At 35.7% G+C, this 57,671-nt stretch carries 60 protein-coding genes, 1 tRNA gene and 1 riboswitch (1 of these 62 running past the window's edge); of the genes, 40 read left to right on the plus strand and 21 right to left on the minus strand.

The features are described 5' to 3' along the window. Window positions 1-54 precede the first annotated feature (54 nt). From ESZ47_RS08330 to ESZ47_RS08345, 3 genes are all read right to left on the minus strand, one after another. Window positions 55-558, minus strand: coding sequence for a pyrophosphohydrolase domain-containing protein (locus tag ESZ47_RS08330; protein ID WP_148606526.1), 504 nt, complete (start codon window positions 556-558; stop codon window positions 55-57). Between the two features lie 793 nt (window positions 559-1,351). Further along, window positions 1,352-2,707: an FAD-dependent oxidoreductase gene (locus ESZ47_RS08340; RefSeq protein WP_148606528.1), complete on the minus strand. Its 1,356-nt coding sequence runs from the start codon at window positions 2,705-2,707 to the stop codon at window positions 1,352-1,354. 79 nt (window positions 2,708-2,786) lie between these two features. Continuing rightward, on the minus strand, window positions 2,787-3,461 hold the full coding sequence (locus ESZ47_RS08345; RefSeq protein ID WP_148606529.1) for a Crp/Fnr family transcriptional regulator: 675 nt from the start codon (window positions 3,459-3,461) through the stop codon (window positions 2,787-2,789). A 299-nt stretch (window positions 3,462-3,760) separates the two neighbouring features. Here ESZ47_RS08345 and rpmH point away from each other — a divergent pair, with 299 nt between their 5' ends. The 8 genes from rpmH (at window position 3,761) to ESZ47_RS08385 (ending at window position 9,386) form a co-directional block, all read left to right on the plus strand. Next, complete coding sequence (gene rpmH, locus ESZ47_RS08350; RefSeq protein ID WP_002816117.1) at window positions 3,761-3,895, plus strand: 50S ribosomal protein L34; 135 nt, start codon at window positions 3,761-3,763, stop codon at window positions 3,893-3,895. Between the two features lie 119 nt (window positions 3,896-4,014). After that, complete coding sequence (gene rnpA, locus ESZ47_RS08355; protein WP_148606530.1) at window positions 4,015-4,365, plus strand: ribonuclease P protein component; 351 nt, start codon at window positions 4,015-4,017, stop codon at window positions 4,363-4,365. Next, window positions 4,362-5,198: a YidC/Oxa1 family membrane protein insertase gene (locus ESZ47_RS08360; protein WP_148606531.1), complete on the plus strand. Its 837-nt coding sequence runs from the start codon at window positions 4,362-4,364 to the stop codon at window positions 5,196-5,198. The genes rnpA and ESZ47_RS08360 overlap by 4 nt, the downstream gene beginning before the upstream one ends. A gap of 119 nt (window positions 5,199-5,317) precedes the next feature. Then, the gene (lepB, locus tag ESZ47_RS08365) at window positions 5,318-5,923 is read left to right on the plus strand and encodes a signal peptidase I (RefSeq protein ID WP_148606532.1); all 606 of its coding nucleotides are present in this window, start codon (window positions 5,318-5,320) and stop codon (window positions 5,921-5,923) included. After that, window positions 5,892-6,356: a GNAT family N-acetyltransferase gene (locus tag ESZ47_RS08370; protein ID WP_148606533.1), complete on the plus strand. Its 465-nt coding sequence runs from the start codon at window positions 5,892-5,894 to the stop codon at window positions 6,354-6,356. The genes lepB and ESZ47_RS08370 overlap by 32 nt, the downstream gene beginning before the upstream one ends. After that, window positions 6,353-7,276, plus strand: coding sequence for a magnesium transporter CorA family protein (locus tag ESZ47_RS08375; protein WP_148606534.1), 924 nt, complete (start codon window positions 6,353-6,355; stop codon window positions 7,274-7,276). The genes ESZ47_RS08370 and ESZ47_RS08375 overlap by 4 nt, the downstream gene beginning before the upstream one ends. A gap of 31 nt (window positions 7,277-7,307) precedes the next feature. Continuing rightward, a riboswitch (purine riboswitch) is annotated at window positions 7,308-7,405 on the plus strand. A 107-nt stretch (window positions 7,406-7,512) separates the two neighbouring features. Continuing rightward, entirely contained in the window at window positions 7,513-8,817 is a 1,305-nt protein-coding gene (locus tag ESZ47_RS08380; RefSeq protein WP_148606535.1) for a nucleobase:cation symporter-2 family protein, read from the plus strand. Beyond that, the gene (locus ESZ47_RS08385) at window positions 8,817-9,386 is read left to right on the plus strand and encodes a xanthine phosphoribosyltransferase (RefSeq protein WP_148606536.1); all 570 of its coding nucleotides are present in this window, start codon (window positions 8,817-8,819) and stop codon (window positions 9,384-9,386) included. Before ESZ47_RS08380 ends, ESZ47_RS08385 begins: the two co-directional genes overlap by 1 nt. Here ESZ47_RS08385 and ESZ47_RS08390 read toward each other — a convergent pair. Next, window positions 9,381-10,208 carry a LysR family transcriptional regulator gene (locus ESZ47_RS08390; protein ID WP_148606537.1) on the minus strand — a complete coding sequence of 276 codons (828 nt, stop codon included), beginning with the start codon at window positions 10,206-10,208 and terminating at the stop codon, window positions 9,381-9,383. The two genes, ESZ47_RS08385 and ESZ47_RS08390, sit on opposite strands and share 6 nt — an antisense overlap. Before the next feature lie 105 nt (window positions 10,209-10,313). On the opposite strand from ESZ47_RS08390, the gene ESZ47_RS08395 reads away from it, so the two are divergent. After that, window positions 10,314-11,306: a YeiH family protein gene (locus tag ESZ47_RS08395; protein ID WP_148606538.1), complete on the plus strand. Its 993-nt coding sequence runs from the start codon at window positions 10,314-10,316 to the stop codon at window positions 11,304-11,306. Window positions 11,307-11,310: 4 nt separating this feature from the next. On the opposite strand, the gene ESZ47_RS08400 is transcribed toward ESZ47_RS08395, so the two are convergent. The 3 genes from ESZ47_RS08400 to ESZ47_RS08410 all read right to left on the minus strand — a co-directional run bounded on the left by ESZ47_RS08400 (window position 11,311) and on the right by ESZ47_RS08410 (window position 13,356). Next, window positions 11,311-11,381, minus strand: a tRNA-Ile gene (locus tag ESZ47_RS08400). A gap of 31 nt (window positions 11,382-11,412) precedes the next feature. Continuing rightward, a complete protein-coding gene (locus tag ESZ47_RS08405; protein WP_148606539.1) occupies window positions 11,413-12,201 on the minus strand; it encodes a 2-keto-4-pentenoate hydratase in 789 nt (262 codons plus the stop codon). A gap of 393 nt (window positions 12,202-12,594) precedes the next feature. Further along, window positions 12,595-13,356: a helix-turn-helix domain-containing protein gene (locus ESZ47_RS08410; RefSeq protein ID WP_148606540.1), complete on the minus strand. Its 762-nt coding sequence runs from the start codon at window positions 13,354-13,356 to the stop codon at window positions 12,595-12,597. 398 nt (window positions 13,357-13,754) lie between these two features. Here ESZ47_RS08410 and ESZ47_RS08415 point away from each other — a divergent pair, with 398 nt between their 5' ends. From ESZ47_RS08415 to ESZ47_RS08430, 4 genes are read left to right on the plus strand one after another with little or no spacing between them, the layout of a single operon-like run. Next, window positions 13,755-14,240 (plus strand): MFS transporter, encoded by a 486-nt coding sequence (locus ESZ47_RS08415; RefSeq protein WP_148606541.1) that lies wholly within the window; start codon window positions 13,755-13,757, stop codon window positions 14,238-14,240. Between the two features lie 32 nt (window positions 14,241-14,272). After that, entirely contained in the window at window positions 14,273-15,313 is a 1,041-nt protein-coding gene (locus ESZ47_RS08420; protein WP_148606542.1) for an efflux RND transporter periplasmic adaptor subunit, read from the plus strand. Continuing rightward, window positions 15,306-15,995 (plus strand): ABC transporter ATP-binding protein, encoded by a 690-nt coding sequence (locus ESZ47_RS08425; RefSeq protein ID WP_148606543.1) that lies wholly within the window; start codon window positions 15,306-15,308, stop codon window positions 15,993-15,995. The genes ESZ47_RS08420 and ESZ47_RS08425 overlap by 8 nt, the downstream gene beginning before the upstream one ends. Beyond that, window positions 15,982-17,166: an ABC transporter permease gene (locus ESZ47_RS08430; protein ID WP_148606544.1), complete on the plus strand. Its 1,185-nt coding sequence runs from the start codon at window positions 15,982-15,984 to the stop codon at window positions 17,164-17,166. Before ESZ47_RS08425 ends, ESZ47_RS08430 begins: the two co-directional genes overlap by 14 nt. A gap of 33 nt (window positions 17,167-17,199) precedes the next feature. Here the strand turns inward: ESZ47_RS08430 and ESZ47_RS08435 are convergent, their stop codons facing one another. Then, complete coding sequence (locus ESZ47_RS08435) at window positions 17,200-18,654, minus strand: glutamate--cysteine ligase (protein ID WP_148606545.1); 1,455 nt, start codon at window positions 18,652-18,654, stop codon at window positions 17,200-17,202. Between the two features lie 129 nt (window positions 18,655-18,783). Here ESZ47_RS08435 and ESZ47_RS08440 point away from each other — a divergent pair, with 129 nt between their 5' ends. Next, entirely contained in the window at window positions 18,784-19,677 is an 894-nt protein-coding gene (locus ESZ47_RS08440; protein ID WP_148606546.1) for an alpha/beta hydrolase, read from the plus strand. A gap of 60 nt (window positions 19,678-19,737) precedes the next feature. Here ESZ47_RS08440 and ESZ47_RS08445 read toward each other — a convergent pair whose 3' ends face one another. The 3 genes from ESZ47_RS08445 to ESZ47_RS08455 are packed head-to-tail and all read right to left on the minus strand — an operon-like array spanning window position 19,738 to window position 21,736. Beyond that, entirely contained in the window at window positions 19,738-20,001 is a 264-nt protein-coding gene (locus tag ESZ47_RS08445; protein WP_148606547.1) for a PspC domain-containing protein, read from the minus strand. Window positions 20,002-20,052: 51 nt separating this feature from the next. Then, window positions 20,053-21,399 carry a DUF4097 family beta strand repeat-containing protein gene (locus ESZ47_RS08450; protein WP_148606548.1) on the minus strand — a complete coding sequence of 449 codons (1,347 nt, stop codon included), beginning with the start codon at window positions 21,397-21,399 and terminating at the stop codon, window positions 20,053-20,055. Then, complete coding sequence (locus ESZ47_RS08455; protein WP_148606549.1) at window positions 21,392-21,736, minus strand: PadR family transcriptional regulator; 345 nt, start codon at window positions 21,734-21,736, stop codon at window positions 21,392-21,394. The genes ESZ47_RS08450 and ESZ47_RS08455 overlap by 8 nt, the downstream gene beginning before the upstream one ends. Window positions 21,737-22,109: 373 nt before the next feature. Here ESZ47_RS08455 and tyrS point away from each other — a divergent pair, with 373 nt between their 5' ends. Both tyrS and ESZ47_RS08465 read left to right on the plus strand, forming a co-directional pair. Continuing rightward, a complete protein-coding gene (tyrS, locus tag ESZ47_RS08460; RefSeq protein WP_148606550.1) occupies window positions 22,110-23,357 on the plus strand; it encodes a tyrosine--tRNA ligase in 1,248 nt (415 codons plus the stop codon). 32 nt (window positions 23,358-23,389) lie between these two features. Next, window positions 23,390-24,379 carry a D-2-hydroxyacid dehydrogenase gene (locus tag ESZ47_RS08465; RefSeq protein WP_148606551.1) on the plus strand — a complete coding sequence of 330 codons (990 nt, stop codon included), beginning with the start codon at window positions 23,390-23,392 and terminating at the stop codon, window positions 24,377-24,379. 91 nt (window positions 24,380-24,470) lie between these two features. Here the strand turns inward: ESZ47_RS08465 and ESZ47_RS08470 are convergent, their stop codons facing one another. The 3 genes from ESZ47_RS08470 to ilvD are packed head-to-tail and all read right to left on the minus strand — an operon-like array spanning window position 24,471 to window position 27,569. Further along, entirely contained in the window at window positions 24,471-25,433 is a 963-nt protein-coding gene (locus ESZ47_RS08470) for a bile acid:sodium symporter family protein (protein WP_148606552.1), read from the minus strand. A gap of 37 nt (window positions 25,434-25,470) precedes the next feature. Continuing rightward, window positions 25,471-25,791, minus strand: a complete 321-nt coding sequence (locus ESZ47_RS08475; protein WP_148606553.1) for a metal-sulfur cluster assembly factor — start codon at window positions 25,789-25,791, stop codon at window positions 25,471-25,473. 35 nt (window positions 25,792-25,826) lie between these two features. Continuing rightward, window positions 25,827-27,569 (minus strand): dihydroxy-acid dehydratase, encoded by a 1,743-nt coding sequence (gene ilvD / locus ESZ47_RS08480; protein WP_148606554.1) that lies wholly within the window; start codon window positions 27,567-27,569, stop codon window positions 25,827-25,829. 395 nt (window positions 27,570-27,964) lie between these two features. On the opposite strand from ilvD, the gene ESZ47_RS08485 reads away from it, so the two are divergent. From ESZ47_RS08485 to ubiE, 20 genes are all read left to right on the plus strand, one after another. After that, window positions 27,965-28,807, plus strand: coding sequence for a helix-turn-helix domain-containing protein (locus ESZ47_RS08485; RefSeq protein WP_148606555.1), 843 nt, complete (start codon window positions 27,965-27,967; stop codon window positions 28,805-28,807). 1 nt (window position 28,808) lies between these two features. Next, window positions 28,809-29,609, plus strand: coding sequence for a Fe-S cluster assembly ATPase SufC (sufC, locus tag ESZ47_RS08490; protein ID WP_148606556.1), 801 nt, complete (start codon window positions 28,809-28,811; stop codon window positions 29,607-29,609). Between the two features lies 1 nt (window position 29,610). Then, on the plus strand, window positions 29,611-30,795 hold the full coding sequence (sufD, locus tag ESZ47_RS08495; protein WP_148606557.1) for a Fe-S cluster assembly protein SufD: 1,185 nt from the start codon (window positions 29,611-29,613) through the stop codon (window positions 30,793-30,795). Beyond that, window positions 30,782-32,008, plus strand: coding sequence for an aminotransferase class V-fold PLP-dependent enzyme (locus ESZ47_RS08500; protein WP_148606558.1), 1,227 nt, complete (start codon window positions 30,782-30,784; stop codon window positions 32,006-32,008). The genes sufD and ESZ47_RS08500 overlap by 14 nt, the downstream gene beginning before the upstream one ends. Further along, complete coding sequence (gene sufU, locus ESZ47_RS08505) at window positions 31,995-32,429, plus strand: Fe-S cluster assembly sulfur transfer protein SufU (RefSeq protein ID WP_148606559.1); 435 nt, start codon at window positions 31,995-31,997, stop codon at window positions 32,427-32,429. Before ESZ47_RS08500 ends, sufU begins: the two co-directional genes overlap by 14 nt. Before the next feature lie 13 nt (window positions 32,430-32,442). Then, complete coding sequence (gene sufB, locus ESZ47_RS08510) at window positions 32,443-33,873, plus strand: Fe-S cluster assembly protein SufB (protein ID WP_148606560.1); 1,431 nt, start codon at window positions 32,443-32,445, stop codon at window positions 33,871-33,873. Between the two features lie 3 nt (window positions 33,874-33,876). Continuing rightward, window positions 33,877-34,182, plus strand: a complete 306-nt coding sequence (locus ESZ47_RS08515; protein WP_011680547.1) for a metal-sulfur cluster assembly factor — start codon at window positions 33,877-33,879, stop codon at window positions 34,180-34,182. Window positions 34,183-34,484: 302 nt separating this feature from the next. Further along, on the plus strand, window positions 34,485-35,657 hold the full coding sequence (locus tag ESZ47_RS08520) for a 2-isopropylmalate synthase (protein WP_148606561.1): 1,173 nt from the start codon (window positions 34,485-34,487) through the stop codon (window positions 35,655-35,657). Between the two features lies 1 nt (window position 35,658). Continuing rightward, window positions 35,659-36,732, plus strand: a complete 1,074-nt coding sequence (gene leuB, locus ESZ47_RS08525; RefSeq protein WP_148606562.1) for a 3-isopropylmalate dehydrogenase — start codon at window positions 35,659-35,661, stop codon at window positions 36,730-36,732. Then, window positions 36,729-38,105: a 3-isopropylmalate dehydratase large subunit gene (gene leuC, locus ESZ47_RS08530; protein WP_148606563.1), complete on the plus strand. Its 1,377-nt coding sequence runs from the start codon at window positions 36,729-36,731 to the stop codon at window positions 38,103-38,105. The genes leuB and leuC overlap by 4 nt, the downstream gene beginning before the upstream one ends. A 9-nt stretch (window positions 38,106-38,114) precedes the next feature. Beyond that, a complete protein-coding gene (gene leuD / locus ESZ47_RS08535) occupies window positions 38,115-38,699 on the plus strand; it encodes a 3-isopropylmalate dehydratase small subunit (protein ID WP_148606564.1) in 585 nt (194 codons plus the stop codon). A gap of 10 nt (window positions 38,700-38,709) precedes the next feature. Beyond that, complete coding sequence (locus ESZ47_RS08540) at window positions 38,710-39,996, plus strand: MFS transporter (protein ID WP_148606565.1); 1,287 nt, start codon at window positions 38,710-38,712, stop codon at window positions 39,994-39,996. Window positions 39,997-40,013: 17 nt separating this feature from the next. Then, the gene (locus ESZ47_RS08545; protein ID WP_148606566.1) at window positions 40,014-40,802 is read left to right on the plus strand and encodes an L-threonylcarbamoyladenylate synthase; all 789 of its coding nucleotides are present in this window, start codon (window positions 40,014-40,016) and stop codon (window positions 40,800-40,802) included. 201 nt (window positions 40,803-41,003) lie between these two features. Then, entirely contained in the window at window positions 41,004-41,312 is a 309-nt protein-coding gene (locus tag ESZ47_RS08550; RefSeq protein ID WP_148606567.1) for a PadR family transcriptional regulator, read from the plus strand. A 4-nt stretch (window positions 41,313-41,316) separates the two neighbouring features. Then, window positions 41,317-41,922, plus strand: a complete 606-nt coding sequence (locus ESZ47_RS08555) for a DUF1700 domain-containing protein (RefSeq protein WP_148606568.1) — start codon at window positions 41,317-41,319, stop codon at window positions 41,920-41,922. Window position 41,923: 1 nt separating this feature from the next. Further along, a complete protein-coding gene (locus tag ESZ47_RS08560; protein WP_148606569.1) occupies window positions 41,924-42,907 on the plus strand; it encodes a DUF4097 family beta strand repeat-containing protein in 984 nt (327 codons plus the stop codon). Window positions 42,908-43,407: 500 nt separating this feature from the next. Further along, entirely contained in the window at window positions 43,408-44,439 is a 1,032-nt protein-coding gene (locus ESZ47_RS08565; protein WP_148606570.1) for a HoxN/HupN/NixA family nickel/cobalt transporter, read from the plus strand. 88 nt (window positions 44,440-44,527) lie between these two features. Then, entirely contained in the window at window positions 44,528-45,058 is a 531-nt protein-coding gene (locus ESZ47_RS08570) for a GNAT family N-acetyltransferase (protein ID WP_148606571.1), read from the plus strand. A 53-nt stretch (window positions 45,059-45,111) separates the two neighbouring features. Next, complete coding sequence (locus tag ESZ47_RS08575; RefSeq protein ID WP_148606572.1) at window positions 45,112-46,551, plus strand: o-succinylbenzoate--CoA ligase; 1,440 nt, start codon at window positions 45,112-45,114, stop codon at window positions 46,549-46,551. Next, complete coding sequence (gene ubiE / locus ESZ47_RS08580; RefSeq protein ID WP_148606573.1) at window positions 46,548-47,258, plus strand: bifunctional demethylmenaquinone methyltransferase/2-methoxy-6-polyprenyl-1,4-benzoquinol methylase UbiE; 711 nt, start codon at window positions 46,548-46,550, stop codon at window positions 47,256-47,258. The genes ESZ47_RS08575 and ubiE overlap by 4 nt, the downstream gene beginning before the upstream one ends. A 247-nt stretch (window positions 47,259-47,505) precedes the next feature. Here ubiE and ESZ47_RS08585 read toward each other — a convergent pair whose 3' ends face one another. From ESZ47_RS08585 to ESZ47_RS08595, 3 genes are all read right to left on the minus strand, one after another. Continuing rightward, window positions 47,506-47,940, minus strand: coding sequence for a hypothetical protein (locus ESZ47_RS08585; RefSeq protein ID WP_148606574.1), 435 nt, complete (start codon window positions 47,938-47,940; stop codon window positions 47,506-47,508). A gap of 118 nt (window positions 47,941-48,058) precedes the next feature. Beyond that, complete coding sequence (locus ESZ47_RS09615) at window positions 48,059-48,403, minus strand: DUF4260 family protein (protein WP_148606575.1); 345 nt, start codon at window positions 48,401-48,403, stop codon at window positions 48,059-48,061. A gap of 12 nt (window positions 48,404-48,415) precedes the next feature. Further along, entirely contained in the window at window positions 48,416-49,540 is a 1,125-nt protein-coding gene (locus tag ESZ47_RS08595; protein WP_148606576.1) for an alpha/beta fold hydrolase, read from the minus strand. Window positions 49,541-49,711: 171 nt separating this feature from the next. Here ESZ47_RS08595 and ESZ47_RS08600 point away from each other — a divergent pair, with 171 nt between their 5' ends. Beyond that, entirely contained in the window at window positions 49,712-50,263 is a 552-nt protein-coding gene (locus tag ESZ47_RS08600) for a TetR/AcrR family transcriptional regulator (protein WP_148606577.1), read from the plus strand. A 114-nt stretch (window positions 50,264-50,377) separates the two neighbouring features. On the opposite strand, the gene ESZ47_RS08605 is transcribed toward ESZ47_RS08600, so the two are convergent. The 3 genes from ESZ47_RS08605 to ESZ47_RS08615 all read right to left on the minus strand — a co-directional run bounded on the left by ESZ47_RS08605 (window position 50,378) and on the right by ESZ47_RS08615 (window position 53,269). Beyond that, window positions 50,378-51,580 carry a CPBP family intramembrane glutamic endopeptidase gene (locus ESZ47_RS08605; protein WP_148606578.1) on the minus strand — a complete coding sequence of 401 codons (1,203 nt, stop codon included), beginning with the start codon at window positions 51,578-51,580 and terminating at the stop codon, window positions 50,378-50,380. A 370-nt stretch (window positions 51,581-51,950) separates the two neighbouring features. After that, the gene (locus ESZ47_RS08610) at window positions 51,951-52,832 is read right to left on the minus strand and encodes a metal ABC transporter solute-binding protein (RefSeq protein ID WP_148606579.1); all 882 of its coding nucleotides are present in this window, start codon (window positions 52,830-52,832) and stop codon (window positions 51,951-51,953) included. Then, entirely contained in the window at window positions 52,829-53,269 is a 441-nt protein-coding gene (locus tag ESZ47_RS08615; protein ID WP_148606580.1) for a MarR family winged helix-turn-helix transcriptional regulator, read from the minus strand. The genes ESZ47_RS08610 and ESZ47_RS08615 overlap by 4 nt, the downstream gene beginning before the upstream one ends. Before the next feature lie 95 nt (window positions 53,270-53,364). Here ESZ47_RS08615 and ESZ47_RS08620 point away from each other — a divergent pair, with 95 nt between their 5' ends. After that, window positions 53,365-54,261, plus strand: a complete 897-nt coding sequence (locus tag ESZ47_RS08620; protein ID WP_148606581.1) for a D-alanyl-D-alanine carboxypeptidase family protein — start codon at window positions 53,365-53,367, stop codon at window positions 54,259-54,261. 114 nt (window positions 54,262-54,375) lie between these two features. Here the strand turns inward: ESZ47_RS08620 and zwf are convergent, their stop codons facing one another. Next, window positions 54,376-55,836, minus strand: coding sequence for a glucose-6-phosphate dehydrogenase (gene zwf / locus ESZ47_RS08625; RefSeq protein ID WP_148606582.1), 1,461 nt, complete (start codon window positions 55,834-55,836; stop codon window positions 54,376-54,378). Between the two features lie 354 nt (window positions 55,837-56,190). On the opposite strand from zwf, the gene ESZ47_RS08630 reads away from it, so the two are divergent. Both ESZ47_RS08630 and ESZ47_RS08635 read left to right on the plus strand, forming a co-directional pair. Next, complete coding sequence (locus tag ESZ47_RS08630; RefSeq protein WP_148606583.1) at window positions 56,191-57,414, plus strand: MFS transporter; 1,224 nt, start codon at window positions 56,191-56,193, stop codon at window positions 57,412-57,414. Between the two features lie 225 nt (window positions 57,415-57,639). Next, on the plus strand, window positions 57,640-57,671 hold the beginning of the coding sequence (locus ESZ47_RS08635) for an FAD-dependent oxidoreductase (RefSeq protein WP_148606584.1). The gene runs 1,342 nt beyond the window's last position; only the first 32 of its 1,374 coding nucleotides appear in the window; its start codon is at window positions 57,640-57,642; its stop codon lies off the right edge, out of view.

Here is a 57,671-nt window from a genome sequence, read left to right on the forward strand (position 1 = left end):
TAAATCTTTTGTGCGGGATTATTGCTGCCATAAGGCCGTTGGTTTATGGAAAATTTAATTTTTTAATTGTTCATCAATCGTATTTTTGATTTTTGGTTCCGGCTGATAATTTTCAAACCAATTGTCTGGTTTAAGCACTTTATTAGTTAGTTTATCCCTGTGCGCTGTTCCATCTGGAAATAGTTTGTGCATGTTAGCTGAGTGAATTACTTCTAAAATATGTGTCGGATCTATCCCCATCAAAACATAGCTACCGTATGCTAGATAGATAATGTCACCGAGTGAATCAGATTGTTGAACAATAGGGGCGTTATCATTAGTTGTTTTATCTTGTAGTTTCTTTTTAGCTGCATCAAGACGCTGACTTATATTGGCAAAAATTTCATCAATATCAACTGTACTTTGACAATGGCTAGCAGCTAGCTCAGTTAATTCTTCCAAGATAAAGCCCACACGATTTGCTAGATCAACTTTGTTCAATTCTTTAGGCTGTTTCGGCTGACGGTCATCAAACATTTTATGAAATTCTTCAGCACGTTCGTATAATTGGTCTGTCATAGTTTTTATTATAATTCCATTTTTCTATTTGAAGATTATTATACAGGATTACACGCCGAAGTAGTGATTTTGAAGAAAAGCGTAGCATGTTTTTGAGATGAATAATTTTATGAAAAATTAACTTGATATTTTCAATTATTTTCCTTTTGGAGCACTTTTCCACTTTTTTTGTCAATATAGTTTGCAATATTGTCAGCTTGATAAGATCTTACAAATTTTTTGATTGCCGAATTGTTTTTTTGTCTTTGGTTGTCGCAATAATATTAACACTAACATGGGCCTTTTTATCAACTTGGTTGAATATATATGGCAGATTTTATTGAATGACCTGATGCTACTATAAAGCTAGCATAGGCAATAACGGATGTTATGATAACAGATACAACACTTACAAGCCATTTAGTTGTTTTACTCATGATACGTATTTTTCCCTATTCTATCTAAATTACGACACAAGATATTTAGAATGACATTAGTATTTTGTCAACAAAAAAGCCGCTTCTGTATTTTCATGTACAGAAGCGGCTTTTGGCAAGCGCGATACCATTCTAATTGTTGCCAAGTAGCTGCTTACTAACCATCAGGTCTTGGAAAATGATCCTATCCGAATGGTGTGTTCGGTAACGGGAGCCAAATCGTTGCATATTAACGGTAAACCGATCCGCATATACCAACCACAGGTCATTTTCACAATTACACGCACGCTGAGCTTATGTCAACAGCATTGATTCACTGGTCGATATTATGATAAATACAGAAACGAGTAGTTTTTGTGCACTGCCTAAAAAAATTTTCACTGTGTGAATGTTAAAGCCTGTTTTTCAGTCATAGCAGCTAACGCAACTTCAGGAATGTAATTAATGGGCTGGCTAAAATTAGGTTGGAAGAAAAAGTCAGACATTGCTAATTCATCAATTGTCATTTGTTTTTGAATGGCTATAGAAACAACATTAGCAGATTGTGATACATCGTGTTGAGACATAAATGCGCCACCAACAATTCGACCAGTATCTTTTTCCCACGTTAATGAACTAAGAACAGAAGTTGTACTTAACATAAAGTCTGGACGATAATCACTTTCGATAACAGTTTCGATAACATCAAGCCCTTTTTCCTTAGCAGTCACACTATTTAATCCGGTAGCAACCATGGCCTGACCATACAGTTCTACGGCTGAAGTAGCTTGTGTACCTAAGTAGCGTGTATTTGGTTTAATAATGTTTTTACCAACTAGCATACCTTGTCGAATCGCATTTGTAGCTAAGGGGATATAATCAATTGCTTGTGTTGGATTGAAAAAGACGGTACTGGCATCACCAGCAGCGTAGACGTCTTTTTCACTCGTTTGCATATAGTCATTGACTACAATAGCGCCATTTGGAAGTGTTTCTAGTTGTCCACTGAATAAATCAGTGTTTGGTAAGAAACCAATCCCTAATATAGCAATATCAGCTTCATATGAATCATTTGGTGTTGTAATTTTGATACCATCAGATGTGTCTTCAAACTTAGAGACAAATTGATTTAAAACAACATTAACGCTATTTTTTTCGTATTCTTTTTGGATACGTTCAGTGAAGGCAGGACCAAAATTTTTTGCTAGTATGCGATCAACACCGTCAATCAGCGTTACTTGTTTGCCAGTGACAGAAAATTGTTCAGCCAATTCGGCACCAATATAGCCAGCACCAATGACAGCTACGCGCTTTAGATCTTTAGCAATATTTTTAATACGTATTGCGTCATCCCAAGACTTACAGAAGTATACTCGCTCACTATTAATACCAGGTATATTTGGAATAACTGGTTTTGACCCTGTTGTGATGACAATTTTATCGAACTGTTGCCTTGAAATATCTTCTGTATCTAAATTGATAATTTTTAATGTTTTGCTTTTTAAGTCAACATCCGTTACTTGATGGGACATTAACATTGTAATCCCTTGTTCGCGCATAGATTCAGGGGTTTCATAAAACATTTTTTCAGGATCCGAAACATGATCACCAATCCACAAGGCAATACCACAAGATAAGAATGAAACCGTGTCATTTTTTTCAAATACAGTAACTTCAGCGTTAGGATTTTCAGATTTGATTTGTTTAGCTGCAAATACGCCAGCGTGTGTGGCGCCAATGATACCTATTTTCATGATGTCTATCCTCCAGTTAGTTATGGCAGTTTGTACATCAAGTATAAGCTCACAACATCACAAAAGTAATTGACTAAAGTCAAGGATTATCAATTTTTGTGATATTTAATACAATTTTCCCCTTAATGCTACTACTGATAATTTGCTTCTCTTCTAATTTACTTAGATTACGACTTAAAGTTGCAGGAATAGTCCCCAAATAAGCTGCTAATTCTTTTTTAGACATTGGCAGGTTAAAGGTCAAGCTGTTTGATTCTTCAGCAGTTTTTTTTAAAAATGCCAAAAGTCTTTCTTCAACAGAACCGTTTAATAGGGTAGCTTGTTGCGCTTGTAACTTTTGAATTTTTTCAGCAACAGAAATAGCTAGTGAAATACCAATATTAGGTTGCCGCTTGGTTAACTCTAAAAAATCTGATCGACGAATCTCACAAATGAATGATTTTGTAATAGCTACGCATGTGACAGCATGTTTAGCTCCAGTGATTAGTGATTCTTCACCATTAATATCACCCTCATTTAAAAAATAGAGCGTTTGTTCCTTACCATCGCTTGAAGTTTGGCTAATTTTTAGTTTACCTTGATGCACTAGTAGTAGACGATCAGAATCATCTTCAACATCAAAAACAACTTCTCCAGGAGCGTATTCAACATAAGTAATTTGTTGGTTAATCATTGCCAATTCTTCTTGGGGTAATTGACTGAACAGAACGGTTTTTGAAATACAGTTGTGATCAGGATGAGCTAGTGTGTTCATGAGAAAATCCTTTAAATTGTTTGAGAATATCTGAGCAAATGATTTTAAAATAAAAACCTATATTTATTATTTTCTAGCACTTATTGTAACAAAAGTATAGTAATTGTTGTTGGTATAATGCTTATAGTTTTCAATCAAAGAACCCCTGCGACTATTATCACAATACTTAAAATTATTTAAACCGGATTAAGATAATTAATAAAAAAATGTAAACTTGTATTAGCATTGATTTCATGGTATGATTAAACCCGAATTGCAAAGTTTTTGCAGGTAAAAATCGTGAATGGAGGTGAACACACATGAAGCGTACATACCAACCAAAAAAGCGTCATCGTGAACGCGTACACGGATTCCGTAAGCGTATGAGCACGAGCAACGGTCGTAAAGTTTTGGCTCGCCGTCGTGCAAAGGGCCGCAAGGTTCTATCTGCCTAACAAGGTCGCTGCTATGCAGTGGCTTTTTTATTTAGTTATTTGAAGATATATAGTTTATTGTCTGTAAAAAATTAGACATGCTGACACCTTAGCTAGTGCATAAATTAGGGAGTAATTTCATGAGAAAAACATTCCGAATAAAGAAACCAGAGGAATTTCAACATGTTTTTAATAAACACCGTTCTGTAGCTAACAAATACTTCATCGTTTACCAAATGAGTAAGCCTGATCAAAAACATTTTCGGGTAGGACTTTCAGTTAGCAAGAAAGTTGGTAAAGCGCATGATCGTGTTTGGGTTAAGCGACGTATTCGTCAAAGTTTATTAGAATTAAAACCAGAATTACCTCAAGAGTTGGATTTACTAGTTATCGCACGTCCTGCTGCAGCACATAGAAGTCAAAAATTCTTAAAAGAACAAATGGTTCACGTGTTGAAACTAGCTAAGATATTGAAGGAAGAGAACGAATGAAGCGATTTGAGAATATATTGAAGAGAATTGGACCATTGCCTCTTGCAATGGCGGTTGTAGCGCTTGTGTTGATTATTGTGTCTGGGCTATCTTATGATGGTCAAGTAGCATCTCATAGCTTCTGGAGTGCGATTGTCGCAGTATTTACACGGGCTATTTTAGGAGCTTCAAGTTGGTTTGGTAATAATTATGGTATGGGTATTATCCTATTTACTATCTTTATTCGTTTCTTAATCTTACCGCTAATGGTATATCAAGTGCAATCAATGATGAAAATGCAGGTTGTTCAACCAGCATTGAAAGCATTACAAGCTAAATATCCAGGTAAAGATACAGAAAGTCGTCAATTAATGATGGCTGAACAGCAAGCATTATATAAGGATGCTGGGGTTAATCCGTTTGCTTCGATGCTGCCTTTGATTGTCCAAATGCCAATTTTGATTGCTTTGTACCAATCTATTTGGAATTCACCAGTTTTGCGATCAGGTAAATTTCTTTGGTTACAATTAGGTAGTAATGATCCATATTACATTTTACCTGTTTTAGCTGCTTTGTTTACGTTTGCATCGTCATGGCTTTCTATGCAATCCAATCCAGAGCAAAATGGTATGACCAAAGCGATGCCTTATATTTTCCCCGTAGTCATTTTCTTTTCTGCCTTGGCAGTGCCTAGTGCGTTATCACTTTATTGGGTTGTGGGAAATGCTTTCCAAACGGTGCAGACATTCTTTTTGCAAAATCCATTTAAGTTACGACGCGAGCGTGAAGCAGCGATTAATCTTGAAAAAGAGAAACAACGTAAGATTCGAAAAGCACGTCGCAGTAAGCGTTAAAATCTATTTTATGATGAGTTAGAAACAATATTATTACGGTATTGTTTCTGACTTTTTTTGTATAAATATCATTTTAAAACTGATATAATATTACTTAATGTTAGAGGGGCAGATAGAATATGAATTTTATAAAAAATTGGGTATTTCCCATTATTATCGGGCTTTTCATTGCTTTCATCATTCGGACATTTCTATTTACTTTGGTTACGGTTGACGGACCGTCTATGGATCCAAATTTAAATAATGGCGAATTAGTCATTGAAAGCAAGGTATCGACTGTACGGCGAGGAGATGTCATAGTTTTTGATGCAACAAATGAAGATCCTCAAATTAAATCAGGACACAAAGACTATGTTAAGCGAGTCATTGCGGTGGGTGGTGATACAGTCTCACACAAAGGGGCTAATTTGTATGTTAATGGTAAAAAAATTAACCAACAATATATTAGTTTAGAACAACAATCAGGGGGAACATGGGGAGATTGGACGTTAAAAACACTATCATCGCGTAATTTCTGGCAAAAGAAAGATCGTAATACAACGGTGGTTCCTAAAGATAGCTACTTTGTATTAGGTGATCATCGTTCTGTGTCAAATGATAGTCGAATGTTTGGGTATGTTGAAAAGAAAAATGTACTTGGTAAAATTTATACGCCGTTTTGGAACTCAGATAAGCAATCAAAAGAGAATGTTAATGACCAGTCAAAAAAATTCTTTGCCAACTAAATTTATGCAACGATTAATGTTACGCGCAATGCAGCCTAATGATTCAGAGGCACTTGCGCGTATTTATTTAGGCTCTCGTCAACATAATTTTCCATGGGTGAAACATCCAAGATTAGATGATTTTTTAACAGTTTCACGTGGGGAAACTGTTAAAGTAGCAGTATTAGACGAGGAGATAGTTGGTTTTGCATCGTTATTGAAACAAGAATACTTTTTACATTTGCTGTTTGTTAAAGAGGGATGGAATGGCCATGGTATTGGGGCGCAGCTACTTTCCTGGGCAAGACATGAAGTAACAAAACCGTTAGAATTAAAAGTTGTCACAGGCAATATTGATGCACAACGGTTTTATCAACGTGAAGGATTTGTTGTCGTAGATAAATCTGTGTTTGCTAAGCCACAAAATTTGACTTACAGGGATAATAGAAAATGATTGAAATAGTTAAAAATGTCAAAAATTTTACATGGTATCATATATCAAATTTAACTGCAGATGAACGTCAGAGTTTAGTTTATGAGCATCATTTAACGAATGAAATGATCGGATATGCGGTGGATCACAATGAAAGTGTGCGGATGGAATATGATCACCATGCAGATGAAACGTTGATGGTAATTGATGTTATTGTGCATCAGGGTGATGATGTAGAAACCCGTCCAATCGGTATTTTATTTGCTCATAACGATGTGTATACGTTTACACATGATCCTACAGATTATATCAAAAAAATTTTATTAGACCCCAAAAACCAGCAAATACGTGCGCGAGAAGATGAAATTAGTGCCTTTGACTTTATCATGACAGGTATATATTCGTTAATGATAAAATACGTTGACGAAATAACAGAAATCAATAAAAAACGTCGTATAATACAAGAACATTTTGGCGAGCGTAAGTATACAACGAAACAAATGAATGATTTGTTATACTTGAAAACGCAAATGATTTATATTCAAAATTCCTTAGCTAATAATCATGTAATGTTAGATAGCTTTCGTGAAGATTTTAAAAAACTATTAAAAGATTTCGAGTTAGAACATATTGATGATGTGAGAGTTGAAGTCGATCAGGCTAAGCGAATGGCTAATTTAGCATTGGAAGTTATTAATTCAGTTAGTGACGCGATGGGGAATCTGAGTAATCGAGATTTAAACTGGACTATGAAGGTTTTAACTGTTTATTCAATCGTTCTGACTGTTCCCACTATAGTTAGTGGTTTCTATGGCGAAAATGTTAAGTGGTTACCATTTGCTGAGGCACAAAGTGGCTGGTGGGTAACGATTGTTATCACATTAATACTGATGGGGTTGGTAAGTATTTTAATGTTTATTTCAGGATTTTTTCGAAAATAAATTGCACAACTTATGTGCTATTTGGTAAGCTATAATTATCAAAAATAATGCAGATATAATTGGTCGATAATGGTGACCAAGTTTCTACCACACGCCAAAAAGTGTGACTATCGCAAGGTAAGTATTAAAAAATACTGACTTTTTCTGGTAGACAGAAAAAGTCAGTATTTTTTTTAATATAGACGGATTAATATAAAAAAATTGTCATGTTTTATATTAATTACTAAGGAGAGAAAATGGATTCATCAATTAGCAACAGCAGAGGACAATCACTATTACTTGGCGTGCAACATGTTTTAGCGATGTATTCAGGAGGTGTATTAGTACCGCTGTTAATTGGAACAGCATTAAAGTTTTCCAGCGCACAAATGGCATATTTGATATCAGTTGATATATTAATGACAGGAGTGGCAACATTATTACAATTAAAAAGAACGCCATTTACTGGGATTGCGCTGCCTGTTGTTTTAGGATCAGCAATCCAATCTGTTTCACCATTAATTAACATAGGGAGCACGCTAGGAATTGGTGCTATGTATGGTGCAACGATTTCAGCTGGTATATTCGTATTTTTAATTGGAGGTCTCTTTTCTAAATTACGTGTATATTTTCCGCCTATTGTTACAGGATCATTGATTACTGTTATCGGTTTTACATTAATTCCAATAGCTCTGCTTAATTGGGGTGGAGGGGACTTATCTTCTAAAAACTATGGGTCTTTATCTAACTTATTAGTTGGGCTAGTCACTGTTATGATCATTTTGGTGCTAATGTTGTTTGCTAAAGGAATTTTCAAAGCAATTGCTATTTTATTGGGTATTGTTGGTGGAACGCTATTTGCTGCACTATTGGGGAAAGTAACATTAGAACCTGTTGTTACCGCAGTTTGGTTTCACTTTCCAACACCATTTTTCTTGGGTGTGCCGACGTTTCACACATCGGCTATTGTAACAATGATAGTCATTGTTATGACAAGTATGATTGAATCGACTGGGGTTTACTTTGCTTTAGCTGATTTGACAGGTCGTGACTTAACATCTCGTGATATGGCAAATGGATATCGTGCAGAAGGACTAGGTGTCATATTATCAGGAATATTTAATACATTTCCTTACTCAACGTTTAGTCAAAATGTTGGGGTTGTCAGAATTTCTGGTGTGAAATCTAAACAACCTATATATTTTGCAGCTTTTGTACTCATTATTATTGGGCTGTTGCCAAAGTTTGGCGCCATCGCAACTATTATTCCAAGTTCAGTATTAGGTGGTGCTATGTTCGTCATGTTTGGTACCATTGGTGTGCAGGGGCTTAGTATGATGCGTCAAGTGGATTTTAGTTCTGAAAAGAATATGATTATTGCATCATTGTCTATTGGTGCAGGTATTGGTGTTACAGTTTATCCACAATTTTTTCAAAAACTACCGCAAACAATTCAATTGATTGTGACCAATAGTGTAGTGGTGACATCGCTGTTAGCCGTTACTTTAAATATGTTATTAAACGGAAAAACAAGTAAAATAAATGAAAAAGGACTAAAATAATGAAAATATTAGAACAAAAAATACAAAAAGATGGTCGTATATTAGGTGCAGATGTATTAAAAGTAGATTCATTTTTAAATCATCAAATTGATCCGGAATTAATGCAAGCGATAGGACTTGAGTTTGCTGCATTATTTGCCAATGAAAAAATTGATAAAATACTAACAGTGGAATCATCAGGCATTGCACCAGCAGTTTTTGCAGGTTTAGCACTTCATGTGCCAGTTGTTTTTGCACGAAAAAATAAATCTTTGACGTTACCTGAGAATGTTTGGACAGCTGATGTGTATTCATTTACAAAACAGACAACTAACCATATCATGATTGATCACCGTTTCTTATCTGCAAATGAAAACGTATTAATAATTGATGACTTCCTGGCAAACGGCCAAGCTGCAGAAGGATTGCTTAAAATAATTAATGCTGCCGAAGCTAATGTTGTTGGTGTCGGCATTGTCATTGAGAAAACATTTCAAAAAGGACGCCAAATATTAGATGAACATGGTGTTCGAGTTGAAAGTTTAGCACGAATTAAAAGTTTTGAGAACGGCCAAGTTATTTTTCTATAAACTTCTGGCAATTTGTATAAAACGTGCGATTTCATTTTTAATAGGGGGTTGATTGTTGTGTTCATGGTGAATGAGATAAAAGTGCCGATTGAATGCAGTGGTTAGTGACTTATAGGGTATATTTTGCGGTAAAGTTTGAATACTTACGATAGCTTTACCGATATTTTGTGCTAGCATTTTGACAATAATATCATTATTTGCGATGGTTAAAAAATGTTCAGGTACGATATGTTCTTGTTTAAAATACTGTTGCGTGTAGTGGTAAACTCCGGAACCTTTCTCGCGAATTAGCCAAACGGTACTTTCAAGATTACCAGCTAAAACAAGTTGATCAGCTGCAATGACATCACGTGTAATAAAATCATGAGTAATGGGTTTTTCAATGATGCCAAAATCAAATTGATGATTTAATACGCCGTCTAAAATCTCTTCGGAATTGTGCATTTCGATTTTGAAGTCGGTGTTGTTAAGAACATCTTTTTTTATTTTTGTAAAAATCTTAGGCAATAAAACTGTGGCTGATGTTTGTGAAGCACCTAATCGTATTTTTGTTCGTGGTCGTTCCACTGTCAGCTCTAGACTGTCTGTTGCATTTTTCCAGTCATCCAATAAATGAAGCGCATGTTGGTAAAATCGTCGCGCATTGGTCGTGGGAACTAATTCTGTGCGACCGCTACGCTCAAACATTATAGTGTTTAATTGTGATTCTAACTGCTTAATATGTACGCTAATGGTAGGTTGTGAAATAAATAATTGTTCAGCTGCTTTTGAAAAAGAACGCGTTTCATAAACGGCAATAAAAGACTGTAGTAATTTAAACATATTCTCTCCTATTAAAATATTTAATTGAATACATTATAAATATTTATTTTACAAATAGCAAAAGTGAGGGTAACATAATATTTATCGAATTGTGGGAGAATTAAGATGAGCATTAAGAAGAATATGATTTCAGGTATTATTATAACTTTGATATTATCTGCAATTGCTAAAATATTAGCCAATTGGTTACCATTTTTAGGTGCAGAAGCCATTGCCATGTTACTTGGTATCTTATTAGGTAATACGATTTTAAACCGTAAATCTTTAGAGCCGGGGATGAAATGGGCTGAAAAGTTTCCTATTGAGATTGGTATTGCATTGATGGGATTAACGGTGACATTACGCACGATTGAAAATTTAGGTATCAATGGATTGGCTTTTATTTTGATCCAAATGACATTAACAATTGTACTTGTATTGTGGATGGGGGGGCGAATTTTTAAGGTCAGTAATAAAGCCGCGATGTTAATGGGCGCAGGAAACGCAGTATGTGGGTCTAGTGCTATCGCGTCAGTGTCACCGGCGATAGGTGCTACTGATGACCAGCGAAGAACTAGTGTTGCAACGGTCAGCTTAACAGGTGTTGTGTTATTACTAATATTGCCAATTCTTGGGCCACACGTATTGGGACATCACGACCTATTATTAGGCGCCCTAGTTGGTGGTGTTGTTCAATCAGTTGGTCAAGTTGTTGGAACGGCCTCATTAATCAACCCTGCAGTAGTGACCTATGCAACACTTTTTAAAATGTTGCGTGTTATCATGCTCACAGCTGTTGTATTGATTTTTGCAAAAATGGCTCAAAAAAATAGTGTTACAGAAAAAGTAGAGGCTAAAAAAAGTATTAAAATACCATGGTTTATTATTGCATTTGTGATTTTGTTATTGATAAATAGTTTCGTAGCTGTACCTAATTTAGTAACAAGTAGTGCTAAAGGAATTTCTGGTTTTTTTGGTGTTGTTAACTTAGCTGGAATCGGACTAAATTTAAAAGTTGATACAATTAGAAAATCTGGTGGAAAATTCTTGAGTTACGGTTTAATAACAGGTGTTGTACAAGTTATATTGGCAATTATTTTGATAAAAATATTGTTTTAATTAATCGGCCTGAAAGGTAATGATCCTCTGTCTTTGCGTTATCAGCGCAACGCTCTGCCATTGAGCTACAAGCCTATGATAAAAGTGTTCCACGTGGAACACTTTTTTATTTTACATTAACTTTAACAGTGCCAAATCCTTCTGTGAACCTTGCTTCCCATGTTCCTGGGGTTAAAGACAAAGGTAGTAAGAAAGTTCCGGTGGAAGCATGGGTACCTTTAGGGAAAGACTTACCTTGTAAAAATAGTTTTTCAACGAGCCATTTTAGCGATGTTACGGGGTTTCCTAATACCTCTTTACCATTACCATGTGCAACTTCTTGCTGGTTGTGTAAGAGAACGGCTGAAACCTGAGATAGAGTATCGAGTGCAAGTTTAGCGCCATCTAGTTGATTACCATAAACGACTGCGCCACCAACCGCACTGTCAGATAAAACAAGGAATTTATCTAGCTTTGGGAACCAATTTTTAAAGCGAGAATCAGGTAATTCTAATGTTGGTGCAACAGTTGTATTTTCGAGTAATTCTGTTTCACTCATTTGTGGCGTAAGATCTTTTTTGGCAGTAAACATCAACTCTACTTCTACTAAGGGTTCATTGTATTGAGTTAAATCTAGTTCAAAATCAGATTGAACAAATTTATTAGATAATTGTCCCCCATACAAAGGAGAATCCGATTTAAACATATCTTGTGTTTCTTGCGATGTGAGAGAAACTTTATAACCAGCAACTGGTGCATTTTTTCTTGCTAAAACGGCATCTTGTATTTGGTAGGCTTCCTCGAAAGTATTCACAAATCCAACATATTCGTCACGTTCTAGTGGCACGTTGGTCTTAAATGCCATATAAAGTTTATCAGCTAATTCTTGAGCAGAGTGTGTAGTTGTTGCATTCATATTATTGTCCTCGATTTTTATTTATTTCAAACAAAAAATTCCATCTGATAACGATTACAGTTATCAAATGGAATTTCTACTCATTCATAACCGTAACGACTTGCTGTTGCGAGTCGTTACGTTAAATAACAACCCAATTATTAAATAATAATTGCGTTGTTAATAATACTATTTACTTGTGAGTTCATGTGTTTGTTCATATTCACATTTTAAAACAAATCAAATCAAAAAGCAACACTATTATTATTTTTCTAATTTAAATCACTTTAATATAAAAGAAATCCTATGATAGGAATGTTTTTGGCATTTGTGCATTTTTATTCATTAGTCAAAATGCATAATTTGAAAATATGCAAAGCAACGAATAAAAATACAACTTAAAAATAAAGTGAATTAAAAGGAAGCGATATCTTGGAGTGACGATTTGGTTAACTGTAAAAAACAATCACGAAATACTTTAGGTTCAGCAGGAATGGGTTGAGTCAGCCATGTTGAAATGATAGAAAGTGTCATTTTTACGCTGAGCTCGACGGCAAAAGACCGACTGATTACTGTGTTTTGTACACTATAATCATCAAAAAAAGGCGTCGCCCATTTAATATAACGTTGTTCTAAGAAGTGCAACCACTCACCGTTTGCGTAGTTGCCAGAGTAGAGAATTTTAAGAGTATGGTTGTTCTTATAAAGTACAGGTAAAATTACGTCAGCAATCATTTCAAAAGGATTTGTTGCTTGGGTGTTTTTTGAAATGGATAGTATTTGTTGTTCGATTTTAGAAGCAATAAAAGCTAAAATATCCGACGGCGTGGAGAAAAATAGTGCTACTTGGTTGGCAGGGAGCCCAGATTCACTAGCTATATCTGCCATAGTGATATTATATAAATTTTTTTTCGATAGCAAACATAAAAATGTATTAGCGATTTTTTCTTTTTTGTGCGATCGATCAGATTGCGTTTCTTCCAGATGATTTATACTAGAAAAAGATACGTTGAATATTTGTGAAATTTTTCTCATAACAGAGAGTGGAGGATGAGTCCTGCCTCGTTCCCAACTAGAAACTGTTTGGTGTGAAACACCTAATAATCCAGAAAATTCGGTCTGTGTAAGGTTGTTTTTTAATCTTATTTTTCTAATTTCTTCATTAATATTATACATTTAAATACCATTATTTTCTTATAAATTTATATTGAATACTATATTTGATGGATTGAAAATTATTAATTAATATGCACTTATTTAATGTAAATAATTTTTACCATATATTTTATTAAAAGTCAATAAAATGATGTAGTGAAAAAGATGGTGTATGAGGTTTTTTGTTGAATTTTGAACATATGGACTTTGATATAATATTAATTAGTGGCATTTGATAGTATAGGTCGGCCACGAATTTTAGGAGAAGAGAAATACTACATAGTTTGTAGGTATGTTATTTTTGAATAATTTTAAGAATAGATGATTTTTTGAAAGTCTGTGGGGAGATTTTCAAAATTCATTTATTTTGTATTATTGTTAAAAATATGCCGTCACTATGGTATTTAAAGGTAGGGAAAATGACAAAAACAACTAGAAATATTTTGACAATATTGGGTACAGTAGTTTTAATGGGGATTATGTTTATCAGTGGACTACTAAGTTTAGATGCGACAAATGATCAAATATCTGAACAAAAGTCGATAATAATGGTTACACTTGCTGTTGGGGGGCTTGTTAGTGTTATCTTTAGTGCATTAATTAGTAAGTTATTTATCTTTCTTGCCCAACTTGGACAAGAAGTAAAGCAATCCGTATCATTTATGAATTCTTGGTACGCTACAGTAGTTAGTATGCTGCCGTTTGCAGTTATTAATGCGTTCTTAGTAATTGTTTTGAACTTGTATAAGGATACAAACAAAATAGCTAGTATTGTTAGTAGCGTGATTTCAACATTACTATATGTATTAATTGTGCGTCAGGATAGTACAATTTCGAAGCGAACACAAATCATTTATATTGTTATTTCACTAGTATTGTCAATCGGAATGTCATTAGCATTTTAGAAACAATGTGTGTGGAAGCATAGGGGAAGTCAATGAAACGTAAAACAAAAATAGTAACAATCGTTGCGGGTAGCGTAGTGGCTCTTGGTCTCTTAACTGTGACTGGGTTAAAAACTTACAATAAGCTAGCTAAACCAACAAAAAGTAGCAATAATCAATATCAGGTATACAAGGTGGCCAGTGCATTGCCATTGACTATGTCAGGAAAAATTGTTGCTGAAAAGACGCAAGCTTTAAATGCACCAACAGGAAAGTTACAACAATTGAATGTAACAGATGGTCAAACTGTTAAAAACGGTGATATTTTGTTAACAGTGACGGTTACAGATATTCAGGAATCAATTAGTTCACAACAAGACGTTGTAAACAAAGCTAATCGAGCAGTCAATAGCGCAGCAGCAACCTTGAAAAATGCGCAACAAAGTTATAATCAAGCAGATGTTGATACAAAACCTTCATTAAAGGATACTGTTACACAAGCACAGCAGGCTGTTACTGATGCTAATGGTGACTTACAGGATGCTCAAAGCAAGTTAGCTGAGTTACAAGGGAAGCTAACGATGTCTTTAAAAGCACCGTTTGATGGGGTAGTTTCAGTTAGCAATAATACAAAAGATGGTATTCCGTCAATAACAATTAATTCTAGTCAAAAAGTTTTACAGGCAAATGTCTCAGAATATGATTATAGTAAGGTGAAGACTGGCGATACAGTGACGGTCAGTGGTATTGATGGTTCACCAAAACAGACCACAAAAATCAGCAAGATCGAACAGATTCCTACCGGTCAAGGTAAAGGGACAACGTATTATCCTTTCTCAGCCAATATGAATAATGATTTTCTATATGGCCAGAGTGTTAAGGTAAAAGTACCACAGTCAGAATTAAAGATTCCTAAATCTGCGGTATACAAAGGAAGTATTTACAAGGTCATTGATGGCAAAGCCAGTCGAGCACAAGCTGATTTAACAAAAAATGGTGATACATATATTGTTAACGCTGGTGTTAGTATCGGTGAAAAACTGATTACCAATCCAGATTCAAAGTTGACCAATGGTGAGGTTGTCAATGATTAACTTAGTGTCAATAAGTAAAAGTTATCGACAAGGAAATGAAAATTACAAAGCGTTACACGAGATTTCATTAACGATTCAAGCTGGGGAGTTCGTTGCTATTATGGGCCCATCAGGATCAGGAAAGTCAACTTTAATTAATATTATTGGTTTCTTAGACAATAATTTTGATGGACAATATAACTTTAACGACACAGTTGTTAATAATTTAAATCGACGTGATCATGCGCGATTACGTAATCAATCAGTTGGTTTTGTGTTTCAAAACTTTAAATTGATTCGTAATCAAAGTGTAGGAGAGAATGTTGGCTTACCACTACTGTATGCTGGATTAAAACGTCGTGATATTATTGCTCGTGTAAATGATGTCTTAGAACAAGTTGGCCTACCAGGAAGCTACGATAAGTTGCCGAAAAATTTATCAGGCGGACAACAACAACGTGTGGCTATTGCTCGTGCAATTGTAACGAAACCAAACTTTTTAGTAGCTGATGAACCAACGGGAGCACTAGATTCAGCAACTTCTCGGGAAATTATGGCTCTCTTTAAAGAACTAAATCAACATGGTACAACTGTAATCATGGTTACTCATGATGAAAATGTGGCTCGCCAAACTAATCGCTTAATTAAGATTCTTGATGGTCGATTACAGAGTGATATGGAGGTTGAGCATGCAGATTCGTGAGTTAATTATCAGTTCGTTCCGTTCACTGATATCAAATAAGCGTCGTAGTATTTTGACCATGATTGGTATCATTATTGGTATAGCCTCTGTTATTACTATATTAGCTTTGGGTGATGGCGCACGTCTGGCAATGTTAAAAAACTTACAGGCGGATAGCGGCGGACAGCAATCAACCCAAATCACTTTTTCGCCCAATAATAGTGATGTTAAAATCTCGGGATTTAATAACGAAGATTTGGCCCGAATTCGCTCTAATCCCAAGGTTGCCAAAGTGACGGTACAGTCGGACGATCATGGTATCTTATCAAGTGAGGGAACAATCAATGGTAAGAGCTTGTCATCATTAGTTTATCTTGCAACTAGCGCTAATGATAATAAAATTCTAGCAGGACGTGGCATTAAAGATAGTGATATTTCAATAGATAGACCTGTAGCACTAGTCAATAAATCAATTGCAAAGAAAGGCTATCGAACTATCCGTAATGCCTTAAATTCAGGTATTGAAATTAATGGCACGACATATACAATTATCGGTGTGATTGATAATAACGCAACTCGGGGCGAATTTTACAATTATGACGTGGTTGTGCCACGTCATGTATTCGAAACAAGCAACGCGACTGTCAATGCAAACACGTTAAAGTTAACATTTATATCGGGAACAGATATATCAAAGACAACGAATGATATTAAAGATCAGTTGAATCAAATGGGTTCGCAACATAGCTCAGGATCTTATGATTTTTATGATACTGCAGCTATGCTTAAAGGTGTTACGATGGTCATTAAGGGCATTACATACTTTATTGTTGCTGTAGCAAGTATCTCATTGTTTATTGCTGGTATTGGTGTGATGAACATGATGTATATTGCTGTTAGTGAAAGAACACAAGAGATTGGGATTCGCATGGCAGTAGGTGCTTCTCAAAAGCAAATATTGTGGCAATTTTTAATTGAAGCTGTTATGCTAACACTTAGCGGTGGTATGATTGGATATCTGGCTGGGTTAGGTATAGCAATGGGAATTTCTGCTTTTCTACCCTTTAAAGCAAGTGTATCGATATCAACATTTTTGTTAGCGTTTGGTACATCCACAATTGTTGGCTTGGTATTTGGTATATTACCAGCTAAAACAGCAAGTAATAAGAATTTGATTGATATTTTGAGGTAATAATAATAAAAAAAGTAACGATACGTTGTATCGTTACTTTTTTGTTTGCATATATTTTGTCAAATTTTCATTGTTTTTAAAAGATTGAACGTGGTTTTTGTAGCTCACTTGAAGATTTTGATTGTCAAGTACTAGAGTTTTAAAGCCCAGTTTGTGCGCTTGAATATACATCTGTTTCAGGTGACTTGGTGTAAAAACAAAGTTATTATCAATTATCTTTCGTTCTGACAATATTTGCTGTCCACGACTTAAAGCAAATTGAGTTAAAGAATGATTATCAATATGTTTTGATAGTTGAGCGCCAATAGTTAATTCAGGATTTTTTAGCGCTTTTTCAGCAAAAATTAAGCTCCTTGAAAAGTCTTCACGTAGTTCAATGGGTGAAAAATTGACAATTTTGTTTAAGCGTGAAAATAGTGGTTCGATTTCTTGATCTAAAGAGGCACTTAATGAATCATTTGGATGTTGTGTTGCGACTACATGGTTTAGCATACGGGCTTCCTTTGTAGCAGCATTCGACCATTCTTGTGGATTCATAATTGAGTCTATAATGAGCAAATGTAGAAAACTTAATTCATTTTGAGAAATACCGTCCAACGAGAAAGGATTAATATCAAACATTCGAAATTCTAGATATGCTGTTCCTCTCTGTCTTAAATCATCAAGACTACCGGGAGCTTTTAATCGTACGGGGCCATAAAATTCACTTTTGTCATAGTAGTCGCCAGTTTTTACAAAGTGCTTAATTTGTCCGATATAGGTAGATAAGTCAGTGTAGTCAATTTGTTGATCAAAATGATTAACAAACCCAAAGTTACTTGCTCGCCAAGAACGTACTGGTTCAATATCTTTAAAATCCCTTGGTAGGTTATCTGTTACATTTTCCGTAACAGGACTGGCCCCAAAAAGATAGGTCAATAACCATCTATAGTTGGCTACTTGTTGGGCTATTTGAAAATATAGAGTATTTTTAGCGACAGGAAAAGATTGAATCTGCTTTTCAGCTCCAAACCATTTAATTAAGGCATCGGCGAGAGAAAAATTAACATGTACACCGGTCATAATATGTTGGTAAGGACCGTAGCGTTTGATAAGGACATCTCGATAATTTTGATACCAAGGGCGCTCAAAATGAGTAACGAGGTAATCTATATCATCAGGAGACATGTAGGGGGGCATGGACAATGGCCAAATAATCTCATCTGAGAACAATTCGTCAGCAAGGATTGTTTGTAATTCGTGCAAGTGGTTCAAAGCATCTTTAGAAGTGTGTTTAGTCGCTGTTACAACTTCTTCTTGACTTTCAGAAAAGTCCGTCTGAAAATAAGGCTGTGTCTTTCGATCACCTAAATTTGTTGAGTGGGGATGCTGCGATAAACTTTTACGTCCTGTTTGCACACGATGTTCTTCTATTTCAATACCAAAGCGCCCGGCAAATAATAAATCGTGTAGGTTGGCATTTTTAAATTTTTTAAAGTTTTGGGTCATATGAGGCCCTCCCAATTATTGTATATAAACTATTTTTATTCATTATAAACTAGTAAGACATTAAATTGTAGTAGTTTTAAGATTATTATTATATTTGGATGATGGTGCTAATTGTTTTATAATGAAAGTATGTTATTTAAAGATAAAACATATAAATATATCCCTGCCACAGTCCCAGAAAAGGTTAAAATATTTGCTGATGTTAGATACGCTGTTGGTGAGCGTAATAAGCTTGATATCTATGTGCCAGAAGGATATGAGAATTGCCCAATTATCATAGACATATATGGGGGCGGCATGATTCGCGGACAAAAATCTTCACATAAATTAAATCCAAGTTTACGTTTTTTGCATGATGGATTTGCAATAGTTAGCCCTGATTACTCTTTCAACACAGTAGGAAAAAGAACCTTTCCAGTCCAAATTGCTGAAATGCGGGCAGTGCTGAACTTTTTGATACAAAATTCAGATAAGTACGGTATTGATAGGGAAAATATTACATTAATTGGTGAGTCGAGTGGTGCACAAATAGCGTTGTTAACAGCTGCAACAATATCTGAGAGTCTTTTGTTAGGTAGGATTGCTGATTCCACTGAACATACGAGTTTTCCAAAAATTAATAGTGTAATTGGTATGTATGGGCCATACAAAGTTGATGAATTTTCTAAACAATTTGCCCAACTCAATATCACCCCCCAATTTAGCGAAACGGGAGAGGCACAATCTTTTGAAGGCATCATGTTAGGAACACGGCGCCCTGATAAATCATTAAGTAGAGTCTTGCAAGCCGACCCAGCAAATTACTTTTCAAAAAACATGCCACCGTTATTATTAATTGCGGGTACAAAAGATGATGTTGTACCATATTTACAAAGTGTTTCTTTGGCTGAGAAATATCAAAAAAAGGTTGGTAAAGTGGCTGAAATTATTTTAATTGAAAATGCACATCATGGACCAATAGATTTTGATACGTCTGAAATTTATGATAAAAAATTGAATTTTATTCAGAGATATACCAAGTAAATGTTAACAATGTAAAAGCCCCCATGAGTATTGAGAAGACTCATAAGGGCTTATTTTTATTTATGGCCGATCATTGTAGTCGTCTGGGGTAACATCTTTTCTAGAGCCATCAGAATAATAATGCATTTTTTGTGGTTCGTCAGGAATAAGTATCCAAGCAACGATATAAACAATAATCCCAGGAACAGCTGTCAGGGCAGAAACGACGACGAAAAGAATGCGAACTAATGTTGCATCCCAATTGAAGTAATTTGAAATACCACCGAGAACACCAGCAATCACACGATTATCACGTGAACGAGTTAACTTCTTATGTTTTATCATTTTAATTCCTCCATTTATAATTATGGCGCTTTTTTACTATACGATTTTATTTTAATATATTTTGACAGAACCTGCCATGGCTTGACCATCAATCGTAAAGATAGGGTTATCGCCAATAAAACCACTCTTATAGCCATCAAAATTTTTGGTAAAGTGCACATTTTCATGGGCTAAGCTGACCTTGCTAGCTTGAGCAGCAAATGCAAAGTTGAAGTCTTGGTTATCAGGAGCTGTTAAACGAATATCTCCAGAGTTAGATGTCAGTTTTAAATCATTTGTAAGTTTATTAATTCGTAATCGGATTGTACCAGAATTGATATTAAAATTGCCACTGCCAGTGAAATCATCAATACGTACTGATCCTAAATCAACTTGAGTTCCAACATGCTCGATAATAGCATGTTCAATGTTGATTGCGCCAAGTTTGACATGTATGTTGGCCTGATTAATGTTAACATGTGTTGCTTTGATAGTACCAGATGAAATATTCCAGTTCGCCGTATTCGCCTGAACAGTTTGCCCATCTAACGTACCGGCGCTGAGTTGGATGTTGAAAGTATCGGCTACTAAGTTTTTAACATACAAATTTCCAGATTGATTAGTTACTTCAATCTTTCCGGTAGAAAATGTTTGTGGCAAACCAATATAGATTTTAGCCCGAACATGGAATAGCATTGGATAATCACCTTGCTTAATAATAATTTTATCATTATTCTCTTCTACATTACTAAAATAACGTGGATTATCACGGCTAAAAAATTCATCGATGGTTATTAAATCAGTTTTGTCGTTCGAATAGAAGTTAATTGAGGCTTCTTTATAGTTAATACTAAAGGTTTTAGAACTAATCGGTATAGTGAACCGATGATGAGCTTTGGCCCAATGTGGCGTGTTAAAATGTTGATTTTCGTTATTAGTATAATTGTCTTCATCAGTTTCTGAATTGAGATCATTGTTAAATTGATAATACTGACCACCAACACGTGCACCATCACGATCAACATGCAACCAATTACCAAACTGAACTTTTTTGTTTTGACTGTCCAGGACGATATCATCTCCTAGAGAAACACCTTTTTTATTAATGTGTAGGTTACCAATATGCACACCTTGATTCGAAATATCGACGTAAGGCCGCTTAGTTGTCGTATCCTCTTGTTTACGATTACTGCTTTCAGATTGACTGAGTTCTTTTAAAATACTTTCAATGTCGCCTAATTGATCAAATGCGTCATCTAGTGCTTCATCATGCGACTGATCTGTTTTGGAAAAGTCCTGATAAGCTTCTAGTAAATCAGCGACAAGTTCTTCTTTAAGTTCTGTTAGTTGGGTATTAGGTGTATATTTAGAAAAAATAATATCCAAACGAGTTCTAATTTCCATTTCAACACTAGTCATAATCGTCTATCCTCCCGCTAATTAAGCGACTAATAATACGCTTAGCAAATGTCCATTCATTGCGTGCCATTTCAACATGTTGTTGGCCTTGCTTTGTTAATGTGTAGTATTTTCGTCTACCACCTTGTGATTCATCACCCCAATAGCTACTGATGTCACCAGACTTTTCAAGGCGTCTAAATGCCGTATACAGAGTTGCTTCGTTTAACTCGTACTGTTGTGTGGATAGACGTCGAATCGATTTTGATACTTGATATCCATAAGAATCACCTTGGCTAAGGATATTTAATATAATTGTGTCAGTGTGTCCTCGAATCAGATCTTTTGATATATCCATGGTCAAATACCTCTTACTAGTACATCATATATCATATTACTATGCTTGTCAAAGTAATATGATATTATGATGTTTCACGTGAAACATTATATATAAAATTAAAAATTCCTTTTTTATCTAAAACTCTGGTATAATAAAAGCATTCATTACACTGATAAATATAATACCATGCGTGCCAAAGAGAGTTAGCGGTTGCTGTGAGCTAATCCGTGGGTATTATTGTGTTACACAGTGTGCAAAGCAATGACGTGTGCCGCGATAAGGCATATTAAGTGGTAGGTCCGATGACTTACAATTTAGGTGGTACCACGGTGAAAATCGTCCTAGTCTGTTTAGATTAGGACGATTTTTGCTGTAATTAAAGGAGATAACAATGAATTTTATTGAAGATTTAAAGTGGCGCGGAGCACTAAACCAAGTCACTGATGAAACGGGATTGATTGATGCAATGCAATCAGGTGAAATTGGTGCTTATGTGGGGACAGACCCAACAGCTGATTCATTACATTTGGGACATTTAATTCCATTTATGGTGTTGAAGCGTTTCCAAAATGCTGGTGGTAAAGCAATTATTATCATCGGTGGTGCAACAGGTGCAATTGGGGATCCTCGGCCAACAACTGAACGCCAATTATTGTCACCAGAACAATTACGCGAAAATGAAAAAGGCATTACAGAACAAGTTACCAAGTTGTTTGGAGATGATCATACTGTTATCGTAAACAATAATGATTGGTTGGGTCAATTAACATTGACAGACTTTCTACGTGATTATGGTAAGTTATTTTCTATCAATGTTATGCTGAAGAAAGATGTCGTTGCTTCACGTTTGGAGACGGGTATTTCATTTACAGAATTCACCTACCAAATCTTGCAAGGGATTGATTTCCATGAATTATGGCGTCGCCACAATGTGCAATTGGAAATTGGTGGATCCGACCAGTGGGGGAATATTACGTCTGGTATTGATTTAATTCACTCGATTGAAGGAAATGAAGCGAAGGCATTTGGCTTAACGATTCCTTTGATGACAGATTCATCTGGTAAGAAATTTGGTAAATCAGAAGGAAATGCAATCTGGTTAAATCCGGAAAAAACTTCTCCTTATACTTTCTACCAGTTCTGGTTCAATCAGAGTGATGAAGATGTTGTGAAATATTTAAAGTACTTTACGTTCTTAGGAGTCGATGAAATTAATGCTCTTGAGCAGGAGTCAAAAAATAATCCTGGAGGTCGAGTAGCTCAAAGGCGTTTGGCGCAAGAGGTGACTAAATTTGTTCATGGAGAACAAGCTGTTTCAGATGCAGAAAAACTATCTGCTGCACTATTTACCGGTGATGTTGCAAACTTATCAGCGACAGACATTGCAGATGCGTTTGGTGGCGTACCAAGTTTTGATATTACAGCAGATAAAAAGAATATTGTTGATTTCTTAGTTGACGGGGAAGTAGAAAAGTCAAAACGTCAAGCTCGTGAAGATGTTACAAATGGTGCGATAACAATTAGTGGTGAAAAAGTAACAGACGTTAACTTTGAAATTGACCCAACAAAACATTATGAGGGCAAGTTTGTATTGGTTCGTCGTGGTAAAAAGAAATACTTCTTGGGTACAGTGAAATAAACTATTATTAATGCACATATTTGGAGGGTATCATGAAAATTTTAATGTATAATACGGTTGCAGATGAGTTACCATATGTTGAAAAATGGGCTGAAAAAACTGGCCACGAAGTAGTGACAATAAATCAACCCCTTGATGAAAGAACGGTTGAACGTGCGAATGGATTCGATGCCATTAGTACTCAACAAACAACAGCCATTGATGCACCAATCTATCAAAATCTTGCCCATTTTAATATTAAGCAAATTGCGCTTCGACAAGTTGGATATGATGTGTTTGATTTGCCGAATGCCTTTGCAAATCATATTCGCCTATCGAATGTTGCGGCATATTCACCTCGAGCAATTGCTGAATACACGTTAACGCAGCTTTTTAATCTCATTCGACACAATAAAAAATTTGATCGGGCTATGGCTCAAGGTGATTATACGTGGGCTGCTGGCGGGCAAGCTCGAGAAATTCATCATTTAACTGTTGCTATCATCGGTGTTGGTCGTATTGGAACAGCTTTTGCACAAATGCTGCATGCGTTAGGTGCAAAAGTATTAGGCGTTGATCCTGTCTACCGCGCTCAGAACGAACCTTTTGTAACTTACACAACATTAGATGATGCTTTGGCTCAGGCAGATGTTATTAGTTTCCATACGCCACTAAATGATGAGACACGGCATATGGCTGATAAAGATTTCTTTGCTCAGATTCAACCGGGAACAATCATGTTGAATTTTGCTCGTGGTGAAATCGTGGATATGGTTGAGCTTGAAAAAGCGCTTGATTCAAAATTATTGGCTGGTGCTGCATTTGATGTTACGCCAAATGAAAATGATTTTATGAATCAAAAACAGTTGGTTTCAGATTTGCCAGTAGATGTACAACGTTTATTAGCTTATGATAATTTTTTGTTGTCGCCACATATTGCTTTTTATACAGATACAGCTATCAAAAATATGGTTGAGATGGCATTAAATGATGCTGTAACAATGGTTAATGGTGGCTTTACTGAAAACGAAATTTTACGATAAATCTTAAATTATCAAAATGTCAGTAATAAACTGATGTTTGTTTTATATAAAAAGACGATGATATTGAATTCATCGTCTTTTTAAAATACTATTAATAGGATACTTTCTCTGTGTGGTTTTTCCATAGAGAAGCTAATACTGAACCAGAAATATTGTGCCATACAGAAAACATTACTGCTGCAATAGCTGAAGCTGGTTCGAAGAATGAAATGGCTAGTGTAGAAGCGAGTGCTGAATCTTGCATACCAACTTCGAAAGTGATTGCTTTTCGTTGTGGCGTTTTCATGTTCATAATTTTTGAGAATCCATAACCTAATAAATAACCCAATAAATTGTGTAACATAATAACAGGAACTAAAATTAAGGTAGATACCGCTAAAATCGTTTTAGAGTTGGCTGACAAAACGGCTAGAATAATTACTAATATAGCTACTTGAGATATTAAAGGCATGATTTCAATAATTTTTTGAACATGCTCCTTAAAAATTATATGAACAATGACACCTAGTACAATTGGAATGACAACGATTTGAAAGGCAGAAAAGAACATCGAAGTAAATGGTACTTGAACCCATTTTCCTGCTAATAATTTGAGAAGAGTGGGAATCATGATTGGTGCTAACAATGTTGAAAGTAGGCCAATCGAAACATCTAAGGCAACATCTCCTCCAGATAAAAAAGACATAACGTTAGACGATGTGCCGGATGGCGCTGAACCCACTAGAATAACGCCAACTGCTGTGGCACCTGTTAAACCGAAAAGATGAACTAGCAGAAAAGCGATTAATGGCATAATCACATAGTGTGCAATAGTGCCTAAAATAATTTGTAATGGGTTACGAGCGACTCTCTTGAAATCATATGGTGTGAGGGTAATGCCCATTCCAAATAATACAATCATTAATAAAATTGATACAGCTGAAAGGTTACCTATTTTTGTTGTTGCTAGTGTAGATCCAGGTCCTGGAATAAAGATTGCCAGAATGGCTATCAAAATAACAAAAAGAGTAAAAAATTTAGTTAGGAATTTCGAAAGTGATTTCATTGTTTTCATATTACTCTCCCAGTAATTTAGACTAAAATTGGTGTTTTTAACTATGGACACCTAAAACCATCTTTGCATAACGACTCATTCTATCAGTTGTCCATGCTGGTTCCCAAACCAAGTCGATTTGAACATTATTTACAGCATCAAGTGCCATTAAGGCTCGTGTAATCATTGTGTCCAATACAGCAGTCAATGGGCACCCCATAGTTGTTAAAGTGAGTTTGACGGTGACGTTGTTATTGCTGTCCATAGCTAATCCATAAACTAATCCTAAGCTGACAATATCGCAACGTAGTTCGGGGTCAATTACTTGTGACAGGGCTTCCAACATTTGATCTTGCAATGCTTGTGTTTTGTTTTCCATGTGTCAGTCCTTTATTATGGGTAAAAGATAAACGTTTAGTTTGGAAAAAGTTCATCTGCTCCCTTTAGTACAGCTCCTGTATTTGCAGAAGTTACTAGGGCTTGATAACGGGCCATCCATCCCTTTCTGATTTTAGGAACAAAGGGTTTTAATTGTTGATGACGCTGGTCAAGCTCATCAGCATCTACATGCAAATGCATTGTACGGTTGGTCAGATCAATTGTAATTTGATCACCATCTGCAACAAGAGCTATTGGTCCATCATCAGCCGCTTCAGGACTAACGTGTCCGACAGAAATACCACGTGATGCTCCTGAAAAACGACCGTCTGTCACTAATGCAACTTCTTTCCCAAGCCCCATTCCTGTAATTGCAGAAGTTGGTCCAAGCATTTCAGGCATACCTGGTCCACCCTTGGGACCTTCATATCGGATAATAACTACGTGTCCAGCGTGGATTTTACCTGCATCAATAGCATCAACAGCATCTTGTTCAGAATTGAAAACAATAGCTTCGCCAGTGAATGTTTTAATGCTTGGATCAACACCACCAGCTTTAATGACTGATCCTTTTGGTGCTAAATTGCCGTATAAAATTGATAAGCCACCCTGCTTTGAGTAGGGGTTAACATCAAACTTACGAATAATCTCATCGTTAAGAATTTCATGATCAGCAACATTTTCGCGCAAAGTCTTTCCTGTAACTGTCATACGGTCAGGATGTAAGATGCCACCCATACGAATTAGTTCATTAATAATTGCCGGTACACCACCTGCTTTATGAACATCTTCCATAGCCCATTTTGATGAAGGAGCAATTTTAGATAGGTAAGGAACTTTTTTAGCGATTTCATTGATATCCGCTTGGTTGTAATCAATTCCAGCTTCATGAGCGATTGACAAAACGTGTAGTACGGTATTGGTTGAGCCACCCATAGCCATATCAAGTGCCATGGCATCATCAAGTGCTTCTTTTGTAATTAAATCACGTGGCTTAACATTCTCTTTAACCATACGCATTAACTGTTTAGCACCATCACGAATCAGATCACGTCGTTCATCAGAAACTGCTAAAGCCGTACCATTGAAAGGTAGTGCAATACCCATAATTTCCATTAAAGTATTCATTGAATTAGCTGTGAACATACCCGCACAAGAACCACAAGTTGGGCAGGCATTTTGTTCCATTTCTAGAAACTCATCTTCTGTCATCAAACCAGATTTGAATGCACCAACAGCTTCAAACATTGAAGACAACGTGGTTGCTTTTCCTTGAGGATCTAGTCCAGCTTTCATTGGCCCGCCAGAAACAAAGACAGATGGTACATTACAACGTAAAGAAGCCATAATCATACCGGGTGTAATTTTGTCACAGTTTGGTAAGAAAAATACACCGTCAAACCAATGTGCGGTAATCACTGTTTCAGCTGAATCAGCAATCAATTCACGAGATGGCAAGGAATAACGCATACCCAAATGGCCCATAGCAATACCATCATCCACACCAATCGTATTGAATTCAAATGGAATACCACCAGCATCACGAATAGCTTGTTTTGCAACATCAGCTAATTCACGTAAGTGAACGTGACCTGGGATAATTTCTACATATGAGTTACAGATAGCGATGAATGGTTTTTTCATATCTTCTGGGTTGCTAACTTGGCCGGTCGCATATAATAGTGAGCGAGCGGGAGCTTGATGAATACCCATTTTAATATGATCAGATCGTTTTTTTAAATCGTCACTATTTACATTAAATGAAAAAGTGTCTGCCATGAAATAAATCTCCGTATTTTATAATTTAATATGCTTTTACTAATTTGAGTATAGGGGTCTAAGTCCAATTGTCAATCAACTATTCCAAATTTATATCGGTAATGCTGATAATTGAGATTTTTTCTATTTGCATTTGACATTAACAAATGATAGGAATATAATCATTTTTAATATATTTGTTAAATTTTGGATTAAAGATTAAAAATATGAATAAAAAAATAACAAAAATGAATAACGTCCTCATTATCCTTCTTGTCATTATGTGATTAGTAGGCTATTTTGAGTTAATCGTCTACTAATTGTGTCAGGAATTTAGTAGACGGTTGGGATTTTTTGTTTAGGCACCTAACTTTTTTCACAGTTAGGTGCCTTTTTTCGTAGAATTGGGGGAGTTGATGGTCAACATAGAAAAGTTTATTCAGACAAGAAAACGCTTAAAGATGTCACAAATGTCACTTTGCACAGATATTTGTACACAAGCAACGCTCTCAAAATTTGAGAAACATCAGCAAGTTCCAGCTTTTGATATTATGATTGCTTTGTGTCAACGATTGGGGCTGACATTAAATGATGTCTTTCCAATTAATGTAAAGGCACGTCAGACATATAACGAACAAGTATTAACACAAGCTATGCGAGAACTTTTTTACCAGAACATTCCACAATTTGAGGAATTAATGAATCAAGTAGAAGTTAATGCAATGGTAGACAGCGAGTTGCCTATGTATCAAATTGCCCAATATTTTTCTACAGTAATTTTGAAACAGGATCGTACTAAAGCAAAGCAGATTATTAAAAAAGTAGATATCGTTGGCCTCAATAAATCACACAAACTTCTATTTTATGCTATAACTAGTCACTATTATTATCAATGTGGTCAATTCAATGAAGCACAGAAATCTTTTGAAGATGTATGGCGCTATCAAAAAGGAACAACAACGGTAGATCATTCAGGGTGTCAAGCTGCAACTATTTACTTGTTAGCTAAATATCAAATGTCGATTAAAAACTACAAATATGCTATGATGTTGGCAACTTATGGCATTGATTTGGCAAACACAAGCGACACGACTTATTTTTTGGAGAATTTTTTTTGGATATTAGTTAAGGCGAGTGATACGTGGCAAAGTCAAGGTTTTATTGTGAATGAGATGATTGAAAATGCACGCGTAATTGCTAAAATACATAAGAACGAAGACATTTTACAAAAAATCAGTCAACGAAAAGGGGAAAAATAACATGGCAACACTCAAGGTTGAAAACTTACACGTTTCAGTAGAAGGGAAAGAGATTTTAAAGGGAGTTAACTTAATAGTTAATACTGGTGAGATTCATGCCATCATGGGTCCAAACGGAACGGGAAAATCAACGTTATCGCAAACTATTATGGGGCATCCAGCTTATGAAGTAACTGAAGGGCACATCTATATTGATAATCAGGATTTGTCTGAAATGTCGGTTGATCAACGGGCACGTGCTGGTTTGTTTTTAGCAATGCAGTATCCATCAGAAATTCAAGGCGTAACAAACGCTGAGTTTATGCGAGCAGCAATTAATGCGCGTCGTCCGGAAGATGATCAAATTGGTGTTATGTCATTTATTGAAAAACTTGACGAAAAGCGTGAATTTTTATCCATGTCTGAAGAAATGGCGGAACGATATCTTAATGAGGGTTTCTCAGGTGGTGAAAAAAAACGTAATGAAATTTTGCAAATGATGATGATTGAACCTAAAATTGCTATTTTAGATGAAATTGACTCGGGGCTAGATATTGATGCTTTGAAAGTTGTTTCTCGTGGTGTGAATGAAATGCGCTCTAACGAATTTGGGGCACTAATGATTACTCACTATCAGCGTTTACTTGATTACATTGTTCCAGATTTTGTCCATGTTATGATGGGAGGCAAAATTGTCAAAACAGGTGGTGCAGAACTGGCTAAGAAACTGGAAGCTGAAGGATATGCTGGATTGCGGGATGAACTTGGATTGAATGTTCATTTAACGGATGAAGATGTGAATTCGTATTTTGTGGAGGATTGATATGGTTGATAATAGTGTAATACAATCTCTTCCGTTGCCTACATTTGCCAAAGTTCGCTATAATTCATGGCAACTTGATGAAATGATACCAGCCACAGATAAAGCTACAACACCGTTCTTTATGAAAAATGAGAAGAACGGCATTGAAGTTAGTGGTCTATCGACAACATATCAACATTTGACAGAAGAGATGACTGCTCAAGGGGTGATACTGATGAGCATGATACAAGCGAAAACAGAGCATCCAGATCTTGTTGAAAATATGATTGCGAGTGTTGTCGATAAAGCAGCGGATCGTTTGTCAGCTCAAAATTTTGCCCAATTTAATACGGGCATTTTCGTATATATTCCGGAAAATGTTCAATTTGACGAAGTTTTACATTTAACATTAAATCATTTGGCTACTTCTGGCAAAGATTTGGTTGCCCGTGTTTTTGTCTATATTGGTTCGAACGCTAAAGTTGATATTCTGCAAGAAATGCATACGATAGGCACTCAAAAAACAAAAGCTTCGGTTATTATTGAAGTTATAGCCGATTCAGGCGCCCAAGTTACTTATGCTAATATTGATTCTTTTGGAGAACAAACAACAGCATTTATTAACCGTGAAGCAGAAGTGAGAAATCATGCAACAGTTGATTGGCAAAATGCCGAATTTAATGATGGAAATGTTATTATTCGTTTAGCAAGTCAATTGAATGGCGAAGGATCTACCTCACATACAAATGTTATTGGCCTGACAACAAAGAAACAAACTCAGGGTCTTGTAACGACTATCTTAAATCGAGGTCGTCATTCATTAGGACATATTTTCCAACGAGGGGTCATTTTAAACCGTTCCACATTAGTTTTTAATGGTATTGGGAAAATTATTAAGGGAGCAAAGGGATCAGATGCGCAACAAGAATCACGTGTCTTGATGTTATCCCGTCGAGCACGAGGTGATGCTAATCCACTGTTGTTGATTGATGAAAACGATGTTACAGCCGGTCACGCGGCTTCAGTTGGTCGTGTTGATGAAAATCAGATGTATTACTTAATGAGTAGAGGTATTAGTGAACAAGTTGCTCGAAAATTGGTTATTCGTGGATTTATGGGCGAAGTATTAGCAAAAATGCCGACAAAAGCAGCACAACAGCAGGTAGTTGAGGAAATAGAAAGAAAGTTAAAACATGAAGATGATTAAAACTGATTTTCCAATATTAAACCAAAAAATCAACGGACAACAAATGATATATTTTGATAATGCGGCGACTTCCCAGAAGCCACAGTCCGTCATTGATTCACTCGTTGATTATTATCAAAATGATAATGCTAATGTACATCGTGGTATTTATGAACTGTCAGAACGAGCTACAAATGCGTATGAACAAGCACGCGACAAGGTTCAAAATTTTATACATGCAAAAAAACGCGAAGAGGTTCTTTTTACTCGTGGTACAACAGAATCGTTGAATTGGTTGGCAAGTACCTATGGCGCGGAAAACATTAAGCAAGGGGATGAAATTCTAATTTCCTATATGGAGCATCATTCTAATATAGTACCTTGGCAACAGTTAGCACAACGTGTCGGCGCTAATTTAAAATATATTAACCTTAAAGCAGATGGCACGTTGGACTTGACTGATGCTGAAGAAAAAATGTCTGACAAAACTAAAATTGTATCTGTTACCCATGCTTCTAATGTGTTGGGTGTGGTTAACCCAATAAAAGAATTGGCACAAATGGCACATGAACATGGTGCCATTATGATTGCTGATGGCGCGCAATCAGCGCCACATATGGCGATAGATGTTCAAGATATGGATGTTGATTTTTTTGCTTTTTCTGGTCATAAAATGTTGGGACCCACAGGCATTGGTATTCTTTACGGTAGATATGAGGTGTTGAACAAAATGAGTCCAGCGCAATTTGGTGGAGAAATGATTGAGCTAGTGGACTTACAAGAAGCAACATTTCAACCATTACCTTGGCGTTTTGAAGCTGGAACACCTAATATTGCTGGTGCCATTGGTTTGGGAGCAGCTGTCGACTATTTGACAAATATTGGTATGCCTGAAGTAGAGGCCTATGAACAATCATTGGTTTCTTACGCTTTGCCAAAAATAAAAAAAATACCTGGCGTTACTGTATATGGTCCGCAAGATAGTGAACATCATTCAGGTGTTATCGCATTTAATTTAGATAGTGTTCATGCGCATGATTTAGCAACCGCATTGGATCAAGAAGGTATTGAAGTACGAGCAGGGCACCATTGTACACAACCACTTATGCGCCATTTAGATATTGCTGCTACAGTTCGTGTTAGTTTGTACATATACAATACGCGTGAAGAAATTGATCACTTTATTGATATTATAGGAAAAATTAAGGAGTACTTTAACCGTGAGTTTGCATAATTTAGATAATTTGTATCGTCAAACAATTATGGCATACGCGCAACATCCGCATAACTATAAGCCTATGTTGGAAACAGAAAGCTACCATATTCGAAAGTATAATCCAAATTGCGGTGATATTATTGATTTGGCTTTTAATATGAATGATGATAAGGTGACAAATATCCATTTTTATGGAGACGGTTGTGCGATATCAAAAGCTTCTGCCTCAATGATGACAGACCTAGTATCTGGTAAAAATAGAAGTCAGATTACGCAATTAGTTGAACAGTTTTCAAAGATGGCTCGCGGTGAAGACGGTGATTTCAAGTCACTTGGCGAAGCACAAATTTTATCAGGCGTTACGAAATTTCCTACACGAGTAAAGTGCGCAACCTTAGCATGGCATGCTTTGGATGAATTATTAGCAATAGAAAAATAAAGGGGGTGCAATGATGGAAATAGATAGACAAGAAGCCATTGATCAGACAAAGGCTGCTATTTCAAACGATAAAGCTGCTGAATTAGGATTTCAAGACGATTATCAAGCTGTCTTTTCGACAGGAAAAGGCCTAAATGAAGATATTATTCGTCAAATTTCAGCCAAAAAAAATGAACCACAATGGATGCTAGATTATCGATTGCAAGCGTATCAAACATATCTTCAGATGCCAATGCATAAATGGGGACCAGATTTAAGCGAGATACATTTTGAAGATATTTACTACTATAACAAGCCAACAAATGATAAGTACCGTGACTGGGATGACGTTCCAGCAGAATTGAAAGAAACTTTTGAGCGTTTGGGCGTACCTGAAGCTGAACGAAAGTGGCTGGCTGGTTCTTCTGCCCAGTATGAGTCTGAAGTAGTTTACCATCGTATGAAAGAGGAATTTGCCAAAACTGGTATTATCTTTACCGATACAGATACTGCGGTTCAGGAATACCCAGAGCTTGTTCAAGAATACTTTGGTTCATTAGTTAAACCGACCAATAATAAGCTAGCCGCTCTAAATTCTGCAGTTTGGTCTGGTGGTACATTTATTTATGTGCCTAAGGGTGTTCATGTTACGACACCGATTCAGTCTTATTTTCGAATTAATACTGAAAATGAAGGTCAGTTTGAACGAACACTTATTATTGTTGATGAAGGGGCCCATGTTGATTACGTTGAGGGCTGTTCAGCACCAATGTATTCAGGGGATGCGCTACATGCTGCTGTGGTAGAAGTGATTGTTAAAAAAGACGGATATTGCCGTTACACTACAATTCAAAACTGGTCTAATAATGTGTATTCATTAGAAACAAAACGTGCAGCAGCGCATGAAAATGCAACGATGGAATGGGTTGATGGTAATTTTGGTTCAAAAACAACGATGAAGTATCCATCGGTTTATTTAGAAGGCGAGGGTGCAAAAGGTACTATGTTGTCGATTGCTGTTGCTGGCGAAGGGGTTAACTTAGATTCCGGTGCGCAAATGATTCATAATGCTAAAAATACGTCATCGTCTATCATTTCAAAGTCAATTGCTCATGATGGTGGGTCCACAGATTATCGTGGCACAGTTAAATTTGGCCGTGAATCTGATGGTTCATTTGCCCATGTAGAGTGTGATACGATTCTAGTTGATGATAAGTCTTCAGCTGATACGATTCCATATAACACTATCTTGAATGGTAATGTGTCGATGGAACATGAGGCAAAAGTGTCGCGCGTTTCCGAAGAGCAATTGTATTATCTAATGACACGTGGTATTTCTGCCGAAAAAGCCACAGAGATGATTATTATGGGCTTTATCGAACCTTTCACAAAAGAACTGCCAATGGAATATGCTGTTGAGTTAAATCGATTAATGAAATTTGAAATGGTTGGATCGGTAGGATAAATTATGAATAAAAAAGTTGAGGCAAGTATTATGGATGCTTTAACGACAGTCATTGACCCAGAACTGCGAGTTGATATCGTTAACTTAGGCTTAATCAATGCTGTTGATATCAATTCTATCGGTGATGTAACCATTAATATGACGCTTACAACGATGGGGTGTCCGTTAATTAGTGTATTGGAAGAAATGATTGATGAAGCATTAAAAATTTTACCTGAAGTAAAGACAACCAAAGTTGAACTCACATGGGAACCAGCTTGGGAAATTGATCGAATGTCGCGATACGCAAAAATGGCGTTAGGATTATAAAACGACTAAATTATATAAAATTGGAATAAAACACACCTTGTAATTGACGATGAATTATAAAGTAGTTATGATTGGATTATTAAATTAAAAGGAAGTGTTTCACATGAGAAATCAGGCTACTGTACAAACGAATATTACAAATGCAGCCCTTCTCCTCAACTTGCTTAGACTACCCTAGCAAGTTGAGCTTTTGAGCTGGTTGTTAGGTACTTATCTAATGGCTAGTGAATAAAAGGATGTGAGTGCATGATCCCGGACTAGTCAAATTGACTGGTCCGGGATTTTAATTTAAGGAGAAAATTATGGCAAGCAAAGTAACTTTTTATGACACAACAATGCGTGATGGTGAACAAACAATTGGGGTTAACTTTTCAATTGAAGAAAAGATTGAAATAGCAAAAGGATTGGATGATTATGGCGTTGCAGCAATTGAAGCGGGATTTCCGGCAGCATCTCACAAAGATTTTGAAGAAGTGAAAAGAATTGCAGAAGTTGTGGATAACGCAAAAGTTGTCGGTTTGGCACGAATGGTCAGAAATGATATTAATGCGGTTATTGAGGCAACCAAGGATGCAAAACATCCAATGATTCACGTGTTCATTGCAACTTCACCAATTCATCGTGAGTTTAAATTACACATGACCAAAGAAGAAATTTTGGACAAAATCAAAGCAGACGTTACTTTTACTAAGCAACATATACAAGATATTGTGTTCTCACCTGAAGATGCGACAAGAACTGAACCTGATTTTTTGGTAGCAAGCGTGCAGACAGCTATTGACGCTGGAGCGACGATGATTAACATACCTGATACTGTTGGTTATGATACACCAGAGGAATATGGCGAAGTTTTTGAAAACTTACGTCAAAATATTATCGGTTTTGATACAGTTGGTTGGTCAACACATACACATAATGATTTGGGTATGGCAACGGCCAACGCTTTGGCAGGTATTGCGCATGGTGCGACGGAAATTCAGGGCACAATTAATGGTATTGGTGAACGTGCTGGAAACGTTGACATGATTGAAGCGGCAGCAGCCATTCATGTGCGTCATGAAAATTTTAATGTAGAAACAGATATTGTCTTAGCTCAGTCAAAGGCCATTTCTGACATTGTCGCACGCGCAACCCGCATGCCAGTTGCGGGGAATAAACCCATTATGGGGCGCAATGCCTTTGCTCATGAATCTGGAATTCATCAGGATGGGTACTTAAAAAATCCAGAAACTTATGAAATTTTGAAACCAGAAATGGTTGGTGCTACGGCGTCCTTACCGCTGGGAAAATTGTCAGGATCGCATGCGGTCATGTCAAAACTAAATAGCTTAGGGTATGAGGTGATGCGTGAGGATATGAAAGCAATTTTCCCAATCTTTAAATCAGTTGCCGAAGAGTCTGATTTGATTACAGATGATCAATTAAAAGTTATTATGCAAGTCGTTGAAGAAAAAGAAATGGTGAGTTATCAATAATATGACATCAGTTAAAAAAATTGTAGTTTTAAAAGGCGATTATATCGGTCCGGAAATCATGACAGCAGGGTTGGCAGTATTGGAAGCTGCGACAAAGGATACAACATTTGCTTATGAACTGATAGACGCACCGTTTGGTGGTGATGGTATTGATCGCGCCGGGGATCCACTACCACAGTCGACTATTGATGTTTCAAAACAAGCTGATGCGGTGCTACTTAGTGCAATTGGTGGGCCAAAATGGGATAATGCACCACGACGTCCAGAACAAGGGCTATTAGAAATTAGATCAAAACTCAATTTATTTGCTAATATACGGCCAACAAAAGTGACTCAAGCGCAAATTGACCGCTCACCATTGAAGCCAGAGTATGTAAAAAATACGGACTTCGTTATCGTTCGTGAACTGACCTCTGGTGCTTATTTTGGAAAGCCACGCAAACTGGAAGCGCATCAAGCCATTGATACGATGTATTATAGCGAAGAAGAGGTGACTCGTATTATGCACCAAGGTTTTAAAATGGCGCAAAAGCGAAACAAGCATGTCACCATTGTTGATAAGTCAAATGTATTGGCTACATCAAAGTTTTGGCGAAAGATTGCGAATGAAGTTGGCAAAAGTTATCCGGATGTGACAATCGACTATTACTATGTTGACGCGATGACAATGGCCATTATGTCAAAACCAGCAACATTTGATGTTGTGATTATACCTAATTTGTTTGGGGACATTTTAAGTGACGAAGCAGCACAAATTACAGGATCAATTGGACAAATACCTTCTATGTCAGTTGGTGAAAGTGGCCCTAATTTGTATGAACCAATTCATGGCTCAGCACCTGACATTGCTGGTCAAGGCATAGCCAATCCGATTTCTATGGTGAATACGGTAGCTATGATGTTAGCAGAAAGCTTTGACGAAAAAAGAATTGCCGATAAAATTACTGCAGCAGTAGATTACATTATTGAAAACCACTATGTGACACCAGACATGGGTGGAACAATGACGACCGGTGAGGTCACACAAAAAATGGTTGATTACATAAAAAATTATGAATCGGCGGATATAAAATGAGCAAAACACTATTTGATAAAATTTGGGAAAAACACGTCATTACTGGGGAAATTGGTGAGGCTCAATTGATTTATGTGGATTTGCATTTGGTACATGAGGTGACATCACCTCAACCTTTTGATGGGTTGAGAAGTACGAACCGTCGCGTTAGACGACCAGATTTAACTTTTGCAACCATGGATCATAATGTGCCAACGAAAGATATATTTAATGTGCAAGATCAAATGTCTCGATTGCAGATGGATACATTGGTCAAAAACTCGAAGGAATTTGACATCCCATTAGCATCAATTGGTGATGATAAGCAAGGAATTGTTCATGTTGTGGGACCGGAGCGAGGATTGACACAACCAGCTAAAGTGATTGTCTGTGGTGATTCTCATACAGCAACTCATGGTGCGTTTGGTGCAATTGCCTTTGGAATTGGGACTTCCGAAGTTGAGCATGTCTTGGCGACTCAAACGATTTGGCAAGTTAAACCAAAAACAATGGGGATTAAGGTAACAGGGGAGTTACCTAAAAATACATACGCAAAAGATATTATTATGGGCATTATTGCTAAATATGGTGTGTCATTTGGGGTTGGTTATGCAATTGAATTTTACGGTGAAACGATTGAGAAGTTATCAATGGAAGCTCGTATGACGATGTGCAATATGTCAATTGAGGCTGGTTCAAAAACAGGTATGGTACAACCAGATCAAACGACATTTGATTACATTGAGGGTCGTGAACAAGCACCCAAGGATTTTGAAGCTGCAAAAAAGTATTGGTCACAATTCTACACAGATAATGAAAGTGACTTTGATGAGACGTTGACTTTTGATGTATCAAATTTGAAACCGATGGTGACATGGGGAACAAATCCAGGCATGGCTACACCTGTTGATCAGTCTTTGCCAGAAATCAAGGATGATAATGATGCAAACGCTTATGAATATATTGGGTTGCATCCCAATATGAAGCCTGTTGACATTAATTTGGATTACATTTTCATCGGATCATGCACGAACAGCCGTTACGAAGATCTTGAAATTGCTGCGAATATGATGAAAGGGCATCATTTAGCACCCAACGTCACTGCCTGGGTTGTGCCTGGTAGTCGTGCCATTAGAAATCGTGCAATTAAAACAGGCATTGCTAAAATATTTGAAGACGCTGGGTGTGAATGGCGTGAACCAGGATGCTCAGCATGCTTGGCAATGAATCCAGACAAAATTCCGGCAGGAAAACACGTTGCTTCAACATCAAATAGAAACTTCATTGGACGCCAAGGTGCGGGATCAAGAACGCATTTGGCTTCTCCAGCTATGGTTGCTGCAGCAGGAATTGCTGGTCACTTCGTTGATATTACGACAGATGAATTTGTATAGGGGAATAATATGGAAGCTTTTGTAAGAGAGACAGGCAGAGCGGTTGTTATTCCAAATGACAACATTAATACTGATATTATCTTGCCTAAACAATTTTTGAAAAACATTTTAAAGACCGGTTTTGGTAAAGATTTATTTTTTGATTGGCGTTACAATGCTGACGGTTCGTTGAATGAAGCGTTTGAATTGAACAAACCAGCACATCAAGGGGCTTCAATTTTAATTACAGGCAATGATTTTGGATCAGGCTCATCACGAGAACACGCGGTATGGGCGTTAACGGATTATGGATTCAGGGCAGTGATTGGCGGCGGATTTTCAGACATATTTTACATGAATTCAACTAAAAATGGCTTGTTACCAATTGTGTTGCCCGAAGAAAATCGGAAAATATTACGAGATGTTCAAGCAGATGAAAATATTCAAATTGATTTACCCGAACAAACTGTGACTTATAAAAACTATACTTTCCACTTTGATATCAACTCACAATGGAAAGAAAAGTTTATCAATGGTGAAGATGATATTGACAACACGATGAAATATGAAAAATTGATTGCTGCATTCGAAAAGCAACGACCAAATTTTGGATAGGAGGCAGTACATGGAACGGGCAATGAATTTGCAACAACGGATGGACACGACTAAAGAAACAGTGACATTCTATCGTGTCTTTGCGATGATTGCAGCTGGTATGATTTTAGATGGGGCGGACGTTTATCTTGCTAGTGCAGTCAATAGTGCAATAGTAAGCACGCACTTTGCGACACTTGCACAAGGTTCTGTGTTTCTTTCCTCTGGGTTTTTAGGCCTTTTCTTCGGGTCCATTTTTGCTGGATTTATCGGTGATTTTCTGGGCAGGAGAAAAGCATATTCGACTAATTTATTGATATTTGGTTTACTAACCCTAGGTGCGGCATTTGCAACTAATATTTGGATGTTAGTCGGACTACGTTTTTTCGCCGCAATTGGGTTAGGCGCAGAAATTGTGACAGGTTACGCCTTAATTAATGAATTTGCCCCAATTAAAAATCGTGGTCGGTGGAGTGGTGTAACTTCTGTGATTGCTAATTTGGCTGCACCATTGACCTTACTTTTGGCAGCAAGCGTTATTCCTCGTTATACATGGCGTGCAATGTTTGTTATTGTTGGTGTGTTAGCATTGATTTTATGGGTGATTCGCCGCCATTTTCCCGAATCACCGCGATGGTTAATTGCACGCGGAGAATATGATAAAGCTGAAAAGATCATTGAGAAATTAGAAGTGAATGGCTCGTACAGCACAAATGATTCTAGTATAAAACGACAACCAGTGAAGACTAGGATTGGTATTGGGCTGTTGGTTGCAACTGTTGCTGTCAGTGCAGTCAATTTAACACAATATACATTTACATCGTGGATGCCAACATTATTGATCAAACAAGGAATCGAAGTGGTTCATTCACTAACATTCTCCGCAGTTATGATGGCTGGGGCTCCAATAGGCGCACTGATAGGCGCATTATTGGTTGACGTGATAGGTCGTAAAAAGGTCATTGTTTCTGCCTTTGTAATGACTGCGGTGTTTGGGCTGATTTATTCGCAGCAACATACAACGGTTGGAATTTTAACGGTAGGATTTTTGGTCGTAACTATGATGTATATTTTGATGGCTTCGGTTGTTGGGGTTTATATGTCAGAGTTGTTCCCTACTTACTTTAGATTCCGTGGAACAGGTTACGCCAATGGCGTTGCTAAAATATTGACGGTTTTAACACCATATTTTGCAGCGTGGGCAATTACACAATTTAGTGCAAACTTGATTTTCTACTTTATCGCAGCAGTAGCGCTAATTGCAGCTATTGTGGTCGCAGTTTATGGACCAGAAACAAAACAAAAAGCAATATATTAAAAGGATGGTATTTTATAATGACAGAAGCAACAACAACAAAGATTCATTGGAATGGTGGCGTTCAAGGTGAAGCCATTAACATCTTGAAAGAGGATGGAGGCATGATTGTTAGCCCAACAAAAGTGGGCTACATTATCATGACTTCAGATGATAAAGGATTGGAAAGAAAGTTTGCTGCCAAAAATCGTAAGCGTAACAAGCCTGGTGTTGTATTATGTGGGTCAGTAGAACAAGTTAAAGAATTAGCGCTAATGACACCTGAAATCGAACAAATGTATCAGCAACATTGGGATGAGGACATTTTGTTGGGTTGTATCTTGCCATGGAAAGAAGAAGCAAAGAGCAAGATACCAAATGACGGGACAAAAAATTTGATGATGGATAAACGTGAAACCAGTTGTTTTGTTATTAAATTTGGTACACCAAGTGAAAATATTGCCAAAGAAATGTGGGAAAAGTACGGTAAGTTCTCATTTGCAAGTTCAGCTAATCCTTCTGGTAAGGGGAACCGTGGTTTGGTAGCTGGCATTGGTGACCAAATTGAAAATGCTGCCGACTTAATTATTGAGGCCGATGATTATGTGGCATCCATTCAACCTGACAAGACGCTAGACACACGCTACGAACAAGGGGTGATGGTATCTATGGTTGACGAGACAGGTAAGCTCATTCCACAACAAAATGGTGCTGTTGGTATCCAACCAGCGCCAATCGTTATTCGTAAGGGATTAGATGTCGATAAAATCATGAAAATTATGAGTGATATTTTCTCGTCATGGGACTATCGTCACGGATTTTATTACTAAAAAATTATACAAAACAGTTAAAAGCCAGACTAGCGTTACGCTAGTTATTTTATTGATTGCCAATTATTAGAAAATGATTAGGCAACGAAAGAAATCTCAACGATGATAATTGTTGAGATTTTTTGTTGACAAGTTAATTAGAACTTCATATAATGTTTTTGAACATATATTATATGTTGTATAGTATTGGAGAAAATAATTATGGCAATTCAAATGAGTTCAGAATTATTAGACGGTTGCGTTTTAGCGATATTAGATAAAGAAGATTATTATGGTTATGCATTAACGCAAAGAGTGCAGGGCACGATTTCTGTTTCGGAATCGACGTTATACCCTGTACTACGGAGATTAAAAAATAATCAATTTGTTACAACGTATGATCAACCTTTTCAAGGCAGAAATCGACGTTACTATCAGATCACAGCACAAGGTCGTGACAAGCTAACCAGCATACGTCAGGATTGGGTAATGTTCCAAGCAAACGTTGACACATTATTGAAGGAGAGATAAACAGATGGAGAATTATTTAGCTGAGTTAGAGCAACTACTACATCAGTTGTACCAGTCAGATAAAGAAGAAGCGATGAATTTCTATCGAGAGTATGTGATGGATGCTGATCTGACGACATATCAGCAATGTATTGCCGAATTAGGCACACCAAAGCATCTGTCGCGAAAAATTTTAGCCGACTATTCAATTAAGGCGGATGACAGATCAGCAGAGCATTCAAACAGTAAAAACCCACGGTCAAATATTAGGTTGATTTGGTGGATTGCATTGGCCCTATTAGCTTCACCGTTAGCATTACCTATATTTATTGTTTTGATAACATTAGTTGCTGTTTGTTTTGCAATTGTAGCAGCTTTAAGTGCAATTATCATTGCTTTTAGTCTAATAAGTGTCGGATTAGTAATTATTGGATTTGGTGTTTTGTTACAGTCATTGTGGACAGGTTTATATTATATTGGTTGTGGTCTGCTTATATTTGGAATTATGATGACAACAATACCAGCCGTTATAGGTCTCTTGAGATGGTTAATTGATAAGACAGCACAATTGAGTAAGGCCATTTATCAACGTTTTACTAATAAAAAGCAATTGCAGCAGGAGGATAAGTAACATGAAACGAAGTATTAAAATTGGTATGAGTTTGATTGTTATTGGTGCGGTACTAGCTTTGATTGGTTTTTCTTTTGGCGGTAGTTCTAGTTCAGTTACTTGGAATGGTGGCTTTAAAGTGATTGACTACAAAACAAAAAAAGAAAAAATGAAACAGCAAATGTATGCTTACGATGATGTGAAAAATATTCAGTTGTCGACAGCTTTGCCTGTTCGTATTATTACGGGTGATGTGAATCGCGTTACTGTTAAAGTAAAGACCTACTATCAACTCCCAGATGTAAGCAATCAAGAAAATTCTTTAAAAATTACGGATAAACAAAAAAGTAGTAGCTCGCGAGGGCATATAGAATTTAATGTCACAGGTTTTTCTTGGAATTATGGTCAGGATGAGTACCAAGAAGGCCTTGTAATTACAGTACCACAATCGCAAAATTTAACTAATGTTCAACTTACTGGCAAAAATAGCAATGATGTTAATATAGAAAATATCCAGTCAGATAGAATATCAATTCAACAAGTTGCTGATACTAATTTAAAAAATATAACAGTCAAGCAAAATTTGTTACTTGATGAAATCAATGATGGCCAGTTAAGTGGCGTAACTACTGGGATAGCTACAATTAAAAGTGATTATGGGGATTTAACGGTTCAAAATACACGTATTAATAACCGCTTGAATATTCGACTAGCAGATGGGGACTTAAACATGCACCGTAGTCAGATCAATGATGGTGAGATTCGCACGACAGATGGTGATATCAATCTCATGAATAATCAATTATCTAATCAACTAAGCGTTACGACACAAGAAGGCGATATAGTAACATCAATTGGGAAAAGTAGTGTCAGGGCTAAAACATTAGATGGGGACATTTCGACTTTTAATAATCATGATGATGACCGAACAAGTTATACGTATAAAGGTATGACGGGCGCATATATACTATCAACAAACAGCGGTGATGTGACAATTAGAAAATAGACTAAAAAATATTTGGTTAATCATGAATTATTATTTTATATATTAGTTTTTCTGTATTTATTAGATTAAAATAATAAAATAATAAAATAATAAAATAATTGACATAATTAGATCTTTATAATATAATAACTGTCATATTATAAGGTATGAAAAGAGGAAAAATCATGAAAAAAACAATCGTAACAATGAACGACGCCCTCCTCTACCTACTTCTCAATTAATGTTTAGTAGGTTCTTTAAGTAACTATCTATTAAGCTAATATTATTTAATAGATAGTTGGGGCTAATGAATAAAAAAACACCTTAACTACTGATAGTTAGGGTGTTTTTTATTTTGGAAATGCAAAAATACTTTTGAAGGTAATGAGGACCGAGAAAATTTATCAAGTAATACTTTTAAAGGACATATTTTGTTCATTAGGGACATAATTTGTTCGTTATGTTTACCACAAAATATGCTTGTGATAATCTTATTTTTACAGTAAAAGGAGAAATAATTTATGATGTTACATATTCGAAAACAAGCGACCATTCAATCAGATGCAATGCACTACGGTGCAATCATTATTCTCTTTTTGGTCTCAGGTATTGTATTATTAATGACCAGTGCTTCGCAATATCCCGAAATGATAGCTATGGCATACTTATCATTTACAATGGGCTTACGGCATGCCTTTGATGTGGATCATATTGCTGCTATCGATAATATGACACGAAAAATGCTGAATGATGGCAAAAATACACGAGGTGTTGGTTTTAGTTTCTCATTTGGGCATTCAATGGTTGTCGTCTTAATGGCCTTAATCACGGTTTTGTTTGTAGAATGGGCAAAACATTCTATGCCAATTTTTGAACAAATTGGTGGTGCCTTAGGCACCTTGATTGCAGCCACTATGTTAATCATGTTAGCCATTGTTAATAGTTTCATTTTGCATGATATTTGGGCAAAGTTTATATCAATGCGCAACCATGGTTCTAAGGCGGAAGCAGATAAACAAGTTAATTCCTCTAAAATATACCGGTTATTTTTAAAACTATTAGGAATGATTAAGCATAATTGGCAAGTTGCTGTTGTTGGATTCTTATTTGGGTTAGGATTTGATACTGCGACGCAAATCGCTGTCTTGGCCACATCAGCCACAGCTGCAAATGAAGGTATTCCTTGGTATGCAACATTGGCATTTCCTTTGTTATTTACGGCTGGTATGTGTTTAATGGATACAATTGACGGCTTTTTCATGAGTACAACCTACAATTGGGTATTCTCATCACCTTATCGAAAAGTATACTATAACTTGACTATTACGGGAATTTCTATATTAGCAGCAGGATTTATTGGCTTTGTCGATTTTATTCAATCATTTAGTGTGATGTTTAATTGGGACAATTCAATGACAAGATGGGCTAAAGGGCTAGATTTTAATCAAATGGGCATTATATTAGTAGGACTTTTTGTCATTGCATGGATTGTTGCCATTACGATCTGGCATGTCTTTAACTTAGCAGAAAAAGATAGTGAACAGATGATTTGATGAATCATTGTGAATAATATTTTCTAGTGTTTAGCATCTTTGTGATAAAATGAGAGAAATTGCTACTATAAAAGACGGAGAATCTTTCATGATAAAAATCGTTGATGCAACAAAAAAAGATGAACAATACTGGCATGACATTTATCTCAACGCATTTCCAGCATATGAACGGCTGCCGTTTTCCAAACTACAACAAGTTGTTAAGGAACACGAAGCAGTTCGAATGGCAATGATTATTGATGACGGTCAGCCAACAGGAATTTTACTGCTAGTTGAAATTCCTGAAGAAAAAGTATTTGTGTTGTATTTTGCAGTGGATGCTAATATACGTGGTAAGGGCATTGGTAGTAGAACTATTTCTGTTCTAAAAGAAGCATATGGAAAAGGTATTATATTAGAATCTGAAATTATTGGCCAACAAGCAGAAAACGAGGACCAACGTGTAAAAAGATATGAGTTCTATCAACGTAATGCTGTTCAGGACTCAGGTTTTATCACAGAAAATATGGGTGGCACTTTTCATTTATTACGCACAACAGACATAGTTTCTGATGTTGAGTATATTCAAGCAATTTCAATTTTGGGTATTGAAGCTAAAGTTGAAAAAAGAACTAAATAAAATATATAAATAGATATTTTGTTTTCATTAAAATTCTGCGGTATGATATTAAAATGGAAAACTGGCTTATAAAACGTGCGGCACTCACGCCTAATCGAGTTGCTATACAGTATGAAAATAAAAAATTAACATTTCAAGAAGTATTAGAACAGGCCATAGAGATGGCTGAAAAGATTGCATTTGTTGCGGAAAATGATCCTCGAATAGCTTTAATTATGAATAACACGCTTACTGGTTATTTAGCTATTATGGCCTTGCAACAACTTGGAAAAACGATAGTTTTTATTAATCGACGTTTATCGGCTGACGAAATCAATTATCAATTATCAAATGCTGGGATACATACCGTGTTAACAGATGATAATTATATTCAAATATTAAGGGTGAATAGACAAATCAAGTTTAGTGATTTGTCTTTGAGAAAAACGATAGTACCTGTGGTAACATTTGATGATAACTTTGTGACTAGTATTATGTATACCTCTGGTACTACAAGTCAACCTAAAGGTGTGATGCAAACGTTTCAAAATCACTTTTATTCAGCTATGGCTAGTGCCTTGAACCTAGAAATAAGAGCCGAAGATAGTTGGCTGGCTGTTGTGCCAATTTTTCATATTAGTGGTTTTTCAATTGTTATGCGAGGGTTGATTTATGGTATGCGGGTAGTATTGCAACGTAAATTTGATGCGCATCAAATTAACAACTTGTTAGTTCACGAAAACATTACTACGATGTCAGTGGTACCAGTTATGTTAAAACAACTATTAGTTGATTTGCCTAGTGAAGTAAACTACAATAAAAAATTTCGGGCAATGCTTTTAGGTGGTGGACCAACAGATTTATTAACGCTCCAGCAAGCTAAAAATCATCGCATACCAGTCATACAGTCATATGGTATGACTGAAACGGCCTCACAGGTAGTTGCTCTTGATTCAACGTATGCAGAACAAAAAATTGGTTCGGTTGGTAAACCATTATTTCCAGTGCGTTTAAAAATTGCTGATCAGACAGGAAAAAATACGCAACAGGGGAATATTTGGATTCAAACCCCCACCTTAACCATAGGATATTTAAATCAACCCGATAAACTAGCAGAAAAAATGGTTGATGGTTGGTTTAATACAGAAGATTATGGTTATATCGATGATGAAGGATTTCTGTTTGTTCAAGGTCGTGAAGGCGATATGATTAATTCAGGCGGTGAAAATATTTTTCCAAATGAAGTGGAAGACATATACGCAGATTATCAAGGACTTGAAAAAATTGCGATTATCGGTGTACTTGACGATAAATGGGGTTCTGTACCTGTAGCTATTGTGCAAGGAAAAAACCTTCAGGTCGAGCAGTTAATTCAGTTTGGTAGAAGACGCATTGCCCATTATAAAGTTCCAAAGCGTTTTTATATAGCTGATACCTGGCACACGACAGCCAGTGGTAAAACACAACGAAATCTTTTCTTAGCTGAAATTGAAAGACTAAAGGAATTAAAATGACTCTATCACCTAAAAATACAGATGTAAAATCTTTGTTTGATACTATTGCGCCAGAGTATGACAAAATGAATAATATCATTAGCTTAGGGTCACATAAAAAGTGGCGCCAAAAAGTTATGAATAAAATGGTTTTTCCAAATGAAGCTCAAATCATTGATTTAGCAACAGGGACTGCTGATTGGGCAATAGCATTAGCTGAAAATAGTGATGTTAAAACGAAAATTGTTGGTTTGGACTTTAGTGAAGCAATGCTTGCTGTGGGACAGACAAAAGTAGATTTGAGTGATTACTCGGAAAAGATTACCCTTGTACAAGGGGATGTCATGGCACTTGATTTACCTGATAACAGATTCGATATTGTGACAATTGGATTCGGACTACGAAACTTGCCTGATCCTAAGAAAGGGATTGACGAAATGTATCGTATTTTGAAACCCGGTGGACAGTTAGTTATTTTGGAGACATCACAACCAGATAGTCCTGTTGTAAAGCCATTCTGGCAATTATACTTTGGTCATGTGATGCCATTATTTGGTCGAGTTTTTGCTAAGGGAAAGTATAGAGAATATAAATATCTTGATGAAACGACTGAAAATTTTATGGACTATATGACCCTTGGACAAGTTTTATTAAAGGCAGGGTTTCAAAAAGTTCGAATTTCTCGTTTTAATTTGGGTGCGGCTGCAGCACACTATGCTACCAAGTAACTTTTCATAGCATAAATTTGGTAATCAGGATATATTATAAACAGTATAAAATGTGAGCATTTATTTTATGACAGATGTTTTTTTATGTGATTTATCTTTAAAAGAACAATTTTATAAGTTAGTTAGATTATTTTTTTAAGGGTACAAATGATGCTAGCTTCTTACAACAATAAAAAAGCCACAACTACAGTTCTTAGTTGTGGCTTTTTTATTGTTAGTTTTGTTTTTTAAATTATAAGTGATATAGCTATTTATTATCAGTATATGATTTTTGTATATCATCATACGTCGTTTTAGTCCAACCACTTTTTACTGGGTCAATAAGATGATGATTACCATCTTTATCAGTGATGTCGAATGGTCCATCACCGGTAAAGTAACCACCGCCATTTGGGTCAACCCAAGCAGTTTGTGTGGGTGGTTGTTCATCTGCACTGCCTGTCGCCCCAACGTGCATTTGGTACTGATTTTCGTCACTATTTTGAGAAGTAAACGATGAAGCAGTTGTGTACGTTGATATTTTATTTTTTTGAGTCGAAGGGGCAACAGTTCTTGATTCATGAATATAGTGACCATTAATATAGAATAGTAAGATGAGGGCACTGATAATTATTATTAATAAAATAACAAATGTTTTAGTTTTTTGGTATTCTTTTATAGTAGAACTAGTATTTTTAAGCATAAACTTCTCTCGTTGAAGAAATATAAAGAGAGCGTCCATAAATTGCTTTATATCTCGGATTGATCAAAAAATAGTATTAGAATATATTAAATAGCGTTTTTATTACCAAGAGGAATACTTAGTTCAAATGGGTCAATTTGAAACCCGAATCTAATTTGAGTCCATACCCTAATATTCGGTCAATAAATATATGTGCATACCAAATTAATACTACTTGAGTTAATAAAATTGAGTAACTCAAATAATTTATTAATAGTAAGAGTGTTGGTATTATTAATGTGTGAAATATATTATATATACGAGCGCCAATTTTATTACCACCAATATACCCAAGCATAGATATATCTGGCACAAATATTAGCAACAAAAACAGTGGTATGCTGGAATCAATAATAAAAAAATAAATATAACTAATAACAATTAATTGTAATAAATATTCTAATCGAATTATATATTTAATCATATTATATAATGCCTAACTTTGCAAAAATTGAATAATGAATGGCATAACTAATTCTTTATCTCCCACTTGACAGTGGTGCTCACCACCACTTTTTTTAGTAAATAATTTACTAGTCAATGAACGAGCATTTTTCATCAATAACATTTCTTTAGCCAAAGTGTCTTTTGGTACGTACATATCATTGGTTCCTCCTATTAATAAGACGTCCTGTTCGATTTTATCCCAGTTACCGTCCATATTAAATTCACCTAGTTTTTGTAGAAGATCAGAAGCCGATTCAACTTTAAGAATATCTTTAGCCTTTTTAACTAGGAAATTAATATTATGATCATTATTTTGAATTAATGTGAGTTTTTCTTCTAGTAATTGTTGCTCATGTTTGTCTAATTTTTTTCCAAAATATTGGCGTATATAGGGGACCTTCATTGTTAGTGATTCTGACATATTGAGCATAACGTCATACAGAATTACTCGTTTTATTCGTGGTTCAAAGGCGGCAGCACGAGCAGACAAGAAACCGCCCAATGACATACCCATCAAATCTGCATTTTCTAAGTTAAAGTAATCTAAAATAGTACCAACAGGTTTTTCCCACTCTGAAATAAGTGGTAGACCTGTTCGTAATGCTTTTCCTTGTCCAGGACCTTCAAATAAAATAATTTGATATGATGTTAGCTGATTAACGAAATCATATGAAATCATCAATCTTATTAATTCCTCAAGATAAGAATCAAAACCGCCGTGAACAATTAGTGTTTGTGTCGCGTGCTCATTTTTAAATACAGCAGCAGGGAGGTAACCATTTTTATAAGGAACATTGACCAAGTCAATGTTAGCCATTGATATGCTATTGTAGTAATTTTTCTTAAACAAGTCATAGGTTTGTTTTTTTCTTGAATCATTTTCTAATAAGTAGAAATCTGCTAGCTGATAAAATGCTGATGCTAATCCAAATTGCTCATTATTTTCAGCCTTTCTGGCTGCCTTAAACCATTCAAAATACCATGATTCAAGATTTACTATGCTAGATGACACACGAGCAATTACTTGTTGCACATTTTCATCGTATTTATACGGTTCCATAAATCTATTGATCTGAAAATCAAATTGTTCTTGATTTGTATAGTTCTTGTACATGATGTATACCTCTTTTCGTATCTCTATTTTAAAAGAAGATAGATCTGATTTATTGGTCACATAGTGTGGAATTGTTTTACAAAATAATTGTGTAAGTATAAATTGTACTTTATAAAAATAGGATAATGTATACTTTTAGTTATAATATTTTTTCAACTAGGAGGTATTTTTTTGTATAGTCAGGATAAAAGATTCAGAGATACGGAAGAAAAAATTATTACAGCATTTTGGTCTTTAATGTATGAAAAAGATATTGATGCAATAACGGTTACTGAATTATCGAATCGAGCTACTATCAGTAGATCCGACTTTTATAACCACTACTTAGATAAATACGAATTATTGCAAAAGCAGGCGAGTAAATATATTAATGAAATTAAAAAGAGATATCGTAAACGCTTTGATGAGATTGATATTAGGGGATTTTTGAGTGATCTTACAGACTATATTATTGATGAAAGGGAAAATTTAAGCATTCTTATCATGCTACCAAAAGAAACGGGTATTCAGTTTATTGAGCAATGTGAAACGCTATTACGTGAAACATTTATAGCAAGTAATACCAAACAAATATTAAAAAATCATGTGCCCATTGAATATACGGCTAAATTGTTTTCTTCAATTTCAGTGACATATATTTTGCACACCATAGAACAACCATATAGAAATCAAAGGATTATTAATGCAATTAACGAAATGCAAAATTTGTTGTTAGACAATTAGCTACTATAATCCGAAAATGTTAAAAGCGTTCTATGGTACTTTGTTTGACATACACAATTTTTAATTTTAAATTCAGATCTAATAAAAAGCGTAAGACAAGTATAAGTTGTTGACTTATACTTGTTTTACGCTACTAGATTCAAAAGATATTGTATTTTGAGATATTAAGTAGACACTATAAATAACACAGATAGACATAACAGAAATTGAGATTATTAATCCTTCAATCCCTGGAACACTCATATTTCCAGTTCCTGTAACTACTGATTGCATCAAATCCCAAAGACTATGAATTATTACAATGATGCCAATATTTTTAGTCAATAAGTATAGAACTCCAAAAAATATTCCTATCCCAAAAGCATCAATTGTAGATGATATTGTGGCACTTATTGAATCTCCTGATAGAATGTTGATTAAATGAAGTATACCAAATAATATTGCTTGTGTGATAATAGCATAAATTGGACCGTGCTTATATTTTTGGAATACTGAGACTAAAATAGACATAATCAGAACACGATAAATGAACTCTTCTCCTATGCCAGAACGAAGTGAAAATACCATTGTTGACAGCTTCAGGACAGACCAACTAGATGTAGGATGCAACCAAACGGCAGAATCTATACAAAAAATAATGAACAGAAACGGTATTAGTGTTAGGAAAAAACTTTTGTTGGTCAATTTGAAAAAGACTGGCCTTTTGATTTGCGAGTGATGTAAGGTAATGTAAACCATAGGAACAACTACAGTTAAAACAGCAAGTAAACTAAAATCTAAATTATGAGAAACTTTTCCAAAGAGACTTTCTATTATGATATTAATGAGCGGAAAACACATGAGGTAAAATACTACAATACCAATAGAAACAAAAATAGCTTGCAACAAACTGGTTATTTTTGGTAGCGTTACGGTAAAAATCAGGGATAATAGCATCAAAGTACTTACTATAACTGCAAGGAATAGTCCTAGAGTATTTAGTATATTATCTTTATTAGTTAATCCAAGATATTTGAACAGATAAACTGGATATCTATTAGTTAGTAATCCTATAAAAATAAAAATTTGGATAAAAAAGTTGATGCAGTTTACCCAATTATACTTGAATTTTCTCGTGAATATTTTGCTATACTTTGCATCCGTGTGCAAGAAGTCAAATTTTAAACCAGTAGAAATAAAAATAACTGTAAATGCAATTTTATTAATCAAAAAGTCATTGGATGTTGAAACGTTATATATTATTAGCAGTGACAACATGGTTAGTAAATAGACGGAATGGAAAAAATTTGTCATTTTTTGAAAATACTTATTAGTCATTTGCAAATAGCCCTTTTATTTTTTAGTTTAATGTCAGCAGAGTGTTGATGATTAGTTTTGAAACAAAAAGAAGTAATCACCATACATTAATACGATGTTGTTTTCTTGGTGGTAATTGTTTACTTCTAATAGTGTACTATTTTACATAGTACACTTGGGATTGTCAATGGAAGCCATATATTTGAAAATAGCTATTACTAATAAACAATGTTTTATAACTTGTTAAGACAAATATGTAAATACTGATATATGGTAAAACTAGATAAAAAAGGATCGCCTAGCTTGGGCGATCCTTTTTTATTGATGTATAGCGATGATGTTAAACAACAGGCCTTTATTTATTAGTTTTTTGTCCACAATAAATAATATATTATTGAATAGCTTTTTCAATTGCTTTTAGTTCTTTTGTTTTCCAACTGACATAATTTTCGCCATCAGGAATAGTTTCTGTAACATTAACAACAGGGACATCGTTTTGTTTTGCCAAATTGATCAAATTAGATACAGTTGAACTGGAAGTTTGTGTGTTATTAACGAAGAAGGCAATTTTATGATTTACAATAGCTGATTTAAGTGAACTAAGATCAGATGGCGAGGGGTCATTACCTTCTTCAATAGCTTCAGAGAAATCTGTATCCATGACTTTATAACCTAATGCATTTAGCATATATTCGAAAACAGGTTCTGATTGGGCAACAGTTTGACCGTCAGATTTTTTTGCGATTTCTGCAATTAAGTTATTAACTGGTTTTAAACTTGCAATATATTTTTTGGCATTTTTTTTGTAATAGTCACGGTTTTTAGGATCTTTTTTTCCCAATTCTGAGGCCAAATAATTAGCGGTTTTAACCATTGTTTCTGGATCATTCCATAAATGAGGATTTACGCCAGATTTTTTATTTAATACATCTTCACCAACTCGAATAAGTTTTGCATTTTTGGAAGTCTTAGCAAGCTTGTTTAACCAAGTATCATAGCCTAAACCATTTGCTAATACGATATCAGCACCGCTAACTTTTTTTGCAACCGTTGTTGTTGGTTCATAGTCTTCAGGAGAAGTATTAGAATCTTTAATAATTGCTGTCGCTGTACCATGTTGACCAACAACTGTTTTTGCAATTTCGGCATAGAAGTCTGTTGAAGCGACAATTTGTATTTTTTGATTTGATGATGAACTCGAGTTACCTTTAAAGGCTGCTATACCAATGATGATGAGCACAATTGCAGATAAGGCAATAATTATTTTTTTCATGAGTGATTTCCTATTTTGTTAAGTTGACTCAAAAATTTGAGAATGGTTTGTTGTTGTTCTTGGGTGAACTGTGACATAATGGTGTGAACATTAGTATACATAGTAGTGTGTGCTTGCTCATGCAATTGTGCTAACTTTTCTCCTGAAGAGGTTAAAATGTAGTGACTGCTTCGTTTGTCGGTATCGTCCACAATAGCGGTGACATAGTCATACTTGATCAAATTTTTTGTTGCTTTTGTGATGGCTGGTTTTGACAAGTTCATGGCTTCTGCCAGTTCACTATTGGTTTGCGATTGCATTATTTTCAGAAGCATGAGCAAGTGCGCCTGTGTTGAATTGATTTTCTGTCCGGCTGTTGTGGTGATAAGTTCAGAATTTGTAGCATATTCTTGCACGAAAGCGTTTAATTCTTTAATCATATTATCTGTTTCGGTCATAAGTACCTCGATAGTTTACTGGTTAATTAACCAGTTAATTATATAATGTAAGCGAACTTATTGTCAACCAGATATTTACGAGTACAATGGTAAGCATGAAGAAATCTAAAGCAGTAGTAATTATTTTTGTCGTGATATGTGGGTTAATTTATCCCATGAATGGTAAACAGCCACAGGCAGCGTTGAAATCTAAAACAGTAAAACAATTAAAAACAACAGCCCGAGCAGCTGTTGTCATGGATATAGATCAAAATAAAATTATTTCTGAAAAGAATGACAAACAACCATTAGCGATTGCCTCCATCAGTAAATTAATGACGGGCTATTTAGTATTAAAAAAAATACCTTTAACTACAGTTGTTCAGCCAACAACAAATACGATGGCAATTGGTGAAGAATCTAATTTATCAAGTGTTAATTTGAGTAGCAATGAAACATACTCTGCTGATGAATTATTACAAGCTGCTTTGCAATTATCTGCCAATGATGCAGCGATTGCGTTAGGAGATCAGGTGAGTGGTACACAGACAAAATTTGTGCGATTAATGACAAAAACTAGCCAATCTTGGGGACTAACTTCTGCTAAATGGTACAATGCAGCTGGTATTCAAAATGATGAAACCTTGGATGACGGGATTGCGGCTGCTAATAGGGCAGAAAATACAATGTCGGCTCGAGATGTCGCAATCATGACAAGGAAAATTTTAGCAAAAGAGCCAAAAATCAAAAATATCTTGAATGAACCACAGATTCAGTTTGATGATGAATCACAAGACACGAATTTTGTCTTAATGCAAAACTACTTTGAGAATACTAAATATACAGTTACAGGTGCCAAACTCGGTGTTTCCGAGAAGTCTGGTGTTTCTTATGTTGGACTATTTACCTATCAAGGTAAGCATTATATAACTGTTGTTTTGCACGCTGATCGCTATACAAATGTACCAGCTGTTTTTCGTGAAACAAAACGGATATTAAATCAGACAATTTGAAATATAAAGGAACCTTACAGCAATTTAAATACTATGATAATTAAACTGAAAAAAACTTTGTTGCCACTAATATCAGGGGAACAAAGTTTTTTGTTTTTTCAGATTTTAATAATATTAACCTTTAAATACCCAAGTGTCACCATTTTCAGCTAACAACTTGTCTGATGCTTCCGGACCCATTGATCCTGATTTATATGTTTCCAATGGTGCCTTATCAGCATCGTACACGGCAGTAATTGCGTCAACAAACTTCCAAGCAATTGATACACCGTTCCAATCCGCAAAGTTTGAACCGTCACCGTTCATTGTGTCGTGAATCATACGTTCGTATGGTTCTGGTGTGTTTTTCTTATCTTCGTCAGATACTGCCCAATCCAAATTGATTGTGCGTGTGTTGAAGGCATCTTCAACTGACTTAGCATTAAGTTTCAATTCAATAGCGCCCTTTGGATCAATGATAATCGAAAGCACTGATTCTTGTGCTTCTTGTTCTGAACCAAAATTAAATGTGCCAGCTTTAAAGACAATATCGACACGTGTTTGTTTAGCAGCCAAACGCTTACCTGAACGAACATAGAAAGGTACACCTTCCCAACGTGGCAAATCGAATTGCAATTCACCAGCAATGAAGGTATTGTTCTTGGAATCAGCAGGAACATCTGCTTCTTCCAAATATGGCTTGTAATCAGCGGTATCACCAGCACCATATTGTGCACGAACAAAGTACTTGTTAACTTCTTCTTCGTTATAAATCTTTAACGCGTTGAAGGCGGCGTTCTTAGCAGCGCGAATGTCTTTATCATTAAATGATTCAGGCTTTTCCATTGCTAGCCAACCAACAATTTGCATCGTGTGATTTTGAATCATGTCCAAGAGAGCACCGGCAGTATCGTAGTAGCCAGCGCGTTCCTCGACACCCAAGACCTCTGATAATGTTACTTGCACATTTTTAATGTAGTCTTTATTCCAAGCAGCATCAAAAATTGGGTTACCAAAACGCAAAGCAGCAATGTTTTGAACCATTTCTTTTCCAAGATAGTGGTCAATACGGAACAATTGATCATCATCAAATGCATTTTCCAAATCATTTTGCAATTCTTCGGCAGTAGTGTATGATGTGCCAAAAGGCTTTTCAATCATTAGACGGTTGTAACCCGTGTCAGCTAGCAAACCTTCTGATTTAAGGTACTTAGCAATGGTACCGAAGAAACGAGGTGCAACTGACATATAGAAGATGCGATTGCCATCGATATCAAACTTAGTGGCTGCTTCTTCAATAGCTGATTTCAAAATGCCATATGATGCAGCATCTGTGACATCATGTGCACGATAAGAAAAGTGTTCAATGAACGCTTCAGCTTGTGCTTGATCTTCTGTGAAGTCCTTGATTGATTCACGAACCAATTGCTTGAATTCGTTATCAGTCAATTGTTGACGTGCTGTACCAACAATGGCAAAGTGTTCTTGAAGATATCCTTTTTTGTAAAGGTTAAAAACTGATGGGTAAAGTTTACGCTTTGCTAAATCACCAGTTCCGCCAAAGAAAGTTACCAATGTTTTGATTTCTGAAACCATGATGTTCCCCTTATAATATAATAGAATTCAACTCCTATTATAACGCAAAAACTGGTAGAAAAGTACGTGATTCACAAACATCTTACGTGTTACGAACATTTTATAACATTAATTTATATTTGAAAGCGAGTATTATTAACATGATTTATTTAGGAATTATAATTCTATTTTTACTCATTACTTTTACCATGGGTATCAGTACAGCATGTGAAGGATTGCTTTTGCTCATTGTTGGTTATATTGTGTTTCGATTAATGAAAAATAAGCGTGAAACAAGGAAATGACAAGAAAGTTAATTTCCCCGCTTGTTTTAAAATTTTCATGTTACAATTATTCTATTATTTCGGAGGACTTATGCAAATTGACTTAACTGATAAACCGCGACCACTTGATGAAAAGTGGTTACTCTTGGGTACGTTATTATCTAATACCGGGAATTCCATGATTTGGCCTGTAACTACACTGTATATGACTGGTGTGTTGCATCAAAGTTTTACTACTGCAGGATTGGTTTTGATGGTAGGATCAATTATCAGTATGTTTGGTGCCTTCGTTGGTGGAAGATTGTTTGATCGATGGCGACCATATGAATCAATGGTTATTGCGAGTCTTATTATTTTAGTTGCTGTATCGAGTTTGATTATTTGGAATGATTGGCCTGTTTTTGCTTTTTTTATTTGGGTAGCTAACTTTGGTATGGGTGTGGAACAGACACTAGTTAATTCTTTTGCGACAACAATTCCTGGTGAAAAAACACGTATTATATTTAACAATATGTACATTGTTTTAAATATTGGTGTGGTACTAGGAACGTTAGCTGTAGGATACCTATTTGATTATGGGTTTAACTTATTGATGATGATTTCAGCATTACTTTATTTCGCCTTACTGTTAATCATTGCTACAAAATTTAATGTACCGATTTCTCGTGTGAATAGTAACATAATAATTAATGAAAATGCTGAAAATAAAACGGAACCAGTTACTAAAGGAGTGCCGAACCAACGCTTCCGTTTGACGCCAGTTCTTATAGCAATAGGAGCACTATTATTTATTACTTATTTATCCTATATGCTGTGGGAGACGGTTATGGCACCCCATATGAAAAGCTTGGGTATGCCGACACGCAATTATGCAGATCTGTGGATGATTAATGGTGTGACCATTATATTATTACAAAAGATTGTTTCTAATTGGGCAAATAAAAGGCCATATCAAGTCTCCGTTATATTAGGTAGTATCATTTTTGCATTTAGTTTTTTCTTTTTGATGTTTGTTAAAGAATTTTGGCAAATTGTGTTAGTTTTTGAATTATTAACCATTGGAGAAATGTTACAAAGTCCACAAGTTCCAGCTTGGGTTGCGCAAATCACACCAAAAGAGGTGGCAGGGCAGGCGCAGGGATTTGTCTCAATGATGATTAGTTCAGGACGAGTGATTGGTCCGATTTATTCTGGTATGATGATGGATCGCGGCTGGATGAATGTAATGTTTTTGTCAGTATTTGCGGTGATGCTAGTAATTACGGGTGCACTAGCAGTAACGACGATAAGAAATAAAAAACAAATTAGTAATTAAATAATTGTTTATATAAAAAAGTACAAATACAGTCAATGTGTTTGTACTTTTTTCATAATCCATACCCACATGGATAAGGAGTGTATTTATGATAATGTGATAGTTCTTGAAATTATTTGGATAGCAATGATTAAAAAATAGATCAAAATGTTTGCTTTCAAATTAGAATTGTTCTAGTATTTGTATTGACTAAGAATATCTATAATCATGAAGGAGGAATTTTGAATGTCAAAAACAAAGGTTATTATCGTTGGTGC

This window comes from Leuconostoc litchii (assembly GCF_008107645.1).
GTDB classification, from domain to species: domain Bacteria; phylum Bacillota; class Bacilli; order Lactobacillales; family Lactobacillaceae; genus Leuconostoc; species Leuconostoc litchii.

What these genes read in the sequence shown, in the direction of transcription:
- ESZ47_RS08570 (WP_148606571.1), top strand. Translation starts at nt 44,528, where the DNA reads ATGATAAAAATCGTTGATGCAACAAAAAAAGATGAACAATACTGGCAT.
- ESZ47_RS08485 (WP_148606555.1), top strand. Translation starts at nt 27,965, where the DNA reads ATGGTCAACATAGAAAAGTTTATTCAGACAAGAAAACGCTTAAAGATG.
- ESZ47_RS08435 (WP_148606545.1), bottom strand. Translation starts at nt 18,654, where the DNA reads ATGACCCAAAACTTTAAAAAATTTAAAAATGCCAACCTACACGATTTA.
- ESZ47_RS08420 (WP_148606542.1), top strand. Translation starts at nt 14,273, where the DNA reads ATGAAACGTAAAACAAAAATAGTAACAATCGTTGCGGGTAGCGTAGTG.
- ESZ47_RS08450 (WP_148606548.1), bottom strand. Translation starts at nt 21,399, where the DNA reads ATGACTAGTGTTGAAATGGAAATTAGAACTCGTTTGGATATTATTTTT.
- zwf (WP_148606582.1), bottom strand. Translation starts at nt 55,836, where the DNA reads ATGGTTTCAGAAATCAAAACATTGGTAACTTTCTTTGGCGGAACTGGT.
- ESZ47_RS08360 (WP_148606531.1), top strand. Translation starts at nt 4,362, where the DNA reads ATGAAGCGATTTGAGAATATATTGAAGAGAATTGGACCATTGCCTCTT.
- ESZ47_RS08440 (WP_148606546.1), top strand. Translation starts at nt 18,784, where the DNA reads ATGTTATTTAAAGATAAAACATATAAATATATCCCTGCCACAGTCCCA.
- ESZ47_RS09615 (WP_148606575.1), bottom strand. Translation starts at nt 48,403, where the DNA reads ATGATTAAATATATAATTCGATTAGAATATTTATTACAATTAATTGTT.
- ESZ47_RS08405 (WP_148606539.1), bottom strand. Translation starts at nt 12,201, where the DNA reads ATGAATGCAACAACTACACACTCTGCTCAAGAATTAGCTGATAAACTT.
- ESZ47_RS08340 (WP_148606528.1), bottom strand. Translation starts at nt 2,707, where the DNA reads ATGAAAATAGGTATCATTGGCGCCACACACGCTGGCGTATTTGCAGCT.
- ESZ47_RS08520 (WP_148606561.1), top strand. Translation starts at nt 34,485, where the DNA reads ATGGCAAGCAAAGTAACTTTTTATGACACAACAATGCGTGATGGTGAA.
- ESZ47_RS08585 (WP_148606574.1), bottom strand. Translation starts at nt 47,940, where the DNA reads ATGCTTAAAAATACTAGTTCTACTATAAAAGAATACCAAAAAACTAAA.
- rpmH (WP_002816117.1), top strand. Translation starts at nt 3,761, where the DNA reads ATGAAGCGTACATACCAACCAAAAAAGCGTCATCGTGAACGCGTACAC.
- sufD (WP_148606557.1), top strand. Translation starts at nt 29,611, where the DNA reads ATGGTTGATAATAGTGTAATACAATCTCTTCCGTTGCCTACATTTGCC.
- ESZ47_RS08515 (WP_011680547.1), top strand. Translation starts at nt 33,877, where the DNA reads ATGAATAAAAAAGTTGAGGCAAGTATTATGGATGCTTTAACGACAGTC.
- ESZ47_RS08545 (WP_148606566.1), top strand. Translation starts at nt 40,014, where the DNA reads ATGACAGAAGCAACAACAACAAAGATTCATTGGAATGGTGGCGTTCAA.
- leuB (WP_148606562.1), top strand. Translation starts at nt 35,659, where the DNA reads ATGACATCAGTTAAAAAAATTGTAGTTTTAAAAGGCGATTATATCGGT.
- ESZ47_RS08500 (WP_148606558.1), top strand. Translation starts at nt 30,782, where the DNA reads ATGAAGATGATTAAAACTGATTTTCCAATATTAAACCAAAAAATCAAC.
- ESZ47_RS08345 (WP_148606529.1), bottom strand. Translation starts at nt 3,461, where the DNA reads ATGAACACACTAGCTCATCCTGATCACAACTGTATTTCAAAAACCGTT.
- rnpA (WP_148606530.1), top strand. Translation starts at nt 4,015, where the DNA reads ATGAGAAAAACATTCCGAATAAAGAAACCAGAGGAATTTCAACATGTT.
- lepB (WP_148606532.1), top strand. Translation starts at nt 5,318, where the DNA reads ATGAATTTTATAAAAAATTGGGTATTTCCCATTATTATCGGGCTTTTC.
- ESZ47_RS08575 (WP_148606572.1), top strand. Translation starts at nt 45,112, where the DNA reads ATGGAAAACTGGCTTATAAAACGTGCGGCACTCACGCCTAATCGAGTT.
- ESZ47_RS08370 (WP_148606533.1), top strand. Translation starts at nt 5,892, where the DNA reads ATGACCAGTCAAAAAAATTCTTTGCCAACTAAATTTATGCAACGATTA.
- ESZ47_RS08395 (WP_148606538.1), top strand. Translation starts at nt 10,314, where the DNA reads ATGAGCATTAAGAAGAATATGATTTCAGGTATTATTATAACTTTGATA.
- ESZ47_RS08560 (WP_148606569.1), top strand. Translation starts at nt 41,924, where the DNA reads ATGAAACGAAGTATTAAAATTGGTATGAGTTTGATTGTTATTGGTGCG.
- ESZ47_RS08630 (WP_148606583.1), top strand. Translation starts at nt 56,191, where the DNA reads ATGCAAATTGACTTAACTGATAAACCGCGACCACTTGATGAAAAGTGG.
- ESZ47_RS08470 (WP_148606552.1), bottom strand. Translation starts at nt 25,433, where the DNA reads ATGAAAACAATGAAATCACTTTCGAAATTCCTAACTAAATTTTTTACT.
- ESZ47_RS08380 (WP_148606535.1), top strand. Translation starts at nt 7,513, where the DNA reads ATGGATTCATCAATTAGCAACAGCAGAGGACAATCACTATTACTTGGC.
- ESZ47_RS08595 (WP_148606576.1), bottom strand. Translation starts at nt 49,540, where the DNA reads ATGTACAAGAACTATACAAATCAAGAACAATTTGATTTTCAGATCAAT.
- ESZ47_RS08620 (WP_148606581.1), top strand. Translation starts at nt 53,365, where the DNA reads ATGAAGAAATCTAAAGCAGTAGTAATTATTTTTGTCGTGATATGTGGG.
- ESZ47_RS08465 (WP_148606551.1), top strand. Translation starts at nt 23,390, where the DNA reads ATGAAAATTTTAATGTATAATACGGTTGCAGATGAGTTACCATATGTT.
- ESZ47_RS08390 (WP_148606537.1), bottom strand. Translation starts at nt 10,208, where the DNA reads ATGTTTAAATTACTACAGTCTTTTATTGCCGTTTATGAAACGCGTTCT.
- ESZ47_RS08425 (WP_148606543.1), top strand. Translation starts at nt 15,306, where the DNA reads ATGATTAACTTAGTGTCAATAAGTAAAAGTTATCGACAAGGAAATGAA.
- ESZ47_RS08550 (WP_148606567.1), top strand. Translation starts at nt 41,004, where the DNA reads ATGGCAATTCAAATGAGTTCAGAATTATTAGACGGTTGCGTTTTAGCG.
- ESZ47_RS08610 (WP_148606579.1), bottom strand. Translation starts at nt 52,832, where the DNA reads ATGAAAAAAATAATTATTGCCTTATCTGCAATTGTGCTCATCATCATT.
- ESZ47_RS08540 (WP_148606565.1), top strand. Translation starts at nt 38,710, where the DNA reads ATGGAACGGGCAATGAATTTGCAACAACGGATGGACACGACTAAAGAA.
- ESZ47_RS08415 (WP_148606541.1), top strand. Translation starts at nt 13,755, where the DNA reads ATGACAAAAACAACTAGAAATATTTTGACAATATTGGGTACAGTAGTT.
- ESZ47_RS08605 (WP_148606578.1), bottom strand. Translation starts at nt 51,580, where the DNA reads ATGACTAATAAGTATTTTCAAAAAATGACAAATTTTTTCCATTCCGTC.
- ESZ47_RS08410 (WP_148606540.1), bottom strand. Translation starts at nt 13,356, where the DNA reads ATGTATAATATTAATGAAGAAATTAGAAAAATAAGATTAAAAAACAAC.
- ubiE (WP_148606573.1), top strand. Translation starts at nt 46,548, where the DNA reads ATGACTCTATCACCTAAAAATACAGATGTAAAATCTTTGTTTGATACT.
- ESZ47_RS08330 (WP_148606526.1), bottom strand. Translation starts at nt 558, where the DNA reads ATGACAGACCAATTATACGAACGTGCTGAAGAATTTCATAAAATGTTT.
- ESZ47_RS08565 (WP_148606570.1), top strand. Translation starts at nt 43,408, where the DNA reads ATGATGTTACATATTCGAAAACAAGCGACCATTCAATCAGATGCAATG.
- leuC (WP_148606563.1), top strand. Translation starts at nt 36,729, where the DNA reads ATGAGCAAAACACTATTTGATAAAATTTGGGAAAAACACGTCATTACT.
- ESZ47_RS08385 (WP_148606536.1), top strand. Translation starts at nt 8,817, where the DNA reads ATGAAAATATTAGAACAAAAAATACAAAAAGATGGTCGTATATTAGGT.
- sufB (WP_148606560.1), top strand. Translation starts at nt 32,443, where the DNA reads ATGGAAATAGATAGACAAGAAGCCATTGATCAGACAAAGGCTGCTATT.
- ESZ47_RS08475 (WP_148606553.1), bottom strand. Translation starts at nt 25,791, where the DNA reads ATGGAAAACAAAACACAAGCATTGCAAGATCAAATGTTGGAAGCCCTG.
- ESZ47_RS08375 (WP_148606534.1), top strand. Translation starts at nt 6,353, where the DNA reads ATGATTGAAATAGTTAAAAATGTCAAAAATTTTACATGGTATCATATA.
- ESZ47_RS08555 (WP_148606568.1), top strand. Translation starts at nt 41,317, where the DNA reads ATGGAGAATTATTTAGCTGAGTTAGAGCAACTACTACATCAGTTGTAC.
- ESZ47_RS08445 (WP_148606547.1), bottom strand. Translation starts at nt 20,001, where the DNA reads ATGATAAAACATAAGAAGTTAACTCGTTCACGTGATAATCGTGTGATT.
- ESZ47_RS08455 (WP_148606549.1), bottom strand. Translation starts at nt 21,736, where the DNA reads ATGGATATATCAAAAGATCTGATTCGAGGACACACTGACACAATTATA.
- ilvD (WP_148606554.1), bottom strand. Translation starts at nt 27,569, where the DNA reads ATGGCAGACACTTTTTCATTTAATGTAAATAGTGACGATTTAAAAAAA.
- sufC (WP_148606556.1), top strand. Translation starts at nt 28,809, where the DNA reads ATGGCAACACTCAAGGTTGAAAACTTACACGTTTCAGTAGAAGGGAAA.
- leuD (WP_148606564.1), top strand. Translation starts at nt 38,115, where the DNA reads ATGGAAGCTTTTGTAAGAGAGACAGGCAGAGCGGTTGTTATTCCAAAT.
- ESZ47_RS08430 (WP_148606544.1), top strand. Translation starts at nt 15,982, where the DNA reads ATGCAGATTCGTGAGTTAATTATCAGTTCGTTCCGTTCACTGATATCA.
- tyrS (WP_148606550.1), top strand. Translation starts at nt 22,110, where the DNA reads ATGAATTTTATTGAAGATTTAAAGTGGCGCGGAGCACTAAACCAAGTC.
- ESZ47_RS08615 (WP_148606580.1), bottom strand. Translation starts at nt 53,269, where the DNA reads ATGACCGAAACAGATAATATGATTAAAGAATTAAACGCTTTCGTGCAA.